Raw genomic sequence first — 56,485 nt, forward strand, 5'->3', positions numbered from 1 at the left:
CGCGAGCGGCATCGGCTGGTCGGGCGCGTTGGTGCCGTAGCCGACCGACATCAGTGTGAGCGAACTCGCGACGCCGGGCCGAAGCCCGCAGGCATTGCCCACCGCACGCGCGCCCCAGTCGTGGCCGACCAGCGCGGGCTGCTGCAGGCCGAGCGCATCGATGAAGTCGAGCAGGTCGCGACCCAGCGCCGAAAGCTGTCCGCTACGGGGCGTATCGGCATGCAGGAAGGTCGTTGGTGCGAAGCCGCGCAGGGCGGGCAGCAGCACGCGCCAGCCGGCTTCGACGAGCCGCTCGGCAACGCCGTGCCAGCAACGCAGGCTGTCGGGCCAGCCGTGCACCAGCACCGCGGTGGCCTTGCCGGCGGGGTTCCACTCCTCGTAGCCGATGCGCAGCAACGGCGTGTCGACAAACTTGAGCGTTGACTCACTCATGAGGCTTTCCCCTTCGGTGCCGGCACCTCGATGCCCGGGAAGATCTTGATGACGGCGCTGTCGTCCTCGCGCGCATAGCCGGCGGTCGAGGCCTGCATGAACATCTGGTGCGCGGTGGACGACAGCGGCAGCGGAAACTTGCTCGCGCGCGCCACGTCGAGCACCAGGCCCAGGTCCTTCACGAAGATGTCCACGGCCGACAGCGGCGTGTAGTCGCCCGCGAGCACGTGCGCCATGCGGTTCTCGAACATCCAGCTGTTGCCCGCGCTGTGCGTGATGACTTCGTACAGCGCCGCCGGGTCCACGCCTTCGCGCAGGCCCAGCGCCATCGCCTCGGCCGCCACCGCGATGTGCACGCCGGCCAGCAGCTGGTTGATGATCTTCACCTTGCTGCCCGCGCCGGCGCTGTCGCCCAGGCGGTAGACCTTGGCGGCCATGGCGTCGAGAACGGCACCGGCCTTCTCGTACGCGGCGGGCTTGCCGGCGGTCATCATCGTCATCTGGCCGCTCGCGGCCTTGGCTGCGCCGCCGGAGATGGGCGCGTCGATGTAGAGGATGCCCAGCTTTTCCAGGCGCGCTTCGAGCGCCACCGACCAGTTCGGGTCGACGGTGGAGCACATCACGAAGACGCTGCCGGGCTTCATCGACGCGACGCAGCCGGGCACGGTGCCGTCGCCGAACAGCACCGACTCGGTCTGCGCGGCGTTCACCACCACGCTGACCACGATGTCGCACTGCGCGCCGAACTCGGCCAGCGTGGCGCAGGCCGTGCCGCCGTCGCGCGCGAAGGCTTCGGCGACCTCGCGGCGCACGTCGAACACATGCGGCGCGTGGCCCACGCGACGCAGCGACTGCGCCATGCCGGCGCCCATGGCGCCCAGGCCCACGAGGCCGACGACGGGGGTGTTGTTGCTGGAAGTCATGCAGGAGTTCTTTCTCTTTCGCGGGTCAACGATTCACGAGTTGCTTCGGCGTGAACCACACGCCGATGGCGCCGAGCACCAGCGCGCCGGCCAGCACGTACATGCCGATCTGCGTGCTGCCCGTCAGGTCTTTCAGGTAGCCGATGAGGTACGGGCTCACGAAGCCCGCGAGGTTGCCCACGGAGTTGATGGCGGCAATGCCGGCGGCGGCGGCCGTGCCCGTGAGGAATGCGGTGGGCAGCGACCAGAAGAGCGGCGCGCAGGTCAGCACGCCGGCCGCGGCGAGCGAAAGGAACGCCAGCGACACGGCCGTGTTCTGCGTGTACGAGGCTGCCACGGTGAAGCCCACGGCGCCCATCATGGCCGGCACGATCAGGTGCCAGCGGCGCTCCTGGCGGCGGTCGGCGCTGCGGCCGAAGAGGTTCATCGCGACGATGGCGCAGAGGAACGGAATGGCGCTGAGCAGCCCGATGTTCAGGTTGCCCTGCACGCCCGTGGCCTTGACCAGCGTGGGCAGCCAGAAGGTGAGTGCGTATTGGCCCATGACGAAGGCGAAGTAGATGAACGCCATCCACCATATGCGCGCGTCGCGGAACACGCCAGCCACCGAGTGCGGGCCCTTCGCGCCGTGGGCGGCGTCGTTCGCCACCTCGCGCTGCAGCAGCGCCTTTTCCTCGGCGTTGAGCCAGCGCGCCTGGGCGATGCCGTTGTCGAGATAGAAGAGCACCGCCAGGCCGATGAGCACCGCGGGGATGGCCTCGATCAGGAACATCCACTGCCAGCCGCTCATGGCCGACACGCCGTGGAAGCTGTCCATGATCCAGCCCGACAGCGGATTGCCGAAGATGCCCGCCACCGGAATGGCCGACATGAACACCGCGATGATCCGCGCGCGCCGGTGCGCCGGGTACCAGTGCGTGAGGTACAGGATCACGCCCGGATAGAAGCCCGCCTCGGCCAGCCCGAGCAGGAAGCGCAGGATGTAGAAGCTGGTGGGCGTCTTCACGAACATGAAGCAGGCCGAGAGCAGGCCCCAGGTGATCATGATCCGCGCGATCCAGATGCGCGCACCCACGCGGTTGAGCAGCAGGTTGCTCGGCACCTCGAACAGGAAGTAGCCCAGGAAGAAGATGCCGGCGCCCAGGCCGAACACGGTTTCGCTGAAGCCCAGGTCCTGGCCCATCTGCAGCTTGGCGAAGCCGACGTTCACGCGGTCGAGGTACGCGATCACATAGCAGAGCATGAGGAAGGGCACGAGGCGCCAGAACACCTTGGAGTAGGTGCGCTTTTCGAGCGCGGCATCTGCGGCGGCGAGCGACGCGGCGCCGGCCTGGAGGGTCGAGGAAGTCATGAGGGAGGCTATGTCTCGGGTTATTTGTCAGGTCATCATACAAATTTGAGTTTTGCTGACCGACCCGGGTAAACCCTCGGAAAAAGCGTCTTCCGGCGACTTTCTGGTGTCTTTGTGTGTCGGCTCAGCCGCCGACGGGCCAGCCTTCGACCAGCGGACGGGCGAGCTGCTCGCCTTCCTGTTGCCAGAACACCGGATCGGCCAGCTCGATGCGGCGGATCGCGTTGTCCATGTGGTTCTTGGCTGCTTCCCGCGCACGCAGCGGATCGCCGGCCTCGATGGCCTCGACGATGCGCGCATGCTCCTGCGCCACCTCGCGCGCGAAGTCGGCGCGGCGCGCTTCGTTGGCGCGCGTGACGCGGGTGGCGCCGTGCAGGAACTGCCGCAGGTACTGCAGCGTGCCGATGAGGAACGGGTTGCGCGCCGCCTCGGCGATGGCGCGGTGGAAGAGCACGTCCTCGTCTGCGCCGTTGCCGCCGGCCTCGACCGCCGCGTGCAATGCGGCGATGGCGTCGCGGATGCGCTTCATCTCCTCTTCCGTGCGGCGCTCGGCGGCCAGCGCGGCCACCTCGGCCTCGAGTGCGCGACGCAACTCGACCATCTGGATCACGGCCTCGCGCGAGGCCACGTGCGGCATCTCGAAGCGCAGCGGCTCGACAGCGGCGGCGCGTACATACACGCCGCTGCCCTGGCGCGAATCGAGCAGCCCCAGCGACTTGAGCCGCGACACCGCCTCGCGCACCACGGTGCGGCTCACGCCGAACTGCTCGGCCAGCGCGGTCTCGGTGGGCAGCCGGTCGCCTTCGGACAGGCGCCCGCTGCGCACCTCGGCCGCGAGCGCATCGGCGACCTGGTCGGCCAAGCGGACGGCGGGGGCGAGGGATTGGAAGCGGGCGGTCATGGGCGCGAAGGTGGTGGGGCCTGCGACTCTAACGCAGGGTCCGCCACTTTCGCGGCCGCACGAAGCTCAGGTCGGCTCAGCCCAGTGCGTGGCGCGCGGCATTCGCGATGCTCTGCGCATCGACGCCGAAGAAGCCGCGCAGCGCGGCGCGCGTGTCGCTGCGGCCGAAGCCGTCGGTGCCGAGCGTGATGTAGCGGCGGCCCTCTGGCAGGAAGGCGCGCACGCTCTCGGGCACGGCGCGCACGTAGTCGGTGGCGGCGATGATCGGCGTCTTGCCTTTGCCAAGCTGCTGCGCGATGAACGCGGTACCGGCTTCTTCACCCGCCAGCGCGCGCTGCTCGCAGGCCAGCCCGTCGCGCGCGAGCTCGCTCCAGCTCGTGACGCTGAACACCTCGGCCTCGATGCCTTCGTCGGCCAGCAGCTGTGCGGCCTTGACGACCTCGGTGAGGATCGCGCCAGAGCCCATCAGCGTGACCTTCTTCTTTGCCTTGCCGCCCGATGCGGGAGCGTAAGTGCCGAAGCGATAGCATCCGCGCAGGATGTCGCCCTCCGCGCCGGCCGGCACGTCGGGCTGCGCGTAGTTCTCGTTCATGAGCGTGACGTAATAGAACACGTCCTGCTGCTCGACCATCATCTCGCGGATGCCCGCGTCGACGATCACAGCCATCTCGCCCGCGAAGGCCGGGTCGTAGGCCTTGCAGTTGGGAATGGTCGCTGCCACGAGGTGACTGCTGCCGTCCTGGTGCTGCAGGCCTTCGCCGCCGAGCGTGGTGCGCCCCGAGGTGGCGCCCAGCAGGAAGCCGCGCGCGCGCTGGTCGGCCGCGGCCCAGATGGCGTCGCCCACGCGCTGGAAGCCGAACATCGAGTAGTAGATGTAGAAGGGCAGCATCGCCAGCCCGTGCACGCTGTAGCTGGTGGCCGCGGCCGTCCAGCTCGCGATGGCGCCGGCCTCGCTGATGCCCTCTTCCAGGATCTGCCCGTCGGTGGCTTCGCGATAGCTCAGCACCGAGCCGATGTCCTCCGGCGCATAGCGCTGGCCCACGCTCGAATAGATGCCGACCTGCTTGAAGAGGTTGGCCATGCCGAAGGTGCGCGCCTCGTCGGCCACGATGGGCACGATGCGCGGGCCCAGGGCCTTGTCCTTCATGAGGTTGCCCAGCATGCGCACGAAGGCCATGGTGGTGCTCATCTCCTTGCCGCCCGCGACGGTCGCGAACTGCGCGTAGCTCGCGATGTCGGGTTTGGCCACCACCTCGCAGGCGGTCTCGCGGCGCGGCATGGCACCGCCGAGCGCCTCGCGGTGCTGGCGCAGGTAGCGCATCTCGGCGCTGTCTTCGGCGGGGCGATAGAAGTCCATCGCGGTGGCCTGCGCGTCGGTCAGCGGCAGGTTGAAGCGGTCGCGGAATTCGATGAGGTCCACGTCGCCCATCTTCTTGTGCGAGTGCGTGGTCATCTTGCCCTGCGCGGCGCTGCCCATGCCGTAGCCCTTCTTGGTGTGGGCGAGGATCACGGTGGGCTGGCCCCGGTGCGCCGCGGCGGCCGCGTAGGCGGCGTGGATCTTCACGAGGTCGTGGCCGCCGCGTTTCAGGCGGTCGATCTGCTCGTCGGTCATGCCTTCGGCCAGGCGCGCGAGCTCGGGGTTCTGTCCGAAGAAGTTGTCGCGGTTGAAGCGGCCGTCCTTGGCCGCGAAGGTCTGCATCTGGCCGTCGACGGTGTTGGCGAACACGCGGGCCAGCGCGCCGCTCAGGTCCTGCGCGAAGAGGCCGTCCCAGTCGCTGCCCCACACGAGCTTGATGACGTTCCAGCCCGCGCCGGCGAAGAGCTTTTCGAGCTCGTCGATGATGCGGCCGTTGCCGCGCACCGGGCCGTCCAGGCGCTGCAGATTGCAGTTGACCACCCACACGAGGTTGTCGAGTTTTTCGCGCGCGGCGAGCGTCAAGGCGCTCATCGACTCGGGCTCGTCCATCTCGCCGTCGCCGAACACGCCCCACACCTTGCGGCCTTCGCAGTTCAGCAGGTTGCGGTGCGTGAGGTAGCGCATGAAGCGCGCGTGGTAGATCGAGCTGATGGGGCCGATGCCCATCGAGCCGGTCGGGAACTGCCAGAAGTCCGGCATCAGGTACGGATGCGGATAGCTGCACAGGCCGCGCGCGCCGCTGCCGTCGACGAACGCGGGGGCGGTGAGTTCCTGGCGGTAGTGCTTCAGGTCTTCCTCGCTCAGGCGGCCTTCGAGGTACGCGCGGGCGTAGACGCCCGGCGCGCTGTGCGGCTGGAAGAACACGAGGTCGCCGCGATGGTGCTCGCTGCGCGCGTGGAAGAAATGGTTGAAGCCGGTCTCGAACAGGTCGGCCGCGCTGGCGTAGCTGGCGATGTGGCCGCCGAGTTCGCCGTACGCCTGGTTGGCCTTGGCCACCATCGCGAGCGCGTTCCAGCGCATCAGCGAGGCGAGCTTTTCCTCGATGGCGAGGTCGCCCGGGAACGGCGGCTGGTCTTCCACCGCGATGGTGTTGACGTACGGCGTGGCGAGTTCGGGCTGCCAGCCGATGCGCTGCTGCCGCGCGAGACGCGCCAGCTCGACCAGCATCTGCCGCGCGCGCTGCGGCCCCTGCGTCTGCGCCATCGCCACGAAGGCATCGCGCCATTCGGCGGTCTCGGCGGGGTCGGGGTCGTGCGAGAGCTGCGTTTCATCCAGCAGCAGGGCGCGCATCTGGTCGGGCGAAATCGGGGCGTTCATATCGGCACTTTAGGCCGCAATGGGGAGAATTAGCTACCGGCGAGCTTATGTCCTCGTTCGCGTCGCAGCATAAAATTCCGTCAAATTCAAATTGAGCGGCATTTCATGCAACTGGACGCGATCGATCTGCGCATTCTGGACGAGCTGCAACGCGACGGCGCGCTGTCGAACGTGGAGCTCGCGCGGCGCGTGCACCTCTCGCCTTCGCCCTGCCTGTCGCGCGTGAAGGTGCTCGAGGCGAATGGCGTGATCGACCGTTATGTCGCGCTCGCAAGCGCCAAGGCGCTGGGCCTGGGCCTCAACGTGTTCATATCGATCAGCCTCACGACGCAGAGCAAGCAGTCGCTCGCCGACTTCGAGCAGCGCATCGCCGAGCACGACGAGGTGATGGAGTGCTACCTGATGACGGGCGACAGCGACTACCTGATCCGCATCGCGGTGGCGGACATGGCGGCGCTGGAGAAATTCATCCTGGAGCAGCTCACGCCGATCCCGGGGATCGAGAAGATCCGCTCGAGCTTTGCGCTCAAGCAGGTGAGATACAAAACGGCGCTGCCGTTGCCGGCAGCGCCAGGGCAATAGCACTCCCCCCAGGCTTCGCGCACTTCGTGTCGCTGCGCCAACCCCCTCGCCGGGGGCGACACCTGCGGCCCGGCGAAGCCGGTTCCGCGGTGTCTCCCGAAAGGGCTGCTGGAGGAGTCGAAGCCGATCAGAGGCCGATCAGGCCGCCGTCGTTCTTCGTGATGACGATGGTCGCCGAGCGCGGGCGGGCGTTGCCGCCTTCGGGCCAGTGGCTGAGGAACTTCGTCGGGTCAGAGATATTGGTCTTGACCGTGTTCTCGCCCGGGTGCTGAATGTTCACAAACAGCGCGCGGCCGTCGCCCGATTCGGCGATACCGGTGATTTCGCAATCGATCGGACCAACCAGGAATCGGCGCAGACCATCGGTGCCCGGAGCCTTGCCGACGAAGGTGGCTTGCGTGGCAGTGGTGGAGCCGTCGACGTTGGTGATGGTCTTCGCGCCACCGTCGCCCACCTTGCCCGGCAGGGCGGCGAGCAGCATGCAGTTGGTCACATCGGTATACGCGCCGTCGTCGGTCTCCAGCCAAAGGAGGCCGGGAGCTGCCTGACTGAACCACATGCCGTCAGGGCTGGAGAAATCGTTGTCGGCGGTGAGCTGCGAGACGTTGACGTCAGCCGAGGCGGTGGAACGCGCGCCGAAGAGGTACACGTCCCATTTGAAGGTGACTGCAGCGGGGTCGCCACCAGCGTCCGCGAAGCGAACGATATGGCCATTGGGATTGCCCTTCTGCGACTTGCCCGCTGTCGTCTTGTCGTCGTAGAAGCGCGGATTGGCACCATCGGTCTGGCCGATCGCTCGCGAACTCGAATTGGTGTTGGTCAGAGTGACATAGACCTCGCCGGTCTTCGGATTGACGGCCGTCCATTCGGGGCGGTCCATCTTCGTCGCCTTGACCACATCAGCGGCAAGGCGCGTGTTGATGGCGACGTCAGCTGAATCGGCGAAAGCGTAGTCCGCGTTGCTTGCGGTAATGCCGTTCACGCCGAACTTGAGCTCGAGCCAGTCGCCCGTGCCATCGGCCTTGAACTTGGCGACGTAGAGCTTGCCGTCGTCCATGTACTTGTCGCCGGCGGCCATGCCACCACCGATGTCGGCGGCGTCCCAGTTCTTGGTCGACACGAACTTGTAGATGTACTCGTTGCGCGAGTCGTCGCCCATGTACCAGACCAGCGGCTTGCCGACCACGACCGGGCCCAGGCAGGCGCCTTCGTGGCCGAAGCGGCCAAGCGCGGTACGCTTCTTGGGCGTGCTCGAGGGGGTGAACGGATCGATCTCGACCACCCAGCCGTAGGTGTTGGAACCGTTGCGATAGTCGTCAGCGGAAGTCGCGCCAAGGACTTCGGTGTTCCAGCGGGCGTGGATGTCGTCGCCTCCGGCAACAGTGGCCCAGAGTTCACGGCCGGTGCCGGTCTCGTTGCCACTACCGTCCTTCCCGCCGATGCCGTATCGCTTGAAGGAAGCCAGTTCCTTGGGAGTGCGGTTGGCATCGTCAGTGCCCGTGATACGACGGAAATAGCCGGCCCAGTTCTCTTCGCAGGTCAGGTACGTGCCCCAAGGCGTGGTGCCGTTCGCGCAGTTGTTGAGCGTGCCACGGGTCTTGCTGCCGTCGGTCGAGTACTTGGTCTTCAGGTAGTCGGTCTTGGCGGCCGGGCCCGAGAAGGTCATCTCAGTGAGCGTGTGGACACGGCGGTTGAGGTTCGAGTCCTGCTTGTAGCTCCAGGTGCTGCCGCTCTTGTTGACCTCGATCACGCTCACGCCGTGCAGGTAGAACTCGCGAAGCACTTCGTTGGCGACGGTGCGCGCGGCGGCGGTGCCGGTACCGCTGATGGTCTGGCCGGCGGGATGCAGGAACAGCGGCGTGATGGCTTCGTGGTTCATCACCAGCAGGCCGCGCGATGCACCGACGGCGTCCCACTTGTTCGACGCGTTCATGCCGAAGTAGGTCATGCCGTCGTGGTGATCGCCTGCACGGCGATCGTAGGTAGTGGCGTCGTCGGTGCCGTCATTCTTGTAAGCGGCGACACCCGAAGCGATCGGGTCGCCCAGGCGGTACAGCACGCTGGCGGTATAGCCGGCCGGCACGGTCACGACGTCGGCAAGGCTCTTGGCCACGGCATTGAAGCCGAGCTTCATCGGAGCGGGGCTGGGTGCGGGAGTCGGAGCAGGCGCCGGGGCAGGAGCCGGTGCCGGGGGCAGGACGGGGAAGGCGGTGCCGCCGCCGCCACCGCCGCCGCATGCCTGGAGCAGTGCGGTACCGGCGGTGCCGACGCCCAGGCCGAACAGGTGGCGACGGCTCAGGCGCGAGGCGATCAGGTCGTTGAACGAGGGATTCGAAGTGGGGTTGGTGCCGATGTCTTCGATTTCGACCGGACGATCGTCGGTGCGGGTGTTTGCGGTCATGCGCAATGTCTTTCTTCGTGGGTTGGAAAGGAAAACCAGCCCGCGAAGTTAGGCACTTCGTATGACGACTCCGTGAATTGATCAGCTTCCCGTCAGGTTAAGTCAGGGCTTTTCAGAAACCCTTCATCGAAGCCTTTTCCTGATCTGCGCACCCCGTTTGTTCATGGCGCGGGCAGCTGCCGCGGCCACAGCGCCCACAGCCGCAACGGCTGGTTCATGCTCGCCGCGAAGCGGCCCGCATCGGCGCCGGTGCCCGCGAAGTAATCGGCGCGCACGGCACCGAGGATGGCGCTGCCGGTGTCCTGCGCCACCACCAGCTTCTGCAATTGCGCCGCCGGTCCGCTGGATGCGAGCCACACCGGCGTGCCGTAGGGAATGCTCTCGCGGTCGACCGCGATGGAGCGGCCGGCCGTGAGCGGCACGCCCTGCGCGCCGCGCGGGCCGAAGGCGGCATCGACCTCGCTCATCGTTTCCTCGCGGAAGAACACGTAGCGCGGGTTGCTCCACATCAGCTGCGTCACGCGCTGCGGGTTCTGCGCGGCCCAGGCCTTGGTGTCGTCAGGCCACTTGCCGACCTTGGTCACGCCCTGGCTCATCAGCCACTGCTGCACGCTGCGGTAGGGCTGCTCGTTGGTGGCCGAGAAGGCCATGCGCACGGTGTGCTGCCAGCCGTTGGCCTCGGTGATGCGCAGGCGCCCGGAGCCCTGGATGTGCAGCATCAGCGCGTCGATCGGGTCGGCCATCCATGCGATCTCTCGGCCACGCAAGGCGGCCTGCGCCTCGGGCAGGGTCTCGATTTCCTGGCGCGTGTACCAGGGGCGGCGCGGCACAAGGCCATCGGGCGCCTGGTAGATCGGCACGTTGAAGGTGGCGGTGGGCACGCGCGAGGCTTCGTACACCGGCTCGTAGTAGCTCGTGAGCTTGCCTTCGGTCTGGCCGTTGAGCGCCTCGACGCGGTAAGGCTGCAGCCGCTCGGTCATCCACTGGCGCTGCTCTTCGGGTGTCGCGATGGCGAGCTGGCGCACGTCGCGGCACAGCGGCGCGAAGGCGGCATTGGGGCGCGAGCAGTTCGCCAGCAGCGCGATCCACGCCTCGTGCAGCGGGTCTTCGCCGAAGCCGGGCAGTTCGCTCCAGCCGACAGGCACCCACCGGCTCTTGGGATGCGCGAGAGAACCTGTGAGCGGACCGAGGTCGCGCGGCTGGGTAGCGGGGGGGCGGATGGGGGCCTCGGGCGTGCGCGGGCCGGTGGAACAGGCGGCGAGCGTTGCTACGATCACAAGCCCGACCAGCCACTGGAGTCCATTTCTCATGGGTTTGATTCTGCTTGAAGCCCTCGCCGCGGGACTCGTGTTCATCCTGATCATCTGGTGGACCATGTTCTCCGGCCGCAAAAAGGGTGAATTGCACGATGACGACGAGACCGAGGAAGGCCGCGACGCCACCGATCGGAACCAGCCGCCCAAAGCGTGAACTGCTTGTGCAGTCCCCTGCCGCGCGGCGGTGTCGGACAACCACCCAATTGCTATTACTTTGGTAGCAATCATCGCAGCATTCATGCGCGAAGACGAAACTTTTCTTATTTTCCGTAGGGCTTTGAGCCCGTACCATCACGCATTCCCCGAAGGCTAAGCTGTGGCCCGCCTGATTCAACCTTGAAAGGGATCGCCATGAAAAAGTTCGTACTCGCCACCACCGCCGCCGCGCTCGTCCTGTCCGGCTGCGCGGGCGGCATGACCGACACGCAGCGCAACACCGGCATCGGCGCCGGCATCGGCGCGCTCGGCGGTGCCGCGATCGGCTCTGCCACCGGCGGCAACCGCGGCGCCATCGGCACGGGTGCCGTGCTGGGCGCGGCGGCCGGCGCGCTCGGCGGCTACCTGTGGTCGCAGCGCATGGAGAACCAGAAGCGCCAGATGGAAGCCGCCACGCAGGGCACCGGCGTGGCCGTCACGCAGACGCCCAACAACGAGCTGAAGCTGCAGATCCCGAGCGACGTGTCCTTCGACGTGGGCCGCGCCAACATCAAGCCCAACTTCGCGCCGGTGCTCGACCAGTTCGCCAGCGGCCTGCGCAACAACCCGAACGCCGAGGTGCGCATCATCGGCCACACCGACAGCACCGGCTCGGACGCCATCAACAACCCGCTGTCGGTCGAACGCGCCACCAGCACCCGCGACTACCTCGTGGCGCGCGGCGTGAACGCGGCGGCCTTCCGCATCGAAGGCCGCGGTTCGCGCGAGCCTGTCGCGGACAACAACAGCGACGCGGGCCGGGCGCAGAACCGCCGCGTCGAAATCTACGTGGGCGAGCGCGCGCCGCAAGGCTGAGCGATCTCCGGCACACGAAGGGAAACCGGCCGCGTTGAAAGGCCGGTTCCCGCCATTACCGTTCCATTGGTCCATTAAGAGGGAATCTCATGAGGAAGTTTGTTGTTTCTGGCGCGGCGGCCGCCGCGTTGCTGTTCATCGCGGGCTGCGCATCGCAGTCGGCGCCGCCGCCGGCCCCCGCGCCCGCAGCTGCACCGGCCGCACCGGCCAACAGCTGGACAGCCCGCCTGGCCGCCCTGAAGACCGACCTCGAGACCTCGACCAAGGGCACGGGCGTGGTGATCGAGCAGACCGCCGACAACCAGCTTCACCTGGTGATCCCGAACGAGCTGTCGTTCGACACCGGCCGCGCCAACGTCAAGCGCAACCTCGCGCAGGTGCTCGACAAGGTCGCCGAAGGCCTGAAGAGCGCCACCTCCGCCAGCGTGCGCGTGGTCGGCCACACCGACAGCACCGGCAGCGAGGAAGGCAACGAGCGCCTGTCGGTGAGCCGCGCCGACAGCGTGCGCAACCACCTCGTGAGCCGCGGCATCTCGACCACGGTCATCACCACCGACGGCCGCGGCTCGCGCGAGCCGCTGGCGGACAACAACACGGCCGCCGGCCGCGCCCAGAACCGCCGCGTCGAAATCTTCGTCGCGGAAAAGGCCTGATCCTGGCCCCTTCCAGAAATACCGCGGAACCGGCTTTGCCGGGCCGCTGGTATTGCCCCCTGCAAGGGGGTTGGCGGCCACACGAAGTGGGCAAGCCTGGGGGTTAGCCCAGTTCTCTCAGGCGGTTGGCCAGTTCCACCGCCGACTTCACTTCCATCTTGTCGAACACGCGCGCGCGGTGGACTTCCACCGTGCGCACGCTGATCGCGAGCTGGTCGGCGATGAGCTTGTTGGGCAGGCCTTCGATCACCAGCCGCATCACGTCGCGCTCGCGCTCGGTCAGCTCGCCGATGCGCTCGGCCAGGCCCCGGCGCGCGCGCTGCACTTCCAGCGCCTGCAGCGACGCGTTCAACGCATGCTCGATGCGGTCGACCAGCGCGTTGTCCGAGAACGGCTTCTCGCAGAAATCGAAAGCGCCGCGCTTGACCGCGTCGACGGCCGTCGGCACGTCGGCATGGCCCGTGAGGAAGATCACCGGCATCGCCGGCAGCAGGCCGCGCTCGACGATGCGGTCGAACAGCACCAGCCCGCTGGTGCCGGGCATGCGCACATCGAGCAGCAGGCACAGCGGCTGCTGCGGCAGTGGCCCTTGGTCGAGGAACTGCTCGAACGCCTCCGCGCTCGCGAAGTGCTCGCTGGCCAGGCGACGCGAACGCAGCAGCCAGGCCAGCGCCTCGCGCACGCTGGCGTCGTCGTCCACGATGAAGATCAAGCCGTCGATCAGCGGTTGCATATCAATTGAATTCCAAAAACAAGCGCATTCCCTTTCGGGGGACACCGCGGAGCCGGCTTTGCCGGGCCGCAGGTGTCGCCCCCGGCGAGGGGGTTGGCGCAGCGACACGAAGTGCGCGAAGCCTGGGGGTGAATCATGTACTTGGTAGCGTGAACCTGAAGACCGTGCCGCGCGGCTTGTTGGGCTCGTACACGAGCGCCCCGCCGTGCTGCTCGACCACGGTGCGGCACAGGCTCAGGCCGAGCCCCATGCCGTCGGCGCGCGTGGTGAAGAAAGGCGTGAAGAGCCGCTCGGCCACATCCGCGCCGATGCCGCTGCCGAGATCGGCCACCGAGAACTCGAGCCAGCGCCGGCCGTCTTCCTGCACCGCACCGCCCACCGCCGTGGCGCGCGCCACGCGCAGCCGCAGCACGCGGCTGCCGACATTGTCGGGGCTGTCCATGGCCTGCATCGCGTTGCGCGCGAGGTTCAGCAGCACCTGCTCGACCAGCGTGCGATCGCACATGGCCGCAGGCAGGCGGTCTTCCAGCACCACCTCGATGATCACGCCCAGCTTGCGCGCCTGCAGCCTCACGAGCGGCAGCACCGCGTCGATCAGCGCCTGCGGCGCCACCGCCTCGCGCGTGCGGTCGCGCCGGCGCACGAAGTCGTGCACGCTGCGGATCACCTGCCCCGCACGGTCGGCCTGCTCGGCGATGCGCTTCACGGCCATCGCCACCTCGCCCTGGTCGCCCTTGGCCTCGGGCCCCAGCAGGTTGAGCGAGCCGCTCGCGTAGCTGGCGATGGCGGCCAGCGGCTGGGTGAGCTCGTGGCTCAAGAGCGAAGCCATCTCGCCCACGGTGGCCAGCCGCGCGCTGGCCTGCAGGCGTTCCTGGCTGGCGCGCGAGAGTTCCTCGATGCGGCGCTGCTCGCTCACGTCGATGAACGCGCTCATCCAGCCGGTCTGCACCTTGTGCGCATTGATCAGCGGCGCTTCGAAGATCAGCACCGGAAAGCGCGTGCCGTCCTTGCGCATGAAGACCGATTCGAAGCCCTCGCGCGGCGGCATGCCGCCCGCGAGCCTGCGCGCCTGCCGCTGCTGGTATTCGTGCGCCAGCTCGGTGGGCCAGTAAGGGGCCTCGGCGTTGTCCGCCATGAGCTCCTCGGGGCTGAAGCCCACCATCTCGCAGAAGGCCGGGTTCACGTAGGTGATGCGGCCCTGCAGGTCGCGCGCGCGCAGGCCGGTGATGACCGAGTCTTCCATCGCCTTGCGGAAGGCGAGCGCGTCGGCCAGGTCGCGCTCGGCGCGCAGGCGCCGGCGCGTGTCGCGCGCGAGCAGCACCAGCACCGACACCAGCGCGATGGAAATCGCCGTGACCAGCGCCGTGAGCATGTTCGGGAACAGGTCGGGCGCGGCGCGCCAGCCGTCCACGCGCAGCATCAGCGCGGTGCCCGGCAGGTCGATGAGCTGCTGCGAGGTGAACACCCGCGTGCCGGTGCGCCGCGAGCTGCCCAGCGCCACCAGCCGCGTGCCGTCGGCCTCGGTGAACGCCACCTCCTGGCCGCGCGTAAGCGTGGGGCCGACGAGTTCGATCAGCGCGTCGCGCAGCGAATAGCTCGCCACGAGATATCCGCCGGCATCGATGGGCACGCACAGCTCCATCACCTCGATGCCGCCGCCGCCCGCGATGGGCACGTAGTGGCTCGGCGAATAAGCCGAAGCGCCCAGCTTGCGCGCGGCGGCGCAGGCCAGCGTCACGTCGGACTGCTCGGGGCCGCGCGTGTCCTCGTCGAGCACGCGCATGCGATAGGGCGTGTTGACGGCCTGCAGCGGACGCAGCGCGGCGTCGCGCCACTCGAGCCGCAGCCATTCGCGGTGCTCGCGCAGCAGCGCCGACGCGGTCTCCGACCACTTCGCGGCATCGGCGCCCGGCGCCTGCGTGGCGCGCAGGCTCTGCGCGTTTCGCTGGAAGCCGCTGCGCAGGTCGGAGACCGCGTCGGCGGTGTCGCGGTCGAGCGCGGCCTGCACCTGCTCGACCTCGTGCCGGCCCGCGAGCCACACCACCGTGACCAGCAGCACAGACACCAGCACCGCCAGCAGCAGCCACAGAAACCAGCGCTGCCACAGCGAGCGCAGCCGGCCGTACGCCAGCAGCGCCCACCGCTGTGGTGCGACGGTCAGCAGTGCATCAGACATGCCGGTAACACCGCCGCACGCGAGGTACGGGGCTTATTCCAGGAACACCGCGGAACCGGCTTTGCCGGGCCGCCGGTGTTGCCCCCTGGAAGGGGGTTGGCGGCCACACGAAGTGGGCAAGCCTGGGGGTCATCTAAATAACGCTGTGCGAGAGCACGGGCAACTGCGTGCGCGTGCTCTGCACCTTTGCCGCGTCGATGTCGAACAGCACCACGCCCTCTTCGGTGGCCTGCTGCGCCACCACCGTGCCCCACGGGTCGACGACCAGCGACTGGCCCCAGGTCTGGCGGCCGTTCTCGTGGGTGCCGCCCTGCGCGGGCGCGACCACCCAGGCCAGGTTCTCGATGGCGCGGGCGCGCAGCAGCACCTCCCAGTGCGCGGCGCCGGTGGTGCGCGTGAAGGCGCTGGGCACCAGCAGCAGGTCGGCGCCCTGTTTGGCGAGCGCGCGGTACAGCTCGGGAAAGCGCAGGTCGTAGCACACGCTCATGCCAATGCGCCAGCGGTGGCCGTCGCGCGAGGGCAGATCGAACACCACCGGCTTCGCGCCGGGCGCGATGACGCGGCGCTCGTCGTAGCGCTCGGTGCCGTTGTCGAAGAAGAAGAGATGGATCTTGTCGTAGCGCGCCACGCAGCGGCCGTCGGGCGAGAAGGCCAGCGAGCTGTTGAACACGTGCTCGGCGTCGGTGCTCTCGATGGGCAGCGTGCCGCCGACGATCCACAGCCCGAACTCGCGCGCCGCGTCGGCCAGGAAGCCCTGCACCGTGCCGGCGCCGGCGGTCTCGCGCAGGCCCAGCTTGTCGGTGTCGCGCGCGCCCATCATGCAGAAATACTCGGGCAGCACCGCGAGCTCGGCGCCCGCCGCGGCGGCTTGCGCGAGCAGGTCGTGGGCGCGCGCGAGATTGGCTTCGCGGGCGATGGCCGACACCATCTGGATGGCTGCGACTTTCATTGCTTGGTCTCCGATTTCTTGCCGTCGTCCGCGGTCTGCGAGGCGGGCGGCAGCCCCGGCACGCCGGGAATGCTCTGCGGCAGCAGCTGCAGCGTGCGCGGCACCTTCGCTATTTTGGGGTCGGTCCAGGTGCCCTCGACGTGGAACTCCTGCGTGGCCGCCGCCGCCAGCGGCTTGCTCAGCACCCATTGCGCGAGGAATGTGCCCAGGCCGATGGCCGGGTTGATGGCGGTGGCCACCAGCGCCGCGGTGCCGGCGTTGATCTCGGGCACGACCACCACGCGCAGGTTCTGCGTCTCGCGCACGATGTCGGCCGAGCCGTCCATCAGCGCGGCGGCGTTGACGCCCTTCATCTGCAGGTTGTTGGTGCTGGCGATGCCCTTGTTGATCTTCGCGTCGCCGCGGATGAAGTCGAAGGCGAAACCCTCGCTGAACACGTCGCGGAAGTCGAGCGTGAGCCGGCGCGGCAGCGCCTGCAGGCTCAGCACGCCGAGCAGCTTGGCCAGCCCCGGGTCGGCCTTGAGAAACTGGCCCTGCTCCACGTCGACCTGCAGCTGGCCGCCCAGGCTCGGGTAGTCGAGCGAGAAAGGCGAGCCGCGCCAGTTGACGTCGCCCTCCATCCTGCCGCGCCCGCGCCGCAGCACGCCGGGCATGCCGAAGCGCGTGAGCAGCTCGCCGGCGTCAGCGATGTCGAGCCTGAAGGTCATGGCGGTGCGGCGCTGGCCGGCCGCCGCGCCGGGCACCGCAGCCCAGGTGCCCTTGGCCGCGAAGCTGGCCTCGGGCATGGTGAACGTCAGCTTGTTGAGCAGCCATTCGCGGCCCGCCCCGCCGCGGTTGACCGCATCGATCTCGGCCCGGCCGAGGCGCTTGCCGAGCAGCTCGAAGTCGTCGATCACGATGTCCAGCGCCGGCAGGGTGCCGGGCTGCTCGTCGAGCAGGGTCTCGACCTGCGTGGCCTCGGAGGGCGCGATCTTCAGCCGCGCGAGCCGCGCATAGAGGCGTCCGGCCTGCGCGTGGCGGTATTCGGCGTAGCCGCTGAGCTCGGTGGCGTCGATGTTGGCGCGCCAGACGCTGCCTTCGCGCGTGCCGCCGAGCACCACGTTGTGCAGCGTGCGGCCCGCAATGCCGAGTTGCTGCGCGCGCACCGCGATGCGTGTGGGCAGGTAGGCCATCGACGGATCGTCGGGGCGCTCGGGGGCCTCCGCGCCGGCCGTGCCCGTGGCCTCGCCGAGCAGCGCCTGCCAGGCGGCCATGTCGAGCTTGGCGACGTTGACGTTCGCGAACACACCCTTGTCGGGCAGGCTGGCGGTTTCACCCTGGGCGAGGCCCACGCCGATGCTGCCGCGCAGCACGCGCGCCTCGCCGCCGGGCAGCAAGTCGCGCACGTACTGCACGGCGCCGACGCGGCCGAGGTCGAGCGAGAGCTGGTCCTGGGTGGCCGCCGTCACGCCCTGCTTGCTGGTTTCGCGCGCGAGCACCTTCTTCTCGATGCGCAGCGGCATCTGCTCCTCGGCCGTCTTCACGAGCGGCGGCGGCAGCTGCAGCGCGAGCCCCTGCAGGCTGCTGGTGAGCGAGAACTCGGTCGCGCCGTCGCGCACCGAGAAGGCGGCGGCGAAGGGCGTGCTGCCGGTCGCCTTCTTGGCGAGGCGCGCGAGCCAGTCGACCTCGCGCGCGCCGCGCAGGCCGTCGGCGGTGGCCGTGCCTTGGGCCTTCAGGGCCACCTCGCGGTTGGGGCCGCTGAAGCGGCCGCGGCCTTCCAGGCGGACGTCGCCGCCCAGCAGCTTCGCCTGCACGCCGGCCAGCGAGAAGCCGGTTTCGGTGAAGTTGACGGTGCCCTTCGTCTGAGTGAACGACGGCGCCTCGGGCACCACCTGCAGCTCGTTGTCGGCCAGCGCCACGCTGGCCTGCACCTTGGCGTTGTCCATGGCCTCCAGCGGCAGCTCGAGGTGCAGCTTGTAGTCGGCCGAGCCGGTGGCGCGCGCGGCCAGCATGATCTCTCCCACGCCGCCCGGCTCGGTGCCGGCCAGCGGCGCACCCACGCGCAGCACCTCGCCCAGCGGCCCCTTGGCCTGCACGTCGACGCGCAGCACCTGCGCGTGGTGCGACAGCTCCGGAATCTGCGCCTCGCCCTTGGTCACTTCTACGCCGGTGGTGCCGACCAGGCGGCCGCGCGCGTTGCGCACCAGCATGCTGTCGCGCTCGAACACCAGCTCGCCCGACAGGCCGGTGAGCGGCGGCCAAACGCGCGCAGGCGTGCCGTTGCGCGAAGGCGTGGCGCCCGTGATGGCGGGCGGCGCGTAGGCGTAGTTGACGTCCGACACCTTGGCGGCGATGCGGAAGTCGCCCTGCTTCGGGTCCTTGAACGGCATGTCGTAGAGGTCGCCGCGCACGCGGAAGTCGACGTTGCTCGCGACGCCCTTGGTGACGGCCTCGCGCACGTAGTCGCGCGTGTGCTGGGGAATGTCCATCGGCAGGTAGCGGAACACGCGCGTGCCGTCGGCGCGCGTGAGCTTGCCCTGCAGGTCGAGCACGCCGGGAAAGCGCGACTTGCTGCTCGACGTTGCCGGATCGCTGGTGCGCCAGCTGGCCTGGGCCTCGCCCTCGGCATCGGTGTTGGCGAAGCTCAGCTTGGACATCTGCAGCTGGGCGCTGCCATTGCCGTTGTCGAGCTTCCATTGCAGCTGCGTGGAGAGCCGGTCGACGGGAATGATGGGGTCTTCGAACACGCCCGGGAACTCGAGCGTGCCCTGCGCGATGGCGAGCGTGGCGGTGCCGCCGGTGTGGGTGGCGTCGAAGTCGATGGTGGCGCCGCTCAGGCCGGGGGTGCCGCTGTGGATCTTGTGCGGCGCCGCGGCGGCCGTTGTTGCCGCTGTCGCTACCGCGGCCGTCTGCGTCACCTTGGGCGCGGATGGCGCCTGCTGCAAAGGCGCCATCGCCGCATCGGCCGCGGCCGGCTGCGAGGCGATGCGCAGTCCGCTGACGCGGCCCTTGGCCTGGTAGCGGGTGGGCGCGCCCAGCGAGCCCTGCCAGTTCAGGTCGACGTGCTCGACCAGGCCGCGCGGAGCGTACGCGCCGAGCAGGCGGTGCGTGGCGTCGCCCAGCGGCAGCCGGTCGGCGATGAGGGCGAGCGCGGCAAGGTCGAGCCGGTCGGCGCGCAGCGCGCCGTGCTCCGGCGTGCGGCCCCTGCCGGGCGTGTGCTGCAGCCACAGGTTGCCGCCGGGCCATCGCAGGCCGTCGGTGGTGTCGAACTGCAGCGCGGTGGTGGCGAATTCGAGCGTCTCCTCGGTCAGCTGGCCCGAGAGGCGGCCGGTGACGGCGCGCAGCACCAGCGGCTGCAGGCCCTTGTCCAGCGAGACGTCGACCTTGTCGAGCCCCAGGTCGGCCGCGCCGCCGACGACCTGACCGTCGTCCACGTCGGCCCACAGGCGCAGCGCGCCGTTGCCTTCGCGGATGCGTGCGTCGAGCGAGACGTACTGGCCGAGCCGGGTCACATCGATGTAGGGCAGGTCGGCGTAGAGCTGGCCGTCCCAGGTCTGCCAGTGGCCGCTGCGGATGGACAAGAGCGGCTGGCGGAACTGGCCGCGCAGGGTGAAGCGCTCGCCCCAGCCGGCCGGCGGCGTGGCGTCGAGCCGCAGGCCATGGCGCCGGGCGCTGTTGCGCGCGACGAAGCGCACGTCGGTCAGCAGCAGGGGCTCGGCCTGGCGCTGCTCGTCGGTCCAGCGCACGGTACCGCCTTCGATGACCAGCTCGCGCTGCGCGAAAAACCAGTCGGCGCCCCGGGTTTCTCCGGTCGTATCGGTCGCCATGTGCAAACCAGCCACATGGAGTTTTCCCTGAGAGTCGCGGCGCACGTCGAGCTGCGGGCGTTCGATGTAGAGCTGCTCGAAGTTGAGCCGCCACAGCGATCGCGGCGACACGCTGGCCACCACGCGTGCGAGGCGAAGGGCCTCGCGGTTGTCCGCGTCCTGCAGCACCACGTCGCGCAGTTCGAAGGCCGGGAAAAGCCCTTCGGAGCGGGCGGTGATCGATCCGATGCGCACCGGCACGCCGATGGCCTTGCTAGCCTGCGCCTCCAGTGCGTCACGAAAATCGCCGATTCGCGGCACAATCCACGCGTGTAGGACAACGACTGACAGCGCCAGCAGAAGCCATGCAGCGATCAACAGACCCAGCAGCCAGCGCGCTGCCACAGCGGTGATTTTGAGCAGACGTGAAGGGGAAGACGCCGTGTCGTTCATTGAGGATCGCGCTGTGTCCGGAATTATGACCGCCAGCTATCAGAGGGGTTCCACGGAAACCAGCATCGGTGTGAACCAGTTGCCAGACACCATTTCTCCCAATTCTTCGGTGCGGAACGAGACGTTCTCTTCTTATTCGAGATTCGTTCAGCGCCTGCGTCGCAGGTATGCGGCCGAGCTTTCATTGCTTCCCCCTGGCGCGCCGCGGCGCGAATCGATGACGGTGGCTTACGAGGCATTGCGCCTACGTGGGGATGGCGTCGGCGATGCACTGCGGATTGTGCGGCAGCTCGTGATGGAGCGGCTTGTAACTCTTGATTGCGACGAGCAGGCCCCGCTGGCCGTGGTGACCACCGCCGTCACCGAACTGGCCGAGATGGCACTCGACATCGCGTGCCAGGAGGCCTGCCGCGAACTCGATGCGACGCACGGCGCCCCGCTCGGCCCCGAGGGCCAGCGCGCGCAGCTGTGGATCGTGGGCATGGGCAAGCTCGGCGCGCGCGAGCTCAACGTGTCGAGCGACATCGACCTGATCTACCTCTACGACGTCGACGGCGAGACCAAGGGCGACGCCGATGGTCGCGGCCGGCTGGCGAACCAGGAGTACTTCGCGCGCGCCGTGAAGCGCATCTACGCGCTGGTGGGCGACACCACCGAGCACGGCTTCGTCTTCCGCGTCGACCTGGCGCTGCGGCCCAACGGCAACTCGGGGCCCAGCGTGGTCTCGCTCGATGCGCTCGAGGAGTATTTCCAGGTGCAGGGCCGCGAGTGGGAGCGCTTCGCCTGGATGAAGAGCCGCGTGGTCGCGCCGCGCGACATCGTGGTCGCGGGCCAGGCCCAGGGGCTGCGCGGCGCGGTGCTGCCCTTCGTGTTCCGCCGCTATCTCGACTACAGCGTGTTCGATTCGCTGCGCGTGCTGCACCGGCAGATCCGCGAGCAGTCGGCGCGCCGCAGTGCCGGGCGCCCCGAGCGCGCCAACGACGTGAAGCTCTCGCGCGGTGGCATCCGCGAGATCGAGTTCACCGTGCAGCTGCTGCAGGTGGTGCGCGGGGGCCAGTTCCCCGAGCTGCGCACGCGGCCCACGCTCGACGCGCTGCAGCGCCTGGCGCGCGCCAGCCTCATGCCGCAGGAAACCGCCGATGCGCTGGCCGCGGCCTACGAGTTCCTGCGCCGCGTGGAGCACCGCATCCAGTACCTCGACGACCAGCAGACCCACGTGCTGCCGGTGTCCGACGACGACCTGCGCTGGATCGCCCAGACCATGGGCTACCCCAGCTGCTGCCCCTTCCTCGAGCAGCTCGACACGCACCGCGAGTTCGTCGCGCAGGAGTTCGACAAGCTGCTCGGCGGCGAGAAGCCCTGCAACGGCAAGTGCAATGGCAAGAAGGCCGCCGCGCCCGCCGACCTGGCCGACCTGCTCGGCGACCTGCCGCCGGCGTTCGCCGAGCGCATCCGCGACTGGTGCGAGCAGCCCCGCGTGCTGGCCCTGCGCGAGGAAACCCGCGCACGTCTGCGTCAGCTGGTGCAGCGCACCGGCGTGTGGCTGAAGGAGCCCGACGGCGACGGCGCGGGCCAGACCCCGCGCCACGTCGATGCCGCGATGCGCTGGGCCGACTGGATCGAGCCTCTGCTGCGCCGCGAAAGCTACCTCGCGCTGCTGGTCGAGCGCCCCGCCGTGCAGGAACGCCTGCTGCGCCTGCTGGGCGCCGCCAAGTGGCCCGCGCGCTACCTGATGCAGCACCCCGGCGTGATCGACGAACTGGCGAGCGACGAGATGCTCTCGGGCCGCTTCGTCGCCGCCGAGTTCGAGCGCGAGCTCGACGCACGCCACGCATCGCTCACCCGCACCGGCGAGGCCGACGAAGAGCGGCTTCTGAACCTGCTGCGCCACGCGCACCACGCCGAAGTGTTCCGCACGCTGGCGCGCGACGTGGACGGCCGCCTCACCGTCGAGCAGGTGGCCGACGACCTCAGCGCGCTGGCCGACGCCACGCTGCGCGTGACCGCCCGCTGGTGCTGGCCGCACGTGCGCAACCGGCACCGCGATGTGCCGCAGTTCGCGATCATCGGCTACGGCAAGCTGGGCGGAAAGGAGCTGGGCTACGGCAGCGACCTCGACATCGTGTTTGTCTACGACGATGACGACGAGCGTGCCGGCGAGGTCTACGCGGCCTATGTGCGCAAGCTCATCAACTGGCTCACGGTGAAGACGCGCGAGGGCGACCTGTTCGAGATCGACACCGCCCTGCGTCCCAACGGCAACTCGGGCCTGCTGACCACCAGCTTCGAGGCCTACGAGAAATACCAGCTCGGCCGCGGCAGCAACACGGCGTGGACCTGGGAGCACCAGGCCATGACGCGCGCGCGCTTCGTGCTGGGCAGCGAAGACCACGGCGCCGAGCTGGGCGCGCGCTTCGACCAGGTGCGCGAGGCGGTGCTGGTGGCGCCGCGCGACCGCGAGTCGCTGAAGGCCGAGATCATCGCGATGCGCAACAAGCTGCGCGGCGCGCGGCCGGTGAAGGCCGACCGCTTCGACGTGAAGCACAGCCCCGGCGGCATGGTCGATGCCGAGTTCGCGGTGCAGTTCCTGGTGCTGTCGTCCTCGGGCGAGCATCCGGAACTGATTCCGAACGTGGGCAACATCGCGCTGCTGCTGCGCGCCGAACTGGCCGGGCTGCTGCCCGAGGGCGTGGGCCGCAGCGCGGCGCGGGCGTATCGCGAACTGCGCCGCGTGCAGCACCGCGCTCGCCTCAACGAAGAGCCGACGCAGGTCACCCCACCCGCACTGACGGCCGAGCGCGACGCCATGCTGGCGCTGTGGAAGGCGGTATTTGGCTGAGGGAGCCCCCTCCCCGGCCACCACCGCGCTGGCGGCGTGCGCGGTAGCCGTCGCCGTTCTTCTCGCGGGTTGCGCCAGCGGCCCTCGTAGCGGTGGCGGCGTGGCCAGCGGCCGCGACGGCCCCGGCACCAACATTCCGCCGGACCTCGCCAGCGTGCCCGACGCCGAGCCGCGCATCGAACCCATCCGCACCAGCGGCGGCACCAGCAAGCCGTACACGGTGCTGGGCCGCGGCTACGCGCCGATCACCGACGACCGGCCGTTCCGCGAATCGGGGCTGGCCTCGTGGTACGGGCGCAAGTTCCACGCGGCTTCCACGTCGAGCGGCGAGCCCTACGACATGTACGCCATGACGGCCGCGCACAAGACGCTGCCGCTGCCGAGCTACGTGCGCGTGCGCAACCCGGCCAACGGTCGCGAGGTGATCGTGCGCGTGAACGACCGCGGGCCGTTCGTGGATGGCCGCGTCATCGACCTGAGCTACACGGCCGCGCTCAAGCTCGACCTGCTGCGCGGCGTGGCGCCGGTTGAGATCGAGCGGATCACGAACGACGACATCCGCACCGGTGCATGGCGACGGGATTCGGGGACTGCGTATGCGGCCGCACCGGCTCCTGCGGCTGTTCCGCTTCCGGTGCGCGTGGCGTCGGCGCGCGTGCCGCAGCAGCAGTCGCAGCAGGTGCTGGTGCCGGCCGAATGGACCGCGCCCGTTGCGGCGGCGGGCAACGACGCCTCGCAGGTGTCGACGATGCCGGTGGCGCCGCAGACGCCGATGACCTCTGCGCAGCAGGCCGGGGCGGAGCCCGAATCGGCGCAGTCGCCGCCCTCCATTCCGCCTTCGCGGCAGGCCATCGTGGTCAACGACCTGGCTCCGCTGCAGGCGGCGCCTGCGCCGGCATCACCGCCGCCCTTGTCTGCCAGCGCGGCGCAGCCCTCGGCGGCGTTGTCGGGCTTCTGGGTGCAGCTCGGTGCGTTCCGAGAGCGCGACGGTGCGCAGAGCCTGCTGAACCAGGCCGCTCGTGGCCTGCCTTCGCTCGCGTCGCAGCTTCGCGTGTTCAGCGAAGCCGGAACGCATCGGCTGCAGGCGGGGCCTTTTACCTCGCGCAACGCGGCCGGCGAGGTGATCACCCAGCTGCGCGACAGCCTGCACATCTCACCGATGGTGGTGGAGCGCAGGTAGGCAGCCCGCAAGGCTGGCTTCGCGCGATCAGAGCAGCGGCTTGACCGCAACGGGCACGCCGCTGGCGACGTTCAGGCGGTTCCAGGTATTGATCTGCGCGATCGCCACCGACAGCTCGGCAATTTCCAGGTCGCTGAAGTTGGCCTTGAGCGCCGCGAACTCGGCTTCGCGCGCGTCGTAGCGGTCGGCCAGGCGCGTGAGCGATTCGGCCCAGGCCAGTGCCGCGCGTTCGCGCTCGTTGAAAAAGCTCACCTCGCGCCACGTCGCCAGGCTGTTGATGCGCTGCCATTCCTCGCCCTGCTTGCGCAGGTCGCGCACATGCATGTCGAGGCAGTAGGCGCAGCCGTTGATCTGCGAGACGCGGGCGAAGACGTAGTCGACCAGCACCTTGCCGAGCGTGCTCGACTCGATGGTGGCGTTGACGCCGAGGATGGCCTCGAAGGACTTCGGGACGAGCTTGAACCAGTTCAGGCGCGCGGTGGTGTTCATGGTTTTCTCCGGTGGGTTGGGTTGCGTTGCGATGGAGTCGATCTGCCTACCCACTGAAGACGGGCGGGGTGCTCGCCCTGTGACACGCCGCCCGGACTTTTTATCTATTTCGCGGAAAAGATCTGCGCGATGCGCGCGAGCTTGTCGGGGTTGCGCTGCGCGCGAATGCGCACGATGAGGTCGTTCTCGATCTCGAAGGTCTGGGCCGACTCGAGTTCGCCGTCGAGAAAGCGCAGCATGCCGGGCTCGCCGTTGATGTCGACCAGCTCCATGCGCACCGCTGGCCCCATGCGGCGCCACAACGAGAAATAGAGCTGCGCGAGGCGCTGGCTGCCGCGCAGGATCTTGCTGAAGGTCTGCACCTTGCCGCCGCCGTCGCCGATGAGTTCGACGTCCTCGGACATGAGCGCCTTGAGGTCCTGCAGGCTGCCGCGCGCGGCGGCGTCGGCGAATGCACGCAGCAGGCGCTCGTGGGTTTCGCGCGGCACCGAAAAACGCGGGCGCCCTTCCTGCACCTGGAGCTTGGCGCGGTGCACGATCTGGCGGCAGGCGGCCTCGGTCTTGCCGAGGGTGAGGGCGATTTCGTCGTAGTCGGCGTCGAACACCTCGCGCAGCAGGAAGGCGGCACGGGCCTCCGGAGCGAGGCGCTCCAGCACGGCAAGGAAGGCGACGGAAATGTTGTCGGCGCGCTCGAGCAACTGTTCGGGTGTTGCGGGCGAATCGGGCGTGCCGGTCAGCGTGGGCTCGGGCATCCAGGAGCCGATGTAGTGCTCGCGCTGGACCTTGGCGGCGCGCAGCCGGTCGATCGACAGCCGCGTGACCACGGTCACGAGCCAGGCTTCGGCGCTGTCGAGCGTGTCCCTGGCGGCTTCGTGCCAGCGCAGCCAGGCGTCCTGCACGACCTCCTCGGCCTCGGCCATGGAGCCGAGCATGCGGTAGGCGATGCCCTGCAGGCGAGGGCGGTGGCGGTCGAAGGTGAGGGTTGCGTCGTCCATGCGGGCTAGACGGCTGGCGTCCCCGGTTTGTGACATGGATTCTGCAAAAAAACGCCCCGGCATGCGGGGCGTTTTTGGGGGTCTATCAGGCGCCCTGGTATTCGGGCCTGGGGCCGAGGGTGGCCGCCAGTTCCTTGCGGTAGCGGTTCAGTTCCTGGACCGTCTTGAAGCTGCGGTTCATCAGCAGGCTCAGGTTGTGCAGGATGCGCTCGCCGACCTTGGTTTCCCAGACGGCGTCGAACTTGATCTGCTTGTCGAGCCAGTGCTCGAGCCAGTCGGGGTCGGGCATGCGGCTCTGCACGGTGTCGCGCGGGAAGTGCGCCTTGCTGACGTGCAGGTTGGTCGGGTGCAGGGCCTGGGCCGTGCGGCGGGCGCTGGCCATCAGGACGCCGACCTTGGTGAAGGCGGCACGGGCCTCGTCGCCGAACTTCTCCATGGCGCGTTTCATGTAGCGCAGGTAGGCGCCGCCGTGGCGGGCTTCGTCCTGGCTCAGCGTGGTGTAGATGTGCTTGATGACCGGCTCGGTGTGCCACTGGGCGGCGCGGCGGTACCAGTGGTTGAGGCGGATTTCGCCGCAGAAATGCAGCATGAGGGTTTCGAGCGGCGGGGCCGGGTCGAAGTCGAAGCGCACTTCGTGCAGCTCTTCTTCCGTGGGCGCGTGCTTGGGGCTGAAGCGCTTCAGGTACTCCATGAGCACCAGCGAGTGCTTCTGCTCCTCGAAGAACCAGATCGACATGAAAGCGGAAAAGTCGCTATCGTGGCGGTTGTCGCGCAGGAACATCTCGGTAGCGGGCAGTGCCGCCCACTCGGTGATGGCATTCATCTTGATGGTCTGCGCCTGCTCTTCCGACAGCAAGGAAGCGTCGAACGACTGCCAGGGAATGTCCTTGTCCATGTCCCAGCGGACGGATTCGAGTTGTCTGAAGAGTTCCGGATAGAGCATCTATATCTTTCTAAGGCCGTCGATTTTAATCGGCCCGTTTGGCGCGACCATGACAGACGCGCGATGATGCGGATACGCGCGTCCTTGCGGCACGGATGCGCGACCCATTTTTGAATCAGGAGCCCGCCATGCGAACCCCCTTCCGATTGTCGATGCTGTGGCGCTGCGCCCCTGCGGTTTCCCTCGTGGCGAGCCTCGTTTCGGCCCTTCCGGCGCACGCCCAGACGGTAGCCGCCGCACCCGCTCCGGCAGAGGCAGCGGGATGCCCGGCGATCCTGCAACACACCTTCCCGCGGCTGCAGGATGAAAAACCCCAGTCTTTGTGCCAGTACTCCGGCAAGGTGGTCCTGGTGGTGAATACGGCCAGCTTCTGCGGCTTCACCCCGCAGTACAAGGGCCTGGAGTCGCTGGACATGAAATACCGCTCGCGCGGGCTCGTGGTGCTGGGCTTCCCGTCGAACGATTTCGCCCAGGAATCGGGCTCGAACAAGGAAATCGCGGACTTCTGCGAGAGCACCTTCGGCGTGAAATTCCCGATGTTCGCCAAGTCCTCGGTGCGCGGCACCGATGCCAATCCGCTCTTCAAGCAGCTCGCCCAGGCCTCCGGCACGACGCCGAAGTGGAATTTCTACAAGTACCTGATCGGGCGCGACGGCAAGGTCGTGCAGGCGTGGTCGAGCATGACGGCGCCGGACGAGAACGGCTTCGTGAACGTCATCGAGAAGCAGCTCGGGCCAAATTGATACTGATCAGTTCACAAGAAAACGCATCGGTAATATTATTCACCGATGCGTCCATGCCATTGTGAACTCGACGGAACAAACGTTTACAAACCAGACGGGAACCGTGCTGCGGATGACGCGCTCCTAAATCGCGTGGGCAGTGACTGCCCTACGGTTTTCATGTTGCGAGGTCTTCCGGGCGCCTGCCGTCCGGTCGAAATCCCGAGGCGATTCTTCTCCTCCTCCCTCCCTCCCTCCTTCGCGTCGGGGCGCCTCGCAGCATTTTTGTCTTCCAGCCGGGTGGGGGTTCCGCAATGACGCGGCCTCCTCGCATCGCCATCGTCGGCGCCGGCATCTCGGGACTGGCCGCGGCGCACTCGCTGCGCGACGCGGCCTCCATCACCCTCTTCGAAGCCAGTGACTACTTCGGTGGCCACGCCCATACGGCAACGATCGAGCTTCCACGCTCCTCCACCGATCCCACGCCGGTCGCCCATGGCGTCGACACCGGCTTCCTGGTCTACAACGACCGCACCTATCCGAACCTGATCCGCCTTTTCGCCGAACTCGGCGTCGAGACCGCCGCGTCCGACATGTCCTTCTCGGTCCAGGCCACGCGCGACAACGGCGGCGGCCGGCTGGAATGGAGCGGCAACAACCTCGGCACCGTGTTCGCGCAGCGACGCAACCTCTTCGACGGCCGCTTCCTGGGGATGCTCGCCGACCTGCTGCGCTTCAACCGCCTCACCACGCGCATCGCCACGGCTGGCACTGAAGGCGAACTGGCCCAGCAACTGGGCGATTTCCTCGACGCCCACCGCTTCGGCAAGGCGTTCCGCGAGTGGTATTTCCTGCCGATGATGGGCTGCATCTGGAGCTGCTCGACCACGCGGATGCTGAGATTCCCGGTCGCGACCATGATCCGCTTCTGCCACAACCACGGCCTGATCCAGATCGCCAACCGGCCGCAGTGGCGCACCGTGCGCGGCGGCTCGCGCCACTACGTGGAGAAGATCGTCGCCGGCCTGCCCGACAAGCGCCTGAACACCCGCGTGCGCCGCATCACCCGCGACGACGACGGAGTCCTGGTTGCCACCGACACCGGCACCGAGCGCTTCGACCACGTCGTGCTGGCCACACATTCGGACCAATCGCTCGCCATGCTCGGCGACGCGAGCCCCGCCGAGGCCGCGGTGCTGGACTCCATCCGCTACCAGGCCAACCACGCGGTGCTGCACACCGACGCCTCGGTGCTGCCGCGCAACCGCGCGGCCTGGGCCGCCTGGAACTACGAGCGCGCGGCCGCCGGCGAGCGCGAATCGGGCCGCGTCTGCCTGCACTACCTGCTGAACAAGCTGCAGCCGCTGCCATGGGAGCAGCCGGTGATCGTTTCGCTGAATCCGGTTCGGGAGATCGCGCGTAGTCAGGTCATGGCCGAATACGACTACGACCACCCGGTGCTCGACCTTGCCGCGATCCGCGCGCAGGCCCAGGTGCCCGACCTCCAGGGCCGGCGCAACACCTGGTTCGCGGGCGCATGGATGGGCTACGGCTTCCATGAGGACGGACTGAAGGCCGGCCTGGCCGTAGCCGAGGGCCTGCGGGCACGGCTGTCGGCCGCCACCCCAGAGGCGAGGCTCGCCGCATGACTCCCGCGAAGGCCGCGCCGCTGATGGGCTTCGGCGAAGTCCGCCACACCCGCCTGCGCCCGGCGCGCAATGCCTTCGTCTACCCGACCTACTTCCTGATGCTGCCGATGCGCACCCTGCGCGCCGGGGGCAGCAAGGCCCTCGCGCTCAACCGCGCGGCGGCCATTTCCTTCCACGACGTCGACCACGGCGACGCCCGCCCGCCCGAACGCGGCGGCGCTCTGGCCTGGCTCGACGAGTTGCTGGCCGCCCACGGAATCGACGACGCCACCGGCGAAGCCTGGCTGCACTGCTACCCGCGCGTGTTCGGCTACACCTTCAAGCCCGTGAGCTTCTGGTACTGCCACACGCCAGAAGGCGCCCTGCGGGCGATCGTGGTCGAGGTCAACAACACCTTCGGCGAGCGGCATTGCTACCTGCTCGACCAGCCGGTGTACGGCGCCGAACTCCGCGCCACCAAGGCCTTCCACGTCTCGCCCTTCTGCCGCGTCGACGGCGGCTACCGCTTCCGCTTCTTCGTCGACGAAGGCCGCTCGCGCACGATGGTGCGCATCGACCACGACGACGCCGACGGCCCGCTGCTGCAGACCAGCGTGAGCGGCGAACTCGGCCCCATGACCGCCGCCAGCGCAAGGCGCGCGCTGTGGCGCTATCCCGCGATGACCTTCGGGCTGATCGCGCGCATCCACTGGCAGGCCGCGAAGCTCTGGCTCAAGCGCGTGCCCTTCGTCGCCAAGCCGGCGCCGCCCGCCCATTTCGTGTCGCACGACCACCACCCGCAGCAGCAACAGCAGGCCAACCCATGACCTTCACCACCACGGCCTCCCGCTTCACGCTGCCCCAGGACGCACCCGCCGCCGCGCGCACCGTGCTCGGCCTGCTGCAGCGGCTGTCCCACGGCTCGCTCACGGTGCGCCTGCCCGACGACTCGGTGCGGCACTTCGGCGCCACGCCGGGCACCGGCCCCACGGCCTCGCTCACGCTGCGCAACTGGAACGTCTGCAAGGCCGCGCTCAAGTCGGGCGACATCGGCTTCGCCGAGAGCTACATCGCCGGCGACTGGAGCACGCCCAACCTCACCGAGCTGATCAAGGTGTTCATCGCCAACCGCCGCGCCATCGAGGACATGATGTACGGCAGCTGGCTCGGCCGCCTGCTGTACCGCGTGCGGCACCTCATGAACCGCAACAGCAAGGCCGGCAGCTCGCGCAACATCCACGCCCACTACGACCTGGGCAACGCGTTCTACAGGCTGTGGCTCGACGAGACGATGAACTACTCGTCGGCCTGGTTCGAGGGCGACCTGTCGAAGCCCATGCCCGAGGCGCAGCGCGCCAAGGTGCGCCGCGCGCTCGAGGCGGTGCGCGTGAAGCCCGGCGACCGCGTGCTCGAGATCGGCTGCGGCTGGGGCGCGCTGGCCGAGATGGCCGCCATCGACTTCGGCGCCTCGGTGACCGGCGTGACGCTGTCGACCGAGCAGCTCGCCTATGCCCGCGAGCGCACCGCCAGGCTGACGGCCGACCTGCGCCTGCAGGACTACCGCGACATCGACGACGCGCCCTTCGACGCGATCTGCTCCATCGAGATGGTGGAAGCCGTGGGACAGGCCTACTGGCCGGACTACTTCCGCGGCCTCGCCCGCCTGCTCAAGCCGGGCGGCCGCGCCTGCGTGCAGAGCATCGTGATCGACGACGCGCTCTTCGACCGCTACATCGACTCGACCGACTTCATCCAGCAGTACATCTTCCCGGGCGGCTGCCTGCCCTGCCCGCGCGAGTTCCGCCGTGAGGCCGAGGCCGCCGGGCTGGAGGTGGTGGACGAATTCGCCTTCGGCGCCGACTACGCCGAGACGCTGCGCCGCTGGCGCGAGAGCTTCCTCGGGCAGCGAGGCCGCATCCTGCAGCTGGGCTTCGACGAGCGCTTCATGCGCATCTGGGAGTTCTATCTCGCCTACTGCGAGGCGGCGTTCTCGCAGGCGAACATCGACGTGGTGCAGTACACGCTGCGCAAGCGCTGAGCACGGCGCGAATCAAATGAAAAAGGCGCCTCGCGGCGCCTTTTGCGTTCGTGGAGCCCCAAGTCAGGGCTTGGTGTCGATGAAGCTGGGCCGCAGCATCAGCTTGTCGAACAGCTTCGCCAGGTTGCCGTAGTCCTTGCGCCAGTCGATCTCGGGGAAACGCAGGTCCAGCCAGCCCAGCGTGCAACCCACCGCGATGTCCGACAGGCTCAGGTGGATGCCGCTGCAGAAAGGCTTGTCGCCCAGGCCCTTGGCCATGGCGGCGATGCCGTCCTCGACCTTGGCGCGCTGGCGCTCGATCCAGGCTGCGCTGCGCTCGCCGTCGCTGCGGCCGGACCAGGTGGCTTCGAGGCGCCAGAGCACGCCGGCGTCCATGACACCGTCGGCCAACGCCTCCCAGGTCTTGACCTCGGCGCGCTCGCGGCCCTGCTGCGGAATCAGCTTGCCGACCGGCGACAGGGTGTCCAGGTATTCGACGATCACGCGGGAGTCGAACATCGCCTCGCCGCCTTCCATGATCAGGCAGGGGACCTTGCCGAGCGGGTTGGAGTTGGAGATCGTGGTGTCGGCAGCCCAGACGTCTTCGATCACGAACTGGTAATCGAGCCGCTTCTCGGCCAGCACCACGCGCACCTTGCGCACGTAGGGGCTGGCGGCGGATCCGATCAGTTTCATGAAGGCTCTCTCCCTATGCATTGATGACGTTTGTTAATAGTCATTTTAGGTGAACGGGAAAACCAGAGCCCGAATCGCCCCCCAAAGCGTCGCGCCGGCCCCACCGGGCGGCAGCCGCCTAAAATTGAGGCATGAGCTTTTCCACCGTTTCCGCCCTTTCCCCCCTTGACGGCCGCTACGCGGCCAAACTCGCGGCGCTGCGTCCGCTGATGAGCGAGCAGGGCTATATGCACCGGCGCGTGCAAGTCGAGGTGGCGTGGTTCATCGCGCTGTCCGACTGCGGCTTCGCCGAATTCAAGCCGCTCACCGGCGGCGCGCGCAAATACCTGCTGGGGCTGGTGTCCCACTTCTCCGAGGCCGACGCGCTGGCCATCAAGGAGATCGAGAAGACCACCAACCACGACGTGAAGGCGGTCGAGTACTGGATCAAGTCGAAGTTCGAGGCCCGGCCCGAGCTGCTCGCCGCCGCCGAGTTCGTGCACTTCGCCTGCACCAGCGAGGACATCAACAACACCAGCCACGCCCTGCAGATCCAGGCCGCGCGCGACAAGGTGATGCTGCCGGCCATCGACGGCCTGATCGCCAAGCTGCGCGAGATGGCGCACCAGTTCGCCGGCGTGTCGATGCTCTCGCGCACCCACGGCCAGACCGCCAGCCCGACCACCGTGGGCAAGGAAATCGCCAACGTGACGGTGCGCCTGTCGAAGGCCCGCGAGCAGATCGCCGCGGTGAAGCTTCTGGGCAAGATGAACGGCGCCGTCGGCAACTACAACGCCCACCTGGCCGCATGGCCCGACTTCGACTGGGAAGCCTTCAGCCGCAAGGTCATCGAGACGCCCGCGCCGCTGGGCCTGGGCCTGAGCTTCCAGCCCTACAGCATCCAGATCGAGCCGCACGACTACATGGCCGAGCTGTTCGACGCGGTGGCCCGCGCCAACACCATCCTGATCGACTTCTCGCGCGACATCTGGGGCTACGTGAGCCTGAGCTACTTCAAGCAGCGACTGAAGAAGGGCGAGATCGGCTCCTCGACGATGCCGCACAAGGTCAACCCGATCGACTTCGAGAACGCCGAGGGCAACCTGGGCCTGGCCAACGCCGTGCTGCGCCACCTGAGCGAGAAGCTGCCCATCAGCCGCTGGCAGCGCGACCTGACCGACAGCACGGTGCTGCGCAACATCGGCGTGGCCTTCGGCTATGCCACGCTGGCCTATGCCAGCCTGGCCACCGGCCTGGGCAAGCTCGAGCTCAACGAAGAAGCGCTGGCTGAAGACCTCGACGCCTCCTGGGAAGTGCTGGCCGAGCCGATCCAGACGGTGATGCGCCGTTTCGGCGTGCAGGGCGCCTACGAGCAGCTCAAGGAAGTGACGCGCGGCAAGACCGTGACGGCCGAGGCACTGCACGGGCTGATCCGCTCGCTGGCCATTCCGGAAGAAGAAAAGGCCCGCCTGCTGGCCATGACTCCGGCCAGCTACGTGGGCAAGGCGGCGGAACTCGCCAGTAGAATTTAAGCCTCCTGTATCGATGCACCAGCCGCCGGAAGGCGGCTGTTTTGCGTCGGCGGTTATCTTTTCCAGCCAACGCCCCCGCGGGGCGCCAGCCAGCAACATTCTCCGAGGGGCCCGCCGCCCCTCTGTTGGTCATGCGCGCCCCTCTGAGACGCCTCTGGCTCAAGGTCCATCGCTGGATAGGCCTCACGCTCGGTCCGATCCTCGCCCTCACCGCCCTGCTCGGCGCCGTGCTGGTGGTGGCGCTGCCGCTCGACCGCCAGGCACATCCCGACTTCTTCGTCGCCCGCTCCGCCGGTGATGCCACCACGGCTGCGCTCCCGCTGGAGCCCCTGCGCCAGCGCCTCGCGGCGGAGTTCGGCCCCGACGCCAACTTCACGCTGCGCCCGCCGCGCAAGCCCACCGACACGCTGTGGGTGCTGGTGCGCGGCAAGTGGGAAGGCACGCTCTACCTCGATCCGGCCACCGGCGCCGAGCAGGGACGGCGCGGCACGCACGATGGCGCCTACAACATCCTCTTCGAGCTGCACAGCAGCCTGCTGCTGGACGACACCGGCAAGGGCGCGCTGGCCTTCGCCGCGCTGGCCTATCTGTTCCTGCTGGTCACGGGCATCGTGCTCTGGTGGCCGGCACGCTGGCCGCCGTCGCTGCGCATCGTGCTGAACCGCGGGCTGCTGCGCGGCCTCTTCGACCTGCACCGCACCGGCGGCGCGGTGCTCGGGCTGCTGATCGCGGTGTCGGTGGCCACGGGCGCGTACATGGCGTGGCGGCCGCTGGGCAACTTCATCTCCAGCGCCATGGGGCAGCAGCCCGTCAAGCCGCCGGTGATCGCCAAGGGTGCCGCAACCGGCCCGCGCCTGCCGCTGGACGAGCTCGTGGCCCGCGCGCAGCAGGCCTACCCGGGCCAGCCCATCGGCTACATCCAGGTGCCCGCCAAGACCAGCCGGCCGATGCGGGTGCGCTTCCGCCTCTCGGACGATCCGCATCCGAACGGCATCGGCTCCGTGTGGCTGAACCCGACGACGGGCGAAGTGCTGGCCGCGCGCAAGTGGCAGGAGCTCGACGCGGGCAACGGCGCGGTGGCGGTGATCTACCCGCTGCACACCGGCGAGCTCGGAGGCCCGCTGCACGAGGCGCTCACGGCGCTGCTGGGCCTTGCGCTCGGCGGCCTGGGCCTGAGCGGCGTGTGGCTCTGGTGGCGCCGGCGGGCCATGGCCGCCGCGGCCCGCGGCAACAAGAACAACGACCCGCTTTCCGGCACGACGACCACGCCCTGAGCGGGCCGTGCCGCCGCAACCTGTTTCATCACCATCAGAAAACCCGTAGGAGGGACTTCCCTTGTTCACGCACAAACGCACAGCCATCGCGATGGCGCTGCTTCCCCTGAGCCTGCAGGGCTTCGCCGCCGAGACCGAACCCGCGGCCGCCGACGCGACGAAGTCGCTGGAGACCATCACCGTCACCGGCGACTGGCTCGGCAGCCCCAGCGAAACCAAGGTGCTCGAGCACCCCGGCGCGCGAAGCATCATCGAGCGCAAGCAGATCCAGGAAAGCGGCTCGACCAGCGTGCGCGACGTGCTGCGCCAGATGCCCGGCGTGCAGGTGCAGGAAAGCAACGGCACCGGCGGCAGCGACATCTCGCTGAACGTGGGCGTGCGCGGCCTGACCTCGCGCCTGTCGCCGCGCTCCACCGTGCTGCTGGACGGCGTGCCGCTGGCCTACGCGCCCTACGGCCAGCCGCAGCTTTCGCTGGCGCCGCTGTCGCTGGGCAGCCTCGAAGCCGTCGACGTGGTGCGCGGCGCGGGCTCGGTGCGCTACGGTCCCCAGAACGTGGGCGGCATCATCAACTTCGTGTCGCGCTCGATCCCGAAGCAGTTCTCGGGCGAAGTGAGCGTGGGTGTCGAAAGCGCCGGCCACGGCGGCGGCACCAAGACCACGCCCAGCCTCTTCATCGGCGGCACCAACGAGAACGGCCTGGGCCTGGCGCTGCTGTACTCCGGCACGCACGGCGACGGCTTCCGCCAGAGCAACGACCACACGAGCATCGACGACCTGATGCTCAAGGGCGCCTATCGCATCTCGAAGACCGACGACGTCGCCATCACGCTGCATCACTTCGAAGGCAAGGGCCGCATGCCCGGTGGCCTGACGACGGCGCAGTTCGCGGCCAACCCCTTCCAGTCGGACCGCCCCTTCGACGAGTTCACGGGCCGCCGCACCGACGGCTCGGTGAAGTACACGCACAACGACGGCGTGAACAAGTTCGAGATGCTGACCTACTACACGGACTCGTACCGCAGCAGCTTCCTCGAGCAGGAAGGCACCGGCGCCAACAACGGCAGGCGCCGCCTCACCTCCGCACCGCGCAACTACAAGACCTTCGCGGTCGAGCCCCGCTACTCGCGCCTGATCGACTCGGGCAGCGTGGTGCAGGAAGTGAGCTTCGGCTACCGCTACCTGAAGGAAGAGGCATCCGAAGTCGCGACGCGCAGCGCCTACTACCAGCCGCGCCCGGGCTTCAATGCCTTCGGCCTGGCCAACCCCGCGTACCAGACCAGCAAGGGCGGCACGACGGCGCATGCGTTCTACATCGACGACCGCATCGACTTCGGCAACTGGACGATCACGCCCGGCGTGCGGCATGAATCGATCCGCTCGTTCAACGACGTCTACACCATCACGAACGGCCGGGCCACCAGCGCGATCTATCCGAAGATCGATTCCGACGAGTGGCTGCCCACGCTGTCGGTGCTCTACCGCATGAGCGATCGCTGGTCGGTGTTCGCGAATGCCGGCGTGTCGTTCGGGCCGCAGCAGTACGCGCAGCTCGCGCAGTCGACCACCGGGCTGCACCCCGAGAAGGCCAAGACGTACGAGATCGGCACGCACTACAAGGGCGAGGCCTGGAGCGGCGAGCTGACGCTGTTCAACATCAACTTCGACAAGGAACTGCTGCTGGCGCGCTCCATCACCGGCGACGTCGGCCAGTGGACCGACCTGGGCGCGACGCGCCACCGCGGGCTGGAGTCGGCGCTGCGCTACGACCTCGGCACGCTGAGCGACTCGCTCAAGGGGCTGTCGGTGTCGGGCACGTACACGTACACGCAAGCCATCTCGAAGGCCGGCGCCTTCGCCGGGCGCGACCTGCCCTTCTACTCGCGCCAGGTGGCGACGCTGGGCGCGCGCTACGAGCGCGGGCCGTGGACCTTCAACGCCGACATCTACGCGCAGTCGAAGCAGCGCTCGCCGGGTTCGCCGGACGACGGCGCCAGGTACGTCACGCTGGAAGACGCGACCGGCCGGCTCGGCGACATTCCCGGCTACGCCACGATGAACCTGCGCGCGGCCTACGACTTCGGCCCGTCGATGAGCAACCTGAAGGTCGCCGTGGGCGTGAAGAACCTGTTCGACCGCCGCTACTTCAACCGCTCGGTGGACAACAACGGCGGCAAGTACGTGGGGCAGCCGCGTACGGTCTACCTGCAGGCCTCGGTGGCGTTCTGAGGCCTCCGGAGGGCCGGGGCGGGCGCGGGGCCTAAACTCGCGCACCCATGGCCCTCAAATCCACCATCTTCAAGGCCACCCTCGCGGTGGCCGACATCGACCACGGCTACTACGCCGACCACGCGCTGACCCTGGCGCGCCACCCCAGCGAGACCGACGAGCGGATGATGATCCGCCTCGTCGCGCTCGCGCTCAACGCGCACCAGCTGCAGGACGTGTGCAACGGCGACGGCACGCTGGCCTTCGGAGCGGGCCTGTCGAACGTCGAGGAGCCCGACGTGTGGCTTCGCGACTTCACGGGCGAGGTCAAGCTCTGGATCGAGGTCGGCCAGCCTGAAGACAAGCCCGTCATCAAGGCCTGCAACAAGGCCGACGAAGTGATCGTCTACGCCTTCAACCACGCGGCCGAGATCTGGTGGCGCGGCATCGAGAACAAGCTCACGCGGCCGCAGAACCTCAAGGTGTATCGCGTGCCGACGGCTGCCTCCCAAGCGCTGGCCACGCTCGCACAGCGCAGCATGCAACTGCAGGCGACCATCCAGGAAAACACGCTGACTCTGGGCGACGGCACGAACAGCGTCGACATCGAACCGCTGTGCTGGAGATAACCCCCGCGCGTCGACCAGCTAGACGGCCGGCATCATCTGGCCGCACTGCCAGCACTGCTCGAAACCGCCTTCGACCTGCTCGCCGCACACGCAGCGCCAGCTGCGCTGCGGACGGTGCTGCAGCTCGTGCAACAGGCGCTTGGCGAGCTCGAACTGGCTCTCGTCGTCGATCCAGATCTCGGGCAGGCACTGGTCGGGCGGCAGCTGGCCCATCACCGCGCCGAGGAACTCGCGCTGCACCGAAGCCGCCACGCCCTCTTCACGCAGGGCGTGCGCCCACACGGTCGCGATCGCGAGGTTGGGAGCTTGCGCGAGGCGGCGCATGTCAGGGGGCCCAGTTCTTCTCGTCGTCGGGATCGAACTCGGGCTCGTCGGCCGATGGCGACGACGACGCATCGCGCTCCGCCTCACGTGCGCGCTCCGAATAGCGGTTGAAGCGCCACGCGGAGTCTTCCATGGTGATGCGGCGCCATGTGCCGCGCTTCTCGACAGGCGACATGCCGGGCCAGAACTGCACCTCGTCGAAGCTGCGGCCGCAGCCCTTGCACTCGTCGTCGCCCTGGCTGGTGGAACAGATCGCGATGCAGGGCGTGTCGGGCGTGCTGTCGTACCAGGCCATCCAGGCGGCCCAGGCCTTGGGCGGAAAGCCGACTTCGTCGACCTCGTCCTCGTGATGGAAGACCATGAGCGCGTAGACCTCGGCCAGCGCCCTCAATTCGGGGCCCAGCGTGACGCCGTCGGGCGATGGAGTCCGGTCGCGCCAGTAGTTGATGGCGGCCTCGATGTCGGTGATGTGTATGGCGGCCATGGAGCGTGAAAAAGCAGCGGACGGCGATCATAGTCCGGCAATGTCCCGAGCTGCCGAAGGGGCATGGTCGCTATGAAAAGAAGAGCATCAAGCCTTGTATTCATGCGCATTTCGAGGCGCTTCTCTTTGAATTTCTGAAAACTTTCGATTGCGCCACCCAGAGCTTCGATGCTCTAATCCGCCGCACGAAGGGGAGTAGCTCCCGACCGCTGTTGTCCATGGCAGCGTGAATCGTCAGGTCGTCAATACGAAGCAAAACACTTCCGGCCTGTCGGGCAACGTACGCGCGTTCTTGGTTCGCGCGGGCGCTGTCGAGCAAGACCTTCGATTTGAACCTGTGCAGGTTTGGTCGAAGCGTTCGCAAGTCCCCGGTGTTCCCCCGGCCTTCATTCCTCGCTTTCGACTTTTCCCGCACGGGATGAATCGAAACGCATAGCAATGCGCCTTCCGTCGTCACCCCTGAAGGGAGAGGCAGGGGCGCGAAGACAAAGAGGAAATCTATGGAAATGTTCATGGCCCCGGAGTTCTGGGTCGCGGTCGGTCAGATCATCATGATCGACATCCTGCTGGGCGGCGACAACGCCGTGGTGATCGCGCTCGCCTGCCGCAAGCTCCCTGCGCACCAGCGCACCCAGGGCATCCTGTGGGGTACCGCGGGCGCGATCGTGCTGCGCGTGATCCTGATCTTCTTCGCACTGACCCTGCTGGCCATTCCGTTCCTGAAGCTGGTGGGCGCGATCCTGCTGGTGTGGATCGGCATCAAGCTGCTGGCCCCCGAGCACGATGACGGCCACGGCAATATCAGCGGCAGCGACAAGCTGTGGGGCGCGGTCAAGACCGTGATCGTGGCCGACCTCGTGATGAGCGTCGACAACGTGATCGCCATTGCAGGTGCCGCTCAAGGCGCCGGCGACAGCCACCAGATGCCGCTCGTGATCTTCGGCCTGCTCGTGAGCATCCCGATCATCGTCTGGGGCAGCCAGCTGGTCATCAAGCTGATGGACCGCTTCCCGATGATCATCACCGCCGGCGGCATGCTGCTCGGCTGGATCGCCGGCACGATGGCCGTGTCCGACCCCGCCCTGGCGAACACCGCTGCCTGGACCTGGGTGCCGAAGGTGCCTCAGACCGACGTAATCAAGTACGCGGCCGGCATCGGCGGCGCGCTGCTGGTGCTGGTGATCGGCAAGTGGGTGGCCGCACGCCACGCCCGCAACAAGCACGAACAACAGGCGGTGACGACCGGCTGAACGCCGGTGGTCGTCGCTCCCCACGAACTTCCTGCCCTACACAGTCTCTGTCACTCTAACTACCTGAAGGAGCACGCCATGGAAAAGATCATTCTTTATGTCGACGACGTCACCTACGCCTGCGAGCAGTTCGCCGAACTGGCGCCGGATGCCAGCAGCGTCGTGGCGCGCCATTGGGTGCTCGTGGCCTGCGCTCCGCGGATGACGCATCGCATCAGCAAGTGGGTGAGCCACAGCGCACGCGAGAACTGGCGCGCGAAGTGGTTCAGCAAGGTGCAGGCGCAGATGACTCCGCTGCTGGAGCGCAACGGCGGCCAGGTGACTCCGGTGCTGGCCAAGGGCCCGCTGGCCGAACTCACGGCACAGCTCAAGCGCGAGCATTCGGCCACTCACGTGGTCGATGCGCGCCGCCCGAAGGTCGGTGTCGATCTGGAACCGGTGACGCCGGACCAGACGCCGCCCAACCAGTCGGGCTGGGCCTTTCCCGGCGCAGTGATGGGCATGGGTGCGCTGCTGGTGCTGGCGAACGAGCTGGCCGAGTAAGAGAACGACAGACCGCGGGAAGAAACCTCCCTCACGAGCCCCGGCGCGGCAACGCACCGGGGCTCGTTGTCTTTTGCGGGCCCTGGGGTATCCTGCCGCCATGCGCATCATCCTCAAATGGCTGCTCAGCGCCGTGGCGCTGCTGGCGGTGGCTTATCTCTACAGCGGTGTCCAGGTCAACAGCTTCGGCTCCGCACTGATCGCCGCCGCGGTGATCGGCCTGCTCAACATGATCGTGCGGCCCGTGCTGGTGATACTGACGCTGCCCGTCACCATCGTCACCCTCGGGCTCTTCCTGTTCGTCATCAACGCGCTGCTGTTCTGGGCGGCCTCCGGCTTGCTGGGCGGCTTCCACGTCAACGGATTCCTGGCCGCGCTGATCGGCTCGCTGCTGTATTCGGTGCTGGGGCTGCTGATCGAGTCCGCGCTGGGCGGACTGCTCTCCAGGCGCTGAGCGCCCGGAAGCGCTCCGCTACTTGAGCGGCGGCTCCGCCGCCTGCTCCTTCACCAGCACGTCCACCGCGCGAGCCCGGGTGTCGATGATCGACGCCTCGTAGTGATCGACCGCCTTGGACTGCCGCACGATCTCCTGCGCGGCCTTGAAGCGGTCGCGCGCCGCCGGGTAGTCGAGGATCGCCACGTTCGCCTCGGCGTCGGCGCGCACCGCGCGCAGCGTGTCGTTCTGGGAGCCGTAGAGGTTGCCGAGCGCGCGCCATACCGTCGCGTCGCGCGGGTTGGCCGCCACCCAGTCGCGCAGCACGGGGATCATCGGCGCGGGCTGGCGCATCGCCGTCGCGGCTTCGGCCGACAGCAGCATCTCGGGCCGCTCCTTCGACTTGGCATCCAACAGGGCCGCCGCCTTGGGCGCCGCCCCCGCCGCAAGCTCGATCTCCGCGCTGAGCCAGCGCGCCTGCTTCGCGGCGGCAGGATCGTCCGCCACGCGCGCGACCAGACGCTCGGCCAGGGCGCGCGCGGTCTTGTAGTCGCGTATCTCCTTTGCCGACAGCGCCGCCGCATACAGCGTGCCGGCCTGCTGGGCCGGGGTGCTCTTCGCGAATTCACCGCTGGAGGCCGAATCGATCCACAGCCGCAGCACGTCGACGCCGGGGCGGGTGAGCACGCGGGCGCGCGAGGCGATCATTGCGTGATCCATGGCCAGCGGCTGCGGCGGCACCGTGTCCATGTTGAACTGGAAGCGGCCCTGCATGTCGGAGATGCGCTCCGTCGTCAGCGGGTGGCTGCGCAGATAGGGGTAGGAGCCGTTGTCGTTGAGGCGTGAGGCGTACTGCAGCTTCTCGAACATCGTCGCCGCGCCCTGCGGCGCGAAGCCGGCCTGCGTCATCACGCCGAAGCCGATGCGGTCGGCCTCGCGTTCCATGTCGCGCGAGAAGTTCAGCTGGTTCTGCGCGAACATCGCCTGGCTGCCCATGATCATGGCCTGACCGGCATCGCCGTTGCGGCTCTTGCCGGCCGCGATCATCCCGAGGATCAGGCCGGCGATCATCAACGGCATCTGCCTGCCCTGCTTGGTCATGATCCGCGAGATGTGGCGCTGCGTGACGTGCGAGAGCTCGTGCCCCAGCACCGTCGCCAGCTCGTCGCGGCTACCGACCACGGCCACCAGGCCGAGGTTGAGCCCCAGGTAGCCGCCCGGCAGCGCGAAGGCATTGATGTTGCGGTCGCGCCCCAGCAGGATCGTCCATGCAAAGCGCTCGTCGAGCTCCGGCGTGAGCTCGCCGCGCGCGCGGGCGGCCACCAGCAGGCGCTGCCAGATCTCCTGCACGTAGGCGGCGATCACGGGGTCGTCGATGTAGTCGGTGTCGCGATACAGCTCCCGGGCGATCTGGTCGCCCAGGTGGCGCTCGGCGCTGGCGGTCATCTCGCCGCCGTCGCCCATGCCGGGGAGCACCTGCTGGATCTGGGCCAGGGCGGGCACTGGCAGCAGCACCTGCGAAGCTATCAAAACGCTAGCGCACAACGCGCGCAGGGTGGGCGTCGGCTGGCTTCTGGAGTGGAGTCGGGGAGTCAAGCGCGGCATTCCTCGTCTGTGGCTCGGGCTCGTATGATGCACCTCCAACCTGATCGTTCACCCATGAGCACCCTCACCCATTTTGACGCCCAGGGCCAGGCCCACATGGTCGATGTCGCCGCCAAGCCCGCCACCCATCGCGTGGCCGTCGCCACCGGCCGCATCGAGATGCAGGCGGCGACGCTGGCGCTCATCGAGTCCGGCACCGCGAAGAAGGGTGACGTGCTGGGCATCGCGCGCATTGCGGGCATCCAGGCGGCGAAGAAGACCAGCGACCTGATCCCTCTATGCCACCCGCTGGCCCTGACTCGGGTGGCGGTGGCGTTCGCGCTGGCCGATGCGGGGAGTACGCCGCAGGTGGTGTGCACGGCGACTGTCGAGACCGTGGGGCCTACGGGGGTGGAGATGGAGGCGTTGACTGCTGTGCAGGTGGCGCTACTGACGATCTACGACATGTGCAAGGCGGTGGATCGGGGGATGCGGATCACCGACGTGCATGTGCTGGAGAAGCACGGCGGGAAATCGGGGAGTTGGGTGGCCGGGTAACTCACCCTCCGCAAGAACCACGATTCAACTCCAGCACTCGCTTGCCGCCGCCAGCGCAGCGTTGAAGCCCGTGTAGTTCTCGACCGACTTCCGTCCAGTGCTGGTGACCACATAGTCGCCGCAACGGTCGCCGCTCATCGAGCCCACGCGCGTGGCCTTCAGGGTGTAGCCCGTGCCCTTGCCGTTGGTTGTCAGCGCGATGTTGTAGTTCGCGGCGCCTTCGCCCGGCAACGGGGAAGTGCCGAACTGGGTCCTGAACGCTCCTCCAGCCTGGTTGATGTCCGTTCCATCCGCTGTCTTCGCGTAGCTGTAGTTTTCGCTGTAGTGCCTCTCCAGCCATTGCTGGGCCTGGGAGAGCGAAGCCTTCACCTGGGCGCGCTTGCCTTTGGCAACCTGCTCCCTGTAGCTCGGGTAGGCGATGGCGCTGAGGATCGCGATGATGACCACCGTGATCATCACCTCGACCAGCGTAAAGCCCCGCACGCGTATCCGCCTGGCGCTCATCGGTGCTTCTCCACGGTTGTCTTCAGGCCAGGGATCTCGCGCCAGAAGATTCGCGATTGGGTGGTGTTCTTCTTCATCGTGATGTCCGTGGTCGGCCCCACTATCCGGGAGCAGGAAAGCCCCGCCGTGCAACGGCTGGTCGAGTCTTCGGGAATGGCGAAGCGCTGGTCGAGGCCGACGATGCCGATCACCTCGCCGGCGGCGCCGGCAATGCCGAAGAGATTCGCCGTCGAGACACCCCTCACTCCATTCACCTGCACGTCGGCCCCCGCCGCGCTGGCGGCGCACATGACGCCCTCCGCCGCTTTCTTGTAGACGATGGGAATGTTGACGTCCTTGCCCATGGCCTTGGGGTTGCTCAGCACCATCCCCGAAGACATCGGAATGTCCACATACCAGCCCTTCCTGGTGCTCCAGTCGACCGCGCTGGTGGCGTTCTGGATGACCGCATCGGTCTTCGAGTCGAGGCTCCACTTGCGCTCCTGGAGATCGGTCACCCCCGAGGGAATGGAGCCGGGGTTGGCGGCATAGCTCGCCTTGTCCCAGATCCCGAAGATGCGGTGATGCCGTCCCGTGTCGGGGAAATCCCCGGAAAAGATCGACTGTCCCGTGCCGAAGACCACGACCTGCCCGCCATCGGGGTGAAAGCGCAATGCCGGCGCGGTCGTGATCGGCAGCGTGTTGTTCGATGCGTCCACGGCCACGTACAGCGGCTTGCCGTAGGCCTCCTTCCACTCCGTCACCACAGTGCTGGAGACATCGAACTTCCACATGTTGCCCTTGAGGTCGCCGGCATAGATCGCGTCGGCGATACCGTCGTCGTTCGTGTCGAGCCAGGTCGGCTGCATCAATCCGTTGCCGCCCGCCGTGCCGACTTCGATGCGCTTGTAATGGGTGTTGTTGGTCCACTTGCCGTCGGCATTCGGCCCATCCACGAAAAGAATGTAGAGCACGGTCTTGCCCGAAGTGCTCGACACGCCGTTGCCGAAGAGCACCGCGAACTTGCCATTCGCCATCTTGGCGACCTGGGCAGCCTGATTGCTTGCCGGATGCGTTCCCCCTTCGGAGATCACATGGCCGAGATCGGCATCGTCCGCGGCTGTGAACTGCCACTTGTAGACCTCGGCGGCATTGCCCTCGGTGAGCCGGGCCGGCGACGTCACGTCGAGCGCGAAGATCGCCTTCGCACCGCGCCCCAGGCTGGAGAACAGATAGGTTTTCCACGGATCCGTCCTGGCGGAAGTCATCACGTCCGCGGTGAAGGGGGAGCCGTCCGCATAGGCGCGCATGTCGGTCACCGTTGCGTTCGGAATCTCCTTGAGGCGCGAGGCGAGTGCCTGAGGCACATAGGACATCACCGGCATCAGGGCGTCGGCAGTGAAGGCGTGGAACATGCCGTCTCCCGCCCCTACCCAGACCAGCTTGGGCCGCGACTTCTGCGCGGACTTGAATTTGCCGTAGCCCGGGAACGCAGGGCCGAAGAAGTTGGCCACGGGCAAGTCCTGCAGCCAGGGGTTGGAGTTCACCACGCCACCCATGATCGAATCCGAATTCCGGTCGCGGAAGGTACCTCCGGACAGCTTCTCCCTGGTGCGAGCGCCGCGCAGGTAGTCGATGATGTCTCGCCGCACGCTTGTCGAGGAAGCATCGAGTTCGGCCAGGTACCCGGCGCCCGCGGGTACATCGAGGCCCGCATGCGTGAACGGCACCCCGGCAGTTCCGAGGTTCGTGATGATCGCGCGAGTCCCCGCATTGGTCAGATTGACGTGCCCCTTGGCGGCGGGCGTGCCGCTGAAATTTCCCGCTGCGTCCAGTCGATACGCCAGCAACTCGCCGTGCAGATCGGACGCCGAGAAGTTCGCGACGTACTTGTAGTCGCCGGCACGCAGGTCGGGGCGCGATACGGCAGGGGCCGAGTTCGAATTCCCGGTGATGTCCGCAAAGACTTGCCGCAACGACTCTTCAAGCAGGTCCGGGCGCCGTGCCAGGAAATAGTTGTCCGGAATGCCGTCGTTGCAACCGGGTTGCCCGGCCGCTCCGCAGGCGGCGCCATCGGCACGTTTGGCGTCCCACTTGGACACGGCGTCCGGAAGGCCGGTCGGCTTCTTCTCGTCGTCCCTGAAGCCGCCGTACTTGGCAACGTACCAGAGCGGGTCCTGGATCACGGCGTCGCTCGAGCCGAGCATCTGGTAGCTGAGCTGGGTCTCGCCCTTCACGAAGTTGCTGCCGATCTTCACGCACAGGCGCGGTGCCCTGGCGTAGCTCCATCCGTTCGGCCTGCTTCCGTCATCGTTCAGATAGCATTTTTCTTCCGTGTTCCTGGGCTCGGCCTGCACGCTCGACGCGGCGTAGCTCGCAGTCGATTCGCTGGAGACATAGTTGTTGATGCCGCTGTGGAAGTGGCTTCCATCCTTGTTGCTGCCCACCACCGTGTAGCCGAAGGCGAACGGCTTGGAGACCCCGGTGTTCGACTCCAGCGTTTGCGTAAAGACGCGCAGCGTAGGCGGGGTGGTGCTCGAATCGGTCTCGTACCGGATGGACCCCAGCATGTCCTGATCCTGGTCCTCGCCCAGTGCCTGGTGCTGCCAAAGAACGAGAAAGGTCCCGGACTCGCCGTTCGCGCCGCGCCTCAGGACCTTGAAGTCCACCATGTTGCCCGGAAGCGCGGTGGCACCGCTCCAATCGATGCTGGCAGGGGTGATGAAGACGTACTTCTGCGGATCGGACCTTGGGACCGGAATGCGGATGGACGCGGACCCGCCCGACATCGTCACCGCGTACTGCCGGACCTTCAGCACGTTGGAGTTCGCGTCCGCGGGAACCGTCAAGTCCGAGCGGATGCGGTTCACGTGCGCGTAGTAAGCGGCACCGGCACCGAGGTAGGTGCCCCGCATGTTCGGCGCCTCGGGGCAAAGGCCCGCCACGAGGCTCAGGTCGCCGATGAGCTTGCCGGTGCAGATGCCGTCAGTGGTCGCGCCGTTGGAGCCAGCCAGCCGGGTCGTGCTTGAAATACCTTCCTGCGCGGAACCACCGATCAGATTCGTGTAGTAGGCGGCACTCTGCGGTGCACCTATGCCCGACGAGCGGTCGTCCAGTGCGCCCATCTTGTCTCCATCGAACGTCGCCACGCCGCTGGAGATGGTGACCATGTTGAGTGGCCGGCAGATATTCTTTCCGTAGAGCCCTTCTCTGGTTTTCTTCGAGTCCGCATGGGTCGGGTTTGCTTTCAGCGGATCGATCCAGGCGGGCGACGGAAGACCGAGCTGCGCGTCATTGCTTCCACCGCTGTAGAGGGGAGCCTTTCCGGCGTAGTAGCGAAGCCCCTCCAGGAGGATCTCGCCGATGGGGTTCCCCCAGGCCGGGCAATCTCCATTCTTGATGTTGTCGGAATTGCAGCTCTTCGAATACTTGCCCGTCTTCGGGTTGTATCCAAAGGGTCTCAGCCGATTCAATGAATAGATGATGCCCCGCTCATTGGCATCGGATGAAAGTTTGAATACGCCGGTCTGCGCGTCGATTTCATCGTTGACTTCAGACATGTTCTTGCGAAGCACACCGCCATCGAGATTGGTATCGAAGGAACCGAGAAACATCGCAAATTCGGCCCTGGACGCGCGCCGTCCGTAGTCATCGCTTTCACCGAACTCATTCAGCAGGCCGATCGGCTTCAGGTTTTTGTTCGGGTACTGCTTGCAGCGCTCTTCTCCGACGAGATCCTTCTTGCAGGCCTCCACGCGGGCCAGGTACTCGCCAGCCACGGAAGGAATGCTGTTGCTGTGGGCTGATGCGCCACCAGCTCCCACGTAGTTGTCGGTCATGAACCTGACCGTGGGAACCTGCCATGTGTAGCCGTTTTCTCCCGCCCAGTTGCAGCTCAGCACTTCCGTCATGTTCCAGAGGATGTAGTTGCCTTCGGCTGCACGAATGACCGGACGCAATCCGGATACCTGCGACTCCTGCGTATCGCTGCTCCCCGGGTTTTCATGTCGCCGGCAAAGGGTGAGCCCTCTGGAATAGGAGAACGGCGTCAGGCGGATCAGGTCGCTGCCGTTGTAGTACTTCGCATAGGCCTGGCTGTTTCTCGGGACGAAAGCCATTTCGAGCACGGTTCTTCCCGGGCCTCCCGTCGAGCCGGCTTCGTCCGTGGAGCGCAAGCCACCGTAGAGGATCTTGCGCAGGACATCCATCCGGGACATGGTGGCCCAGTTCAGGAAATTGCCGCTCCAGAGACTTGAGGAGGCCGCTGACGCAGCGGCGCAGTAATACCTTTGCGAGCCTTTTGGATCGCCGGCAACCGTTTCCTTCACGGCAAAGGAATCCGGCACGAAGTTTCCGCTCTTGGTGTTGTAGCCGTAGCACTTCGTGGGATCGAAGTAGCCGTAGTACTTGAAGTACGGCAAAAAATAGTAGTCGATGCTGCCGTCGAAGTTCAGGTCTTCATAGTCCGTATAGGCACGGCTGAACATGCTGTAGTCCTTGGACACATTCAGCACGACCATCGGGAGATTCGGGTCCGGGCTCACGTTGGGCGGAATCGCCTGGATCTGGGCATGGGAGGCCCCGTTTCCAAGCAGCACCAACATCGCTGCAAACTTCAGGATCGTTGATTTCATTTTTCAGCTTCGCTTGAAATAGCTCTGCAGCACGACCTCTGTGTTCGGATCGAGCCCCCAGCCGCGCGCGGTATTCCTGAAATAGATGTCTTCCCCGCGCTGCATGTACTCGATCAGGTATTCGGGTTGACGCGACACGCCCTTGACGCCTGGCGTACCGGTGAAGGTGCCGAGCGGCACCGCTCCGGTGAACGAGCAGCCCGATGGCGGGGACGCCTTCCAGCCAACGCCCCCCTTGTCTGAAGGCCACCAGGGCTCGGGGTTGGTCTCGGCCTTGGAATTGCTGGCTGCGTAGTAGGCCGCGGGGCTTTGCTCGCCGAAACGGCACTGGCCGCGGGGACAGTCCGTGCCGAAGTTCGGCTCGCTGTAGGCCGACTTGATCGGACGATCTTCGCCACGGGCGCAGGCCGCGCCGGCGACGTCGGAGGCCAGGGAGATGTCCCGCTCCGCATCGCGCAAGGCAGCCTCGGCTGCCTGCCTGGCGACTTCCATGTCGAGCACATTGCGTGCAACGTGCTCGCCGAACATCACGCGCCGCACGGCGAAGGCGGCAACGCCCGACAGGATCAGGATGAAGGCCAGCACGACGATCATGGCAATTCCGCGCTCGGCGGCTGGGTGGCGCGAGGTCTTCAAAATGTCCTCGTGAGATTGTTGCGAACGCCGAAGATGCGGGTCTGCTGCTTGTAGACGGCATGATCGGAATCGGCGAACGCGACGGACGCGCCATCGCAGTCCACATAGCTGCCGCTCGACGTCTGCCTCACGGTGGCGTCGAGCGTCTTGGTCACGACGCACACCTGCACGGCGACGACGCGCTGCCAGGCTGTCCTGCTCTCCCCGTTGATGGAGGCGACCGGAAGACCGTTGACTTCCGCTGCCGTGAAGAAGCGTGCGGGCGCCTCGAGCGTATCGGCCTCCGAGACCCCGTAGCGAAACCTCAGTTGGGTAACGCCGGAGACGATGGGCTGATGGGGCTTGGTGTTGGCCCCGTTGCCGGCGCAACGGAAGCTTCGCGTCGAGATGGAGCGGCCATCCTGCTTGTAGGTGTAGCTTGCCCCGAGGCCGTAGACGTTGCTGATGAAGAGCGGCAGCGCGACGGTCCCGGTGCCTTTGGCTCCCGAGCCGGCGCGGGCTTCGTTGTACCTGGCTCCGCCGAACTCGGCGAGCTCCACGTCCTGACGCAGGCAGTCTTTTCTCGTGCCGACGCCTTCGACCTCGAAGTTATCGGCAGAGAAATAGTTGACGACGAGCGAATCGGGCTCCGCTGACTTGGATGCCGGGCAGGTGCCCTTCGCTACGTCGAACAGCCCTTCACTGCATCCGAAGATCCCCTGGTCGAAGGCTTCGACCGAAGTCGAGACGACGTTCGAGTAGGTCCCCTGGAACCTGGAGGATTCGACCGAAACAGGAAAGCTGGCGGGATAGAAGCCCGCGTTCTTCAGGTCGCGGCCGATGATGTCCAGCACGACGCTGGCGGCTTCCTGCTGCTGGGCATTGGCGTCGACGGCCCTTGAAACTCGCGTCGTCGAGACGAGCAGGTAGCCCGCCGCGGCAACGAGCAACAGCCCGAGCGCGAGCGCGACCAGCAACTCGACCAATGTGAGGCCGCGTGACCTGCAGGCGCGCGCCTTCATGGAAGAACCCTCGCGGTGTAGCAACGCACTCCGGCTGGCGCTTCTGCTCCCTCGGGGCAGCAGAAGCGCGCCGACACCGTTTGCTGATCCTTGACCTTGCCGGTGCAGTTGACCTGTTGCACGGCGGCGCCCTTTTTATCCACCGCGCTCTTGTCGAACCACATGACGCTGACATCGAAGCCCGACCTGACGTCCCCGGTGATGTAGCCCGCTCCGCCGGGAAAAGCGGTGCGCAGGATGTTCTTCCAGCTGGCGAGATCGAAGACCGCCAGCTCCGCCGGTGTGCATGCAACCTGGCTGCAATCCTTTGGCGATTGCGCCACCGCCTCTGCGACTTGCGCCGAATAGGCTTCGGTCAGCTGATAGCCCTCCCCGTCCACCCGAACACCTCCGACGACACCCGAATATCCATTTGCTCCAGGTGCGTTGATGCGGATCCTCTCGGACAGGTCGTTGAGCGCGGCCGAGACACCCAGCCGGGCCTCATTGCCGGTCTGGTACTTCACCGCGGCGGCCACCAGGCCTGCGATGGCAACCAGGCCGAGCGAAAAGATCAGGAGAGCGACCAGCGCCTCGATCAGCGCCACCCCCGATTGCCGGGCGCGATACGTCATCATTCGCGCTCCCGCCTAGTTCTGATTGCTGTCGTTGCAGCTGATGCTGCCGACGTTGCCAGTCCGGGCGCGCCCCATCATGTCCAGGCAAACGACCTTGGTGGCGGAGCCGCCGGCGGGTGCAAGGTCGAGCGATTGCTGCCCAGGGAGATTCGAGCGGCCGCGCGCGTCGAACCGGAGCATCGCGACCTTGCCTGTGGGCGCGGTGAGCGTGGGGCCGTCCGTCTTGCCGATATGGAATTTCAGCAGTTGCGCCGTGTCGTCAGTGGCGACGCTGTCGCACTTAGGATTCGAGAACACGATCCACCCGCTGCTCCATTCGCGCCCCCTGTCGGCGCAAGTCGGGTCGGCAACGGTGATGTCCTCGGGCGCGCAGACGGTGACGCACTTGTTCTTCGCGATGGCCTCCGAACGCGCGAAGCCGACCGCCATGGCGAATTCATTGCCGAGCGTTGTGGCTGCGGAGTTCCTTTGCATCGCCACGAAACTCGGCACGGCCAACGCGAGCAGCACCCCGATCATCGCGATGACGACGACGAGTTCGACGAGCGTGAAGCCGCCGGAACGAAACACTTTGCGCTTCCAGTACATGGCTGGAACCCTCCCCTCGCAACGTTGTGTCTATATGTGTTTCTCGATGCTAGATGAGTTTGAAAGTATTAAATTGCCGTTCGTCACCCGCACGCGACCGCTCGACGACTGCGCCTGTTGAGGCTCTTCTGCTATTGCGGCGCGGCCAGTCGCACAGGATCCCGATCGGCCTCTTTCAGCCAGCGCGCGAACTCCTGTGGAAAGGCATCGCTGAAACGTTCCGCCTGCGCCTCGGCTTCGCGTTCGCGGCCGAGCAGTTCGGCGCTTTCGATCAGCTTGACGATGACGCGCGGCTCCGGCGAAAGATGAATCACGCGCTGCGCCAGCGAATGCATCTCCGCGGCATTCGATGGCGTCAGGGTGGTCAGCGTCAGCTCCGCGAACTCGGCCTGGCGCGCGAACAACCAGGTTCCCCGCACCTTGACGAGCGTGTCTTCCTTGTACGCGGGGAGCCGTTCGTCGGGCGGCAGATAGATCTGGCTGACGCGGACGTAGTCCCAGCCTGCGAGCCCCACGACCAGCAGCATGACGCCCGCCGCCAGGGATGACAGCGCAGGTCGGATCGCAATACGCCCCTTGCCCGGCCAAAGCATGCCGAGGCACAGGCCGAACACCAGCTGGAACGGGCCGTACCAGAGCGGATACTCGAGCAGGCTGTGCAGCACGATCGCGCCCAGCATGCCCCAGGCCATCAGGCGAGCCGGATCGCGTTCGCGCCAGGGCCGCGCGGCAATCACCATCCAGAGAAAGCCGCCGCAGATCAGCACGGCTGCGGGAATGCCCAGTTCCACTGCAAGGTGCAGCGGGAGGTTGTGGGCGTTGTCCAGGATTTCGACGAACCGGGCGCCGTCGTACCGGGTGCTGTAGTGGGCGAAGCTGAGCTCGCCCCATCCCCAGCCGGTCCGGGGGTGTTGGGCGATCAGCGTGAGCACGTTGCACCACAGGATCAGGCGGCTGTGGTCTTCGGGGGCGCCGGTGTGGAGGCGTTGGAGCATGCTCTCGACGGCCCCACCTGGTCCACCGACGAGTTGAGGCAACACCCAGGCGATGACGAAGTAGAGCGGGATGGCTGCCAGCAGAAGCAGCGGCGAAGGTAACTGCACCCGAGCTCCGGCTTCGGCACGCCAACCTCGGCGCTCGCGCCTGGCGATGAAGCTCGCCACGCCTACGATGGACAGCAACTGCAGCAATCCCGTGCGCGATGTCGAGGCTGCGGCAGCCACAAGCAGCAGCAGTGCCGCAGCCGTCAATCCGCGCCGTGCACGCGCAGCTGGATTCATGGCGTAAAGCCATAAGACCGCGACCCACGCCATGCTGATCAATGTGGCGAACTGGTTGCGCTGGCGAAGATTGCCGTAAGCCTGGCCCACGGCGGGGGAGGTTGTCCAGGGGACGAGCCATTCGGCGTAGCCGTAATACTGGAGCAGGCCGATAACCGCGCTGACCAGTCCGGCGACCAACACACCCGTTGCAAGCGGCTTCGTGCTGGCAGACGCGCCTCCTCGCGACATGCCGGAACCAACGAAGGCCATGGCGCCAACGCCTGCGATCGCAAAGAGAGTCGCAAGCGTCGAAGGCATGCCGTGGGAAAGAGCCGAGACGGAGACCATCAATCCCCCGGCCAGCAACCACATGAGGAGTGGCCTCGCGAGCCCCTCCACGGGGACGGAGATCAACAAGCCGGCAATACATGCCCCCGTCACCAGCGACTGCCAGGCAACGACGGAGGGACCGGCCACAAGAGGAGACAGGAACGGCAGCGCGAGAAGCCCGGCGCGAACGATTTCCACAGACTTCACCTTGGAGGGGGCAACCTCCGGCGCAGCGTTACGAGGCGTCATCTACCGATTGTGACGATCAGGCAGACACCGACGAATGGCGGTCGACGGCGGACAAGCGGTTTTGCAGAAAGACACATTTGGAGACATTCTTGGTTCCAAATGTTTACAAAGCGACCGCGGCCAGATCAAAGGTGTTTTTCATGAAATTGCAGACAGTCCAATGCCTTTCGCGCCGCGCGCGACGCGATGCCCGTGGCTTCACCCTCATCGAGGTCATGATCACCGTCGCCATCATCGGCATCCTGGCGGCGGTGGCATTGCCCGCGTACAACGACTACATCCGCCGCGGCAAACTGCCCGAGGCGTTCTCGGAACTCTCCAGCTACCGCGCGAAGATGGAGCAGTACTACCAGGACAACAGGAACTACGGCTCATCCACGGCATGCGCTGCGGATTCATCGGCCAGCAGTTGGAACACCTTCCCCAAGACCGGGACCAACTTCACATTCAGCTGTGCGACGAATACTCGCACCGGGGATACCACGCAGCAGAGCTATACCGTGACCGCGACCGGAAAGACCGGCACGGCCGTTGTCAATCACGTCTACACGATCAATGAACTCGGTGCCCAGGGCACTACCAAGTTCAAAGGGACAACAGTCAGCGCTAGCTGCTGGCTCACTCGTGACGCGACATGCTGAAGGTGACCATGCGGCAACGGGGCTTCACGATGATCGAAATCATCGTGGCGATCGCCGTACTTGCACTTTTGCTTCTTGCAGCAATGCCAAGCATCGGCACATGGATGGACAACGCGCGTATCCGGAACGTGGCAGATGCACTGCAGAACGGCATACAGATTGCGAAAGCAGAAGCCGTACGGCGCAACGAAAACGTATCGTTCTGGCTCGTCAGCCTCGAAGACCCCAGCCTGCTGGCCAACGATTGCCAGCTTTCAGCAACGAGCGGCTCCTGGGTCGTATCCATCGATGCACCTACTTCGCACTGTGGCGACGCACCGTCCATCGACTCATCGCCGAAGATCGTCACAGGCCGCGCGGCCGGCAATGGTGGAAAGAACGTTCTGGTCGCTGCGGTGCAGAGCGACAACACTACGGCAGCCACCTCTATTACCTTCAACGGATTCGGCCGCCTCGTCAACACAGGGGCGATCGCCAGGATCTCTGTCACCGGCCCGGTCAACGGCACCGAGTACCGAAATCTTCGGATCGCAATCACGCCAGCCGGGCAGGTTCGCATGTGCGACCCACGTGTGACCGACAGCACCGACCCGCGCAAATGCCCAGCCTAGGTTCCACCATCATGCAACGCTCCTCACCACGCACTCGACCTCCGTCGGCACGCGCCTCGCGCGTGCAGGGCATCGCCCTGATCGAAGTATTGGTCGCGCTGCTCATTTTCATGCTTGGCGTGCTGGGCCTTATCGGACTGCAGAGCTCCATGACAAGAGCCCAGACCGACGCGAAGGCGCGCGCCGACGCCGCATACCTTGCCAGCGAGTTGCTAGGCCGGATGTGGGCTGACCTGAACAACCTCGCAAGCTACAACGGGACAGGCTGCGCATCACAGGCGAGGTGTCTTGAATGGCAGAACAAGGTGGCGAGCAATCTGCCCTCCGGCATCGGTGCCGTCACCTACGACGGCGGTTCGGGCAACGTCACCGTCACCGTAACCTGGACCATGCCGAGCGGCGATTCGCATCGATATGTCACCAACACCACCGTGGCAAAGCCGACGACCTAGCATGACAACGCACGACATCTCAAGGGATTCCGCCCATCAGCGTGGCTTCACGCTGATCGAGCTCATGGTCGGACTGTTGCTGGGCATGCTGACGGTCCTGGTGATCTCGCAGGTGCTCGCTCTTTCGGAGGGCAAGAAGCGCTCGGTGACCATGGGCAGCGACGCGCAGGTGAACGGATCGCTTTCCCTGTTCACCCTTCAGCGCGATATACAGCAGGCGGGCTATGGCGCGGTCGCCACTCCCGACTCCATGGGCTGCCAGGTCAAGGGGCAGTTTCAAGGAGAGACTGCGTTCTCCCTCACGCTGGCACCGGTAACCATCACGAGTGGTGCGAACGGTGCGCCAGACACCATCACCGTCCTGCAAGGAAGAACGACAAACTTCTCGACACCCATAACTCTGTCGGGCAATCATGCCTCGACCGATACGGCCTACATCGTCACATCGTCCTTTGGCGTCGTGGCGGGCAACATGATGATCGCGGTACCCAAGGTGCAGGGAAGCGGCACATGGTGCACACTTTTCAATGTCACCGATGACGCCTCGTCCCCGTTGACCGCCTTGGGGCCGACCCGGATTCCCAACGCAAGCGGCGCAAACGGCAAATGGAATCAGACATCGCTGTACCCAACGGCCGGGTACGCTGCCGGCGACTATCTGCTGAACATGGGTTCGCTGGTTTCTCGCGTCTATTCCATCAACAACAAGAACAATCTCCAGCTTTCCGAGCTGTCGCCGACCACCGGTGTGAGCACATCTCTTGAGCTCTATCCGGAGATAGTCAATCTGAAAGCCTTCTATGGCAAAGACACCGATGGCGACGGGCTCGTCGATGTCTACGACACCACCACTCCGACCACGAACGCCGGATGGAGGCAGGTGCTGGCCATACGCATTGCGCTGGTCGCACGCAGCAATCAGTTCGAAAAGGAGGCTGTGACGACTGCAGCACCCGAGTGGCACGTAGGCGCGACCACATTCGCTGGCGTCACACCCGCCGACTGCAGGGTCGGTGGAAGCAAGTGCATCAGCTTGCCTGTCGCCAATCAGGTCGGGGACCAATGGCAACAGTACCGCTACAAGATCTACGACACGATCGTGCCTCTGCGCAACGTGCTGTGGAATTCGTGAGTCAACGAAATGCAGAAGAACAATTTTCACCGGCGTGGCAACGCCAACCATCGTGCGCAAGACGGTGTTTCGCTCCTCTTTGCACTGATTGCGCTGGTCGCCTTGATGCTTGCTACGCTGGGCCTGATCCGCTCGGTCGATACCAGCTCGCTGGTCCTCGGAAATATCGGCTTCAAACAGGATGCAACCGCCGCCGCGGACCAGGCCGCCGGACAAGCGATCAACTGGCTCTCCACAAACAAGTTCAGCCTGAACTCTGATCAACAGAACAAGGGCTACTACGCGCGCAACATGGAGTTCGAAGCGGATGGCACAACCGCGAAGCCGCCGGTCGACGCGACATGGCGCCAGATTGCCGGGACCAATCGACAATTGATCGACTGGGATGGCGACAACTGCCAGGCCGCAGCCAGCGGTAGCTATACCGGCTGCACGATCAAGCCAATGGCGGGGACAGATGTAGGAAGCAACAAGGTCCAGTTCGCGATCTTCCGCCTGTGCTCCAAGGTCGGCGACTACACGACCGACACGTCCATCCAGTGCGCCAAATATGCAGGCTCAGGATCTTCGGCAGCCGAAGACCACGGCGATCTGAACTACACGTCACGCCCAGATATTCGCGGCGCTGCATCACCTTACTTCCGCATCGTGGTCCGCGTCGCAGGCGCACGCAACACCGTGAGCTTCACCGAAACCATCGTGCACTTTTGACGAGAACGGGCTGCACTGATGCAGCCGGAGGAAATCATGAAAAAACACCCCGTTGTTCCGGCGGCTGCGCGACATGCTGTCCGCGTCTTTCGCATTGGTTCACTCCTTCCACTTGCAGCGGCACTGGGCACTGCGGCACCAACGGTATTCGCCGCCACGACGGATATTTCCGACCAGCCCCTGGTGACGCGCCAAGCAGTGCAGGCCAAGCCCAATCTGATGTTCATCCTGGACGATTCCGGCTCGATGAACTGGAGCTTCATGCCCGACGATCTGGGCAGAGCCCGCAGCGTGACCGACGAGCCATACACCGGCTGGTACGGCTACAGGGCTTCTCAATGCAATGGCCTTGCATTCGACCCTTCACTGAATTACCCCCCGCCGCTCTATGCCGACGGCACGTCATACCCGAACGCTTCATTCTCTGCCGCCC

The 56,485-nt window shown here is 66.8% G+C and carries 50 protein-coding genes (2 of these 50 only partly in view); 25 read left to right on the forward strand and 25 right to left on the reverse strand.

Going from position 1 to position 56,485, the window contains the following annotated elements:
• The 5 genes from SFB74_RS32165 to mdeB all read right to left on the reverse strand — a co-directional run.
• On the reverse strand, positions 1-432 hold the beginning of the coding sequence (locus SFB74_RS32165; RefSeq protein WP_432728434.1) for an alpha/beta fold hydrolase. 465 nt of this gene lie to the left of the window's left edge; 432 of the gene's 897 nt are visible here — the first part of the coding sequence; its start codon is at positions 430-432; its stop codon lies beyond the left edge, outside the window.
• Positions 429-1,355: an L-threonate dehydrogenase gene (gene ltnD, locus SFB74_RS32170; protein WP_432728436.1), complete on the reverse strand. Its 927-nt coding sequence runs from the start codon at positions 1,353-1,355 to the stop codon at positions 429-431. Before ltnD ends, SFB74_RS32165 begins: the two co-directional genes overlap by 4 nt.
• Positions 1,356-1,380: 25 nt before the next feature.
• Entirely contained in the window at positions 1,381-2,706 is a 1,326-nt protein-coding gene (locus SFB74_RS32175; RefSeq protein WP_432728437.1) for an MFS transporter, read from the reverse strand.
• Between the two features lie 124 nt (positions 2,707-2,830).
• The gene (locus SFB74_RS32180) at positions 2,831-3,607 is read right to left on the reverse strand and encodes a FadR/GntR family transcriptional regulator (RefSeq protein WP_432728438.1); all 777 of its coding nucleotides are present in this window, start codon (positions 3,605-3,607) and stop codon (positions 2,831-2,833) included.
• A 76-nt stretch (positions 3,608-3,683) separates the two neighbouring features.
• Positions 3,684-6,341 carry an alpha-ketoglutarate dehydrogenase gene (mdeB, locus tag SFB74_RS32185; RefSeq protein WP_432728439.1) on the reverse strand — a complete coding sequence of 886 codons (2,658 nt, stop codon included), beginning with the start codon at positions 6,339-6,341 and terminating at the stop codon, positions 3,684-3,686.
• A gap of 105 nt (positions 6,342-6,446) precedes the next feature.
• Between mdeB and SFB74_RS32190 the strand changes: the two genes are divergently transcribed.
• Entirely contained in the window at positions 6,447-6,923 is a 477-nt protein-coding gene (locus tag SFB74_RS32190; protein WP_432728440.1) for an Lrp/AsnC family transcriptional regulator, read from the forward strand.
• Positions 6,924-7,050: 127 nt separating this feature from the next.
• On the opposite strand, the gene SFB74_RS32195 is transcribed toward SFB74_RS32190, so the two are convergent.
• Positions 7,051-9,324, reverse strand: a complete 2,274-nt coding sequence (locus SFB74_RS32195; protein WP_432728441.1) for a PhoX family protein — start codon at positions 9,322-9,324, stop codon at positions 7,051-7,053.
• 161 nt (positions 9,325-9,485) lie between these two features.
• Positions 9,486-10,634 carry a murein transglycosylase A gene (mltA, locus tag SFB74_RS32200; protein WP_432728442.1) on the reverse strand — a complete coding sequence of 383 codons (1,149 nt, stop codon included), beginning with the start codon at positions 10,632-10,634 and terminating at the stop codon, positions 9,486-9,488.
• On the opposite strand from mltA, the gene SFB74_RS32205 reads away from it, so the two are divergent.
• The 3 genes from SFB74_RS32205 (at position 10,633) to SFB74_RS32215 (ending at position 12,304) form a co-directional block, all read left to right on the forward strand.
• Entirely contained in the window at positions 10,633-10,794 is a 162-nt protein-coding gene (locus SFB74_RS32205) for a hypothetical protein (protein ID WP_432728443.1), read from the forward strand. The genes mltA and SFB74_RS32205 overlap by 2 nt on opposite strands.
• A gap of 197 nt (positions 10,795-10,991) precedes the next feature.
• Entirely contained in the window at positions 10,992-11,651 is a 660-nt protein-coding gene (locus SFB74_RS32210) for an OmpA family protein (RefSeq protein ID WP_432728444.1), read from the forward strand.
• A gap of 89 nt (positions 11,652-11,740) precedes the next feature.
• Positions 11,741-12,304 carry an OmpA family protein gene (locus tag SFB74_RS32215; RefSeq protein ID WP_432728445.1) on the forward strand — a complete coding sequence of 188 codons (564 nt, stop codon included), beginning with the start codon at positions 11,741-11,743 and terminating at the stop codon, positions 12,302-12,304.
• Positions 12,305-12,407: 103 nt separating this feature from the next.
• On the opposite strand, the gene SFB74_RS32220 is transcribed toward SFB74_RS32215, so the two are convergent.
• The 4 genes from SFB74_RS32220 to SFB74_RS32235 form a co-directional block, all read right to left on the reverse strand.
• Positions 12,408-13,037: a response regulator transcription factor gene (locus SFB74_RS32220; RefSeq protein WP_093195983.1), complete on the reverse strand. Its 630-nt coding sequence runs from the start codon at positions 13,035-13,037 to the stop codon at positions 12,408-12,410.
• Between the two features lie 133 nt (positions 13,038-13,170).
• Positions 13,171-15,213, reverse strand: coding sequence for a two-component system sensor histidine kinase NtrB (locus SFB74_RS32225; RefSeq protein WP_432728446.1), 2,043 nt, complete (start codon positions 15,211-15,213; stop codon positions 13,171-13,173).
• A gap of 133 nt (positions 15,214-15,346) precedes the next feature.
• Positions 15,347-16,162, reverse strand: a complete 816-nt coding sequence (locus SFB74_RS32230) for a carbon-nitrogen hydrolase family protein (protein WP_432728447.1) — start codon at positions 16,160-16,162, stop codon at positions 15,347-15,349.
• Positions 16,159-20,400 carry a YhdP family protein gene (locus SFB74_RS32235; protein ID WP_432728448.1) on the reverse strand — a complete coding sequence of 1,414 codons (4,242 nt, stop codon included), beginning with the start codon at positions 20,398-20,400 and terminating at the stop codon, positions 16,159-16,161. Before SFB74_RS32235 ends, SFB74_RS32230 begins: the two co-directional genes overlap by 4 nt.
• A 25-nt stretch (positions 20,401-20,425) precedes the next feature.
• On the opposite strand from SFB74_RS32235, the gene glnE reads away from it, so the two are divergent.
• Positions 20,426-23,239 (forward strand): bifunctional [glutamate--ammonia ligase]-adenylyl-L-tyrosine phosphorylase/[glutamate--ammonia-ligase] adenylyltransferase, encoded by a 2,814-nt coding sequence (gene glnE, locus SFB74_RS32240; protein ID WP_432728449.1) that lies wholly within the window; start codon positions 20,426-20,428, stop codon positions 23,237-23,239.
• A complete protein-coding gene (locus SFB74_RS32245) occupies positions 23,232-24,419 on the forward strand; it encodes a septal ring lytic transglycosylase RlpA family protein (RefSeq protein WP_432728450.1) in 1,188 nt (395 codons plus the stop codon). The genes glnE and SFB74_RS32245 overlap by 8 nt, the downstream gene beginning before the upstream one ends.
• Before the next feature lie 27 nt (positions 24,420-24,446).
• Here the strand turns inward: SFB74_RS32245 and SFB74_RS32250 are convergent, their stop codons facing one another.
• From SFB74_RS32250 to SFB74_RS32260, 3 genes are all read right to left on the reverse strand, one after another.
• Positions 24,447-24,908: a carboxymuconolactone decarboxylase family protein gene (locus SFB74_RS32250; protein WP_432728451.1), complete on the reverse strand. Its 462-nt coding sequence runs from the start codon at positions 24,906-24,908 to the stop codon at positions 24,447-24,449.
• 104 nt (positions 24,909-25,012) lie between these two features.
• Positions 25,013-25,903, reverse strand: a complete 891-nt coding sequence (locus SFB74_RS32255; RefSeq protein ID WP_432728453.1) for an RNA polymerase sigma-70 factor — start codon at positions 25,901-25,903, stop codon at positions 25,013-25,015.
• Positions 25,904-25,988: 85 nt separating this feature from the next.
• Complete coding sequence (locus SFB74_RS32260) at positions 25,989-26,846, reverse strand: ferritin (RefSeq protein WP_093300157.1); 858 nt, start codon at positions 26,844-26,846, stop codon at positions 25,989-25,991.
• 128 nt (positions 26,847-26,974) lie between these two features.
• On the opposite strand from SFB74_RS32260, the gene SFB74_RS32265 reads away from it, so the two are divergent.
• The 4 genes from SFB74_RS32265 to SFB74_RS32280 all read left to right on the forward strand — a co-directional run bounded on the left by SFB74_RS32265 (position 26,975) and on the right by SFB74_RS32280 (position 31,234).
• Positions 26,975-27,589: a glutathione peroxidase gene (locus SFB74_RS32265; RefSeq protein WP_432728454.1), complete on the forward strand. Its 615-nt coding sequence runs from the start codon at positions 26,975-26,977 to the stop codon at positions 27,587-27,589.
• Positions 27,590-27,882: 293 nt separating this feature from the next.
• Positions 27,883-29,217, forward strand: a complete 1,335-nt coding sequence (locus SFB74_RS32270; protein ID WP_432728455.1) for an NAD(P)/FAD-dependent oxidoreductase — start codon at positions 27,883-27,885, stop codon at positions 29,215-29,217.
• Positions 29,214-30,023, forward strand: coding sequence for a DUF1365 domain-containing protein (locus tag SFB74_RS32275; RefSeq protein WP_432728456.1), 810 nt, complete (start codon positions 29,214-29,216; stop codon positions 30,021-30,023). The genes SFB74_RS32270 and SFB74_RS32275 overlap by 4 nt, the downstream gene beginning before the upstream one ends.
• The gene (locus SFB74_RS32280; RefSeq protein ID WP_432728457.1) at positions 30,020-31,234 is read left to right on the forward strand and encodes a class I SAM-dependent methyltransferase; all 1,215 of its coding nucleotides are present in this window, start codon (positions 30,020-30,022) and stop codon (positions 31,232-31,234) included. The genes SFB74_RS32275 and SFB74_RS32280 overlap by 4 nt, the downstream gene beginning before the upstream one ends.
• 63 nt (positions 31,235-31,297) lie before the next feature.
• Here SFB74_RS32280 and SFB74_RS32285 read toward each other — a convergent pair whose 3' ends face one another.
• Positions 31,298-31,909, reverse strand: a complete 612-nt coding sequence (locus tag SFB74_RS32285; RefSeq protein ID WP_432728458.1) for a glutathione S-transferase N-terminal domain-containing protein — start codon at positions 31,907-31,909, stop codon at positions 31,298-31,300.
• A gap of 131 nt (positions 31,910-32,040) precedes the next feature.
• Here SFB74_RS32285 and purB point away from each other — a divergent pair, with 131 nt between their 5' ends.
• The 4 genes from purB (at position 32,041) to SFB74_RS32305 (ending at position 37,529) form a co-directional block, all read left to right on the forward strand.
• Positions 32,041-33,420: an adenylosuccinate lyase gene (gene purB, locus SFB74_RS32290; protein ID WP_432728459.1), complete on the forward strand. Its 1,380-nt coding sequence runs from the start codon at positions 32,041-32,043 to the stop codon at positions 33,418-33,420.
• Positions 33,421-33,551: 131 nt separating this feature from the next.
• Positions 33,552-34,694 (forward strand): PepSY-associated TM helix domain-containing protein, encoded by a 1,143-nt coding sequence (locus tag SFB74_RS32295; RefSeq protein WP_432728460.1) that lies wholly within the window; start codon positions 33,552-33,554, stop codon positions 34,692-34,694.
• 91 nt (positions 34,695-34,785) lie between these two features.
• Complete coding sequence (locus SFB74_RS32300; RefSeq protein WP_432732032.1) at positions 34,786-36,921, forward strand: TonB-dependent receptor family protein; 2,136 nt, start codon at positions 34,786-34,788, stop codon at positions 36,919-36,921.
• 47 nt (positions 36,922-36,968) lie between these two features.
• On the forward strand, positions 36,969-37,529 hold the full coding sequence (locus tag SFB74_RS32305; protein ID WP_432728461.1) for a YaeQ family protein: 561 nt from the start codon (positions 36,969-36,971) through the stop codon (positions 37,527-37,529).
• An 18-nt stretch (positions 37,530-37,547) separates the two neighbouring features.
• Here SFB74_RS32305 and SFB74_RS32310 read toward each other — a convergent pair whose 3' ends face one another.
• Together SFB74_RS32310 and SFB74_RS32315 are read right to left on the reverse strand one after the other, a co-directional pair.
• The gene (locus tag SFB74_RS32310) at positions 37,548-37,853 is read right to left on the reverse strand and encodes a putative signal transducing protein (RefSeq protein ID WP_432728462.1); all 306 of its coding nucleotides are present in this window, start codon (positions 37,851-37,853) and stop codon (positions 37,548-37,550) included.
• 1 nt (position 37,854) lies between these two features.
• Positions 37,855-38,337 (reverse strand): DUF3717 domain-containing protein, encoded by a 483-nt coding sequence (locus SFB74_RS32315; RefSeq protein WP_432728463.1) that lies wholly within the window; start codon positions 38,335-38,337, stop codon positions 37,855-37,857.
• Between the two features lie 5 nt (positions 38,338-38,342).
• On the opposite strand from SFB74_RS32315, the gene SFB74_RS32320 reads away from it, so the two are divergent.
• From SFB74_RS32320 to SFB74_RS32335, 4 genes are all read left to right on the forward strand, one after another.
• A complete protein-coding gene (locus SFB74_RS32320; protein WP_432728464.1) occupies positions 38,343-38,567 on the forward strand; it encodes a hypothetical protein in 225 nt (74 codons plus the stop codon).
• 270 nt (positions 38,568-38,837) lie between these two features.
• Positions 38,838-39,587 (forward strand): TerC family protein, encoded by a 750-nt coding sequence (locus SFB74_RS32325; protein ID WP_432728465.1) that lies wholly within the window; start codon positions 38,838-38,840, stop codon positions 39,585-39,587.
• Positions 39,588-39,665: 78 nt separating this feature from the next.
• Entirely contained in the window at positions 39,666-40,130 is a 465-nt protein-coding gene (locus SFB74_RS32330; RefSeq protein WP_432728466.1) for a hypothetical protein, read from the forward strand.
• Positions 40,131-40,230: 100 nt separating this feature from the next.
• The gene (locus SFB74_RS32335) at positions 40,231-40,584 is read left to right on the forward strand and encodes a phage holin family protein (protein WP_432728467.1); all 354 of its coding nucleotides are present in this window, start codon (positions 40,231-40,233) and stop codon (positions 40,582-40,584) included.
• 18 nt (positions 40,585-40,602) lie between these two features.
• Here the strand turns inward: SFB74_RS32335 and SFB74_RS32340 are convergent, their stop codons facing one another.
• A complete protein-coding gene (locus tag SFB74_RS32340) occupies positions 40,603-42,168 on the reverse strand; it encodes a M48 family metalloprotease (RefSeq protein ID WP_432728468.1) in 1,566 nt (521 codons plus the stop codon).
• 54 nt (positions 42,169-42,222) lie between these two features.
• Between SFB74_RS32340 and moaC the strand changes: the two genes are divergently transcribed.
• Entirely contained in the window at positions 42,223-42,705 is a 483-nt protein-coding gene (moaC, locus tag SFB74_RS32345) for a cyclic pyranopterin monophosphate synthase MoaC (protein ID WP_432728469.1), read from the forward strand.
• A gap of 24 nt (positions 42,706-42,729) precedes the next feature.
• Here the strand turns inward: moaC and SFB74_RS32350 are convergent, their stop codons facing one another.
• The 7 genes from SFB74_RS32350 to SFB74_RS32380 all read right to left on the reverse strand — a co-directional run bounded on the left by SFB74_RS32350 (position 42,730) and on the right by SFB74_RS32380 (position 52,505).
• Entirely contained in the window at positions 42,730-43,209 is a 480-nt protein-coding gene (locus SFB74_RS32350) for a type IV pilin protein (RefSeq protein WP_432728470.1), read from the reverse strand.
• Complete coding sequence (locus SFB74_RS32355; protein WP_432728471.1) at positions 43,206-47,822, reverse strand: pilus assembly protein; 4,617 nt, start codon at positions 47,820-47,822, stop codon at positions 43,206-43,208. The genes SFB74_RS32350 and SFB74_RS32355 overlap by 4 nt, the downstream gene beginning before the upstream one ends.
• 3 nt (positions 47,823-47,825) lie before the next feature.
• Positions 47,826-48,416: a pilus assembly PilX family protein gene (locus SFB74_RS32360; RefSeq protein WP_432728472.1), complete on the reverse strand. Its 591-nt coding sequence runs from the start codon at positions 48,414-48,416 to the stop codon at positions 47,826-47,828.
• Between the two features lie 38 nt (positions 48,417-48,454).
• Positions 48,455-49,459 (reverse strand): PilW family protein, encoded by a 1,005-nt coding sequence (locus tag SFB74_RS32365; RefSeq protein WP_432728473.1) that lies wholly within the window; start codon positions 49,457-49,459, stop codon positions 48,455-48,457.
• Positions 49,456-50,076 (reverse strand): type IV pilus modification protein PilV, encoded by a 621-nt coding sequence (gene pilV / locus SFB74_RS32370; RefSeq protein WP_432728474.1) that lies wholly within the window; start codon positions 50,074-50,076, stop codon positions 49,456-49,458. Before pilV ends, SFB74_RS32365 begins: the two co-directional genes overlap by 4 nt.
• 12 nt (positions 50,077-50,088) lie before the next feature.
• Positions 50,089-50,664, reverse strand: coding sequence for a GspH/FimT family pseudopilin (locus tag SFB74_RS32375; RefSeq protein WP_432728475.1), 576 nt, complete (start codon positions 50,662-50,664; stop codon positions 50,089-50,091).
• 131 nt (positions 50,665-50,795) lie between these two features.
• Positions 50,796-52,505: a PglL family O-oligosaccharyltransferase gene (locus SFB74_RS32380; RefSeq protein WP_432728476.1), complete on the reverse strand. Its 1,710-nt coding sequence runs from the start codon at positions 52,503-52,505 to the stop codon at positions 50,796-50,798.
• A gap of 140 nt (positions 52,506-52,645) precedes the next feature.
• Here SFB74_RS32380 and SFB74_RS32385 point away from each other — a divergent pair, with 140 nt between their 5' ends.
• The 6 genes from SFB74_RS32385 to SFB74_RS32410 form a co-directional block, all read left to right on the forward strand.
• Complete coding sequence (locus SFB74_RS32385; RefSeq protein ID WP_432728477.1) at positions 52,646-53,146, forward strand: type IV pilin protein; 501 nt, start codon at positions 52,646-52,648, stop codon at positions 53,144-53,146.
• Positions 53,140-53,757, forward strand: a complete 618-nt coding sequence (locus SFB74_RS32390; RefSeq protein WP_432728478.1) for a GspH/FimT family pseudopilin — start codon at positions 53,140-53,142, stop codon at positions 53,755-53,757. Before SFB74_RS32385 ends, SFB74_RS32390 begins: the two co-directional genes overlap by 7 nt.
• Before the next feature lie 62 nt (positions 53,758-53,819).
• On the forward strand, positions 53,820-54,209 hold the full coding sequence (locus tag SFB74_RS32395; protein WP_432728479.1) for a type IV pilus modification PilV family protein: 390 nt from the start codon (positions 53,820-53,822) through the stop codon (positions 54,207-54,209).
• A 1-nt stretch (position 54,210) separates the two neighbouring features.
• Positions 54,211-55,341: a PilW family protein gene (locus SFB74_RS32400; protein ID WP_432728480.1), complete on the forward strand. Its 1,131-nt coding sequence runs from the start codon at positions 54,211-54,213 to the stop codon at positions 55,339-55,341.
• Between the two features lie 9 nt (positions 55,342-55,350).
• Positions 55,351-56,052, forward strand: coding sequence for a hypothetical protein (locus SFB74_RS32405; protein WP_432728481.1), 702 nt, complete (start codon positions 55,351-55,353; stop codon positions 56,050-56,052).
• 36 nt (positions 56,053-56,088) lie between these two features.
• Positions 56,089-56,485: the 5' end (the start) of a pilus assembly protein gene (locus SFB74_RS32410; protein ID WP_432728482.1), read on the forward strand. 3,521 nt of this gene lie beyond the right edge of the window; the window shows 397 of its 3,918 coding nt (coding positions 1-397); it begins with the start codon at positions 56,089-56,091; its stop codon lies off the right edge, out of view.

This window comes from Variovorax xiamenensis, assembly GCF_050916385.1.
GTDB lineage: Bacteria > Pseudomonadota > Gammaproteobacteria > Burkholderiales > Burkholderiaceae_C > Variovorax.

What these genes read in the sequence shown, in the direction of transcription:
- ltnD (WP_432728436.1), bottom strand. Translation starts at nt 1,355, where the DNA reads ATGACTTCCAGCAACAACACCCCCGTCGTCGGCCTCGTGGGCCTGGGC.
- SFB74_RS32175 (WP_432728437.1), bottom strand. Translation starts at nt 2,706, where the DNA reads ATGACTTCCTCGACCCTCCAGGCCGGCGCCGCGTCGCTCGCCGCCGCA.
- SFB74_RS32180 (WP_432728438.1), bottom strand. Translation starts at nt 3,607, where the DNA reads ATGACCGCCCGCTTCCAATCCCTCGCCCCCGCCGTCCGCTTGGCCGAC.
- mdeB (WP_432728439.1), bottom strand. Translation starts at nt 6,341, where the DNA reads ATGAACGCCCCGATTTCGCCCGACCAGATGCGCGCCCTGCTGCTGGAT.
- SFB74_RS32190 (WP_432728440.1), top strand. Translation starts at nt 6,447, where the DNA reads ATGCAACTGGACGCGATCGATCTGCGCATTCTGGACGAGCTGCAACGC.
- SFB74_RS32195 (WP_432728441.1), bottom strand. Translation starts at nt 9,324, where the DNA reads ATGACCGCAAACACCCGCACCGACGATCGTCCGGTCGAAATCGAAGAC.
- SFB74_RS32205 (WP_432728443.1), top strand. Translation starts at nt 10,633, where the DNA reads ATGGGTTTGATTCTGCTTGAAGCCCTCGCCGCGGGACTCGTGTTCATC.
- mltA (WP_432728442.1), bottom strand. Translation starts at nt 10,634, where the DNA reads ATGAGAAATGGACTCCAGTGGCTGGTCGGGCTTGTGATCGTAGCAACG.
- SFB74_RS32210 (WP_432728444.1), top strand. Translation starts at nt 10,992, where the DNA reads ATGAAAAAGTTCGTACTCGCCACCACCGCCGCCGCGCTCGTCCTGTCC.
- SFB74_RS32215 (WP_432728445.1), top strand. Translation starts at nt 11,741, where the DNA reads ATGAGGAAGTTTGTTGTTTCTGGCGCGGCGGCCGCCGCGTTGCTGTTC.
- SFB74_RS32220 (WP_093195983.1), bottom strand. Translation starts at nt 13,037, where the DNA reads ATGCAACCGCTGATCGACGGCTTGATCTTCATCGTGGACGACGACGCC.
- SFB74_RS32225 (WP_432728446.1), bottom strand. Translation starts at nt 15,213, where the DNA reads ATGTCTGATGCACTGCTGACCGTCGCACCACAGCGGTGGGCGCTGCTG.
- SFB74_RS32230 (WP_432728447.1), bottom strand. Translation starts at nt 16,162, where the DNA reads ATGAAAGTCGCAGCCATCCAGATGGTGTCGGCCATCGCCCGCGAAGCC.
- SFB74_RS32235 (WP_432728448.1), bottom strand. Translation starts at nt 20,400, where the DNA reads ATGAACGACACGGCGTCTTCCCCTTCACGTCTGCTCAAAATCACCGCT.
- glnE (WP_432728449.1), top strand. Translation starts at nt 20,426, where the DNA reads ATGACCGCCAGCTATCAGAGGGGTTCCACGGAAACCAGCATCGGTGTG.
- SFB74_RS32250 (WP_432728451.1), bottom strand. Translation starts at nt 24,908, where the DNA reads ATGAACACCACCGCGCGCCTGAACTGGTTCAAGCTCGTCCCGAAGTCC.
- SFB74_RS32255 (WP_432728453.1), bottom strand. Translation starts at nt 25,903, where the DNA reads ATGGACGACGCAACCCTCACCTTCGACCGCCACCGCCCTCGCCTGCAG.
- SFB74_RS32260 (WP_093300157.1), bottom strand. Translation starts at nt 26,846, where the DNA reads ATGCTCTATCCGGAACTCTTCAGACAACTCGAATCCGTCCGCTGGGAC.
- SFB74_RS32265 (WP_432728454.1), top strand. Translation starts at nt 26,975, where the DNA reads ATGCGAACCCCCTTCCGATTGTCGATGCTGTGGCGCTGCGCCCCTGCG.
- SFB74_RS32270 (WP_432728455.1), top strand. Translation starts at nt 27,883, where the DNA reads ATGACGCGGCCTCCTCGCATCGCCATCGTCGGCGCCGGCATCTCGGGA.
- SFB74_RS32275 (WP_432728456.1), top strand. Translation starts at nt 29,214, where the DNA reads ATGACTCCCGCGAAGGCCGCGCCGCTGATGGGCTTCGGCGAAGTCCGC.
- SFB74_RS32280 (WP_432728457.1), top strand. Translation starts at nt 30,020, where the DNA reads ATGACCTTCACCACCACGGCCTCCCGCTTCACGCTGCCCCAGGACGCA.
- SFB74_RS32285 (WP_432728458.1), bottom strand. Translation starts at nt 31,909, where the DNA reads ATGAAACTGATCGGATCCGCCGCCAGCCCCTACGTGCGCAAGGTGCGC.
- purB (WP_432728459.1), top strand. Translation starts at nt 32,041, where the DNA reads ATGAGCTTTTCCACCGTTTCCGCCCTTTCCCCCCTTGACGGCCGCTAC.
- SFB74_RS32295 (WP_432728460.1), top strand. Translation starts at nt 33,552, where the DNA reads ATGCGCGCCCCTCTGAGACGCCTCTGGCTCAAGGTCCATCGCTGGATA.
- SFB74_RS32300 (WP_432732032.1), top strand. Translation starts at nt 34,786, where the DNA reads ATGGCGCTGCTTCCCCTGAGCCTGCAGGGCTTCGCCGCCGAGACCGAA.
- SFB74_RS32305 (WP_432728461.1), top strand. Translation starts at nt 36,969, where the DNA reads ATGGCCCTCAAATCCACCATCTTCAAGGCCACCCTCGCGGTGGCCGAC.
- SFB74_RS32310 (WP_432728462.1), bottom strand. Translation starts at nt 37,853, where the DNA reads ATGCGCCGCCTCGCGCAAGCTCCCAACCTCGCGATCGCGACCGTGTGG.
- SFB74_RS32315 (WP_432728463.1), bottom strand. Translation starts at nt 38,337, where the DNA reads ATGGCCGCCATACACATCACCGACATCGAGGCCGCCATCAACTACTGG.
- SFB74_RS32325 (WP_432728465.1), top strand. Translation starts at nt 38,838, where the DNA reads ATGGAAATGTTCATGGCCCCGGAGTTCTGGGTCGCGGTCGGTCAGATC.
- SFB74_RS32330 (WP_432728466.1), top strand. Translation starts at nt 39,666, where the DNA reads ATGGAAAAGATCATTCTTTATGTCGACGACGTCACCTACGCCTGCGAG.
- SFB74_RS32335 (WP_432728467.1), top strand. Translation starts at nt 40,231, where the DNA reads ATGCGCATCATCCTCAAATGGCTGCTCAGCGCCGTGGCGCTGCTGGCG.
- SFB74_RS32340 (WP_432728468.1), bottom strand. Translation starts at nt 42,168, where the DNA reads ATGCCGCGCTTGACTCCCCGACTCCACTCCAGAAGCCAGCCGACGCCC.
- moaC (WP_432728469.1), top strand. Translation starts at nt 42,223, where the DNA reads ATGAGCACCCTCACCCATTTTGACGCCCAGGGCCAGGCCCACATGGTC.
- SFB74_RS32350 (WP_432728470.1), bottom strand. Translation starts at nt 43,209, where the DNA reads ATGAGCGCCAGGCGGATACGCGTGCGGGGCTTTACGCTGGTCGAGGTG.
- SFB74_RS32355 (WP_432728471.1), bottom strand. Translation starts at nt 47,822, where the DNA reads ATGAAATCAACGATCCTGAAGTTTGCAGCGATGTTGGTGCTGCTTGGA.
- SFB74_RS32360 (WP_432728472.1), bottom strand. Translation starts at nt 48,416, where the DNA reads ATGATCGTCGTGCTGGCCTTCATCCTGATCCTGTCGGGCGTTGCCGCC.
- SFB74_RS32365 (WP_432728473.1), bottom strand. Translation starts at nt 49,459, where the DNA reads ATGAAGGCGCGCGCCTGCAGGTCACGCGGCCTCACATTGGTCGAGTTG.
- pilV (WP_432728474.1), bottom strand. Translation starts at nt 50,076, where the DNA reads ATGATGACGTATCGCGCCCGGCAATCGGGGGTGGCGCTGATCGAGGCG.
- SFB74_RS32375 (WP_432728475.1), bottom strand. Translation starts at nt 50,664, where the DNA reads ATGTACTGGAAGCGCAAAGTGTTTCGTTCCGGCGGCTTCACGCTCGTC.
- SFB74_RS32380 (WP_432728476.1), bottom strand. Translation starts at nt 52,505, where the DNA reads ATGACGCCTCGTAACGCTGCGCCGGAGGTTGCCCCCTCCAAGGTGAAG.
- SFB74_RS32385 (WP_432728477.1), top strand. Translation starts at nt 52,646, where the DNA reads ATGAAATTGCAGACAGTCCAATGCCTTTCGCGCCGCGCGCGACGCGAT.
- SFB74_RS32390 (WP_432728478.1), top strand. Translation starts at nt 53,140, where the DNA reads ATGCTGAAGGTGACCATGCGGCAACGGGGCTTCACGATGATCGAAATC.
- SFB74_RS32400 (WP_432728480.1), top strand. Translation starts at nt 54,211, where the DNA reads ATGACAACGCACGACATCTCAAGGGATTCCGCCCATCAGCGTGGCTTC.
- SFB74_RS32405 (WP_432728481.1), top strand. Translation starts at nt 55,351, where the DNA reads ATGCAGAAGAACAATTTTCACCGGCGTGGCAACGCCAACCATCGTGCG.